The sequence below is a fragment of the Micromonospora sp. DT228 genome (genome assembly GCF_049841595.1).
Taxonomy (GTDB): domain Bacteria; phylum Actinomycetota; class Actinomycetes; order Mycobacteriales; family Micromonosporaceae; genus Micromonospora.
In genome coordinates this window covers 1-57671 of sequence record NZ_JBNCKO010000015.1, presented here as the reverse complement: position 1 = coordinate 57671, position 57671 = coordinate 1, and the positions used below count along the sequence as shown (strand labels likewise).

General features: G+C 70.0%; 52 protein-coding genes and 1 pseudogene (1 of these 53 running past the window's edge). 25 read left to right on the top strand and 28 right to left on the bottom strand.

What is annotated here, in order from left to right:
* From rpsR to rpsF, 3 genes are all read right to left on the bottom strand, one after another.
* Window positions 1–75, bottom strand: partial view of a 30S ribosomal protein S18 gene (gene rpsR, locus ACLQ29_RS25910; RefSeq protein ID WP_051723758.1) — the 5' end (the start) only. 207 nt of this gene lie to the left of the window's left edge; 75 of the gene's 282 nt are visible here — the first part of the coding sequence; it begins with the start codon at window positions 73–75; its stop codon lies beyond the left edge, outside the window.
* Window positions 75–614 carry a single-stranded DNA-binding protein gene (locus ACLQ29_RS25905; RefSeq protein WP_030487687.1) on the bottom strand — a complete coding sequence of 180 codons (540 nt, stop codon included), beginning with the start codon at window positions 612–614 and terminating at the stop codon, window positions 75–77. Before ACLQ29_RS25905 ends, rpsR begins: the two co-directional genes overlap by 1 nt.
* A gap of 80 nt (window positions 615–694) precedes the next feature.
* Window positions 695–985, bottom strand: coding sequence for a 30S ribosomal protein S6 (gene rpsF, locus ACLQ29_RS25900; RefSeq protein WP_036391391.1), 291 nt, complete (start codon window positions 983–985; stop codon window positions 695–697).
* A gap of 637 nt (window positions 986–1622) precedes the next feature.
* Between rpsF and ACLQ29_RS25895 the strand changes: the two genes are divergently transcribed.
* Window positions 1623–2414 carry a deoxyribonuclease IV gene (locus ACLQ29_RS25895; RefSeq protein WP_425774055.1) on the top strand — a complete coding sequence of 264 codons (792 nt, stop codon included), beginning with the start codon at window positions 1623–1625 and terminating at the stop codon, window positions 2412–2414.
* The gene (locus tag ACLQ29_RS25890; RefSeq protein ID WP_425774054.1) at window positions 2411–4789 is read left to right on the top strand and encodes a hypothetical protein; all 2379 of its coding nucleotides are present in this window, start codon (window positions 2411–2413) and stop codon (window positions 4787–4789) included. Before ACLQ29_RS25895 ends, ACLQ29_RS25890 begins: the two co-directional genes overlap by 4 nt.
* A 93-nt stretch (window positions 4790–4882) precedes the next feature.
* Here ACLQ29_RS25890 and ACLQ29_RS25885 read toward each other — a convergent pair whose 3' ends face one another.
* Both ACLQ29_RS25885 and ACLQ29_RS25880 read right to left on the bottom strand, forming a co-directional pair.
* The gene (locus tag ACLQ29_RS25885) at window positions 4883–6391 is read right to left on the bottom strand and encodes a glycosyltransferase family 87 protein (protein WP_425774053.1); all 1509 of its coding nucleotides are present in this window, start codon (window positions 6389–6391) and stop codon (window positions 4883–4885) included.
* A 127-nt stretch (window positions 6392–6518) separates the two neighbouring features.
* Window positions 6519–8750, bottom strand: coding sequence for a transglycosylase domain-containing protein (locus ACLQ29_RS25880; protein ID WP_425774052.1), 2232 nt, complete (start codon window positions 8748–8750; stop codon window positions 6519–6521).
* Between ACLQ29_RS25880 and ACLQ29_RS25875 the strand changes: the two genes are divergently transcribed.
* Window positions 8713–9435, top strand: coding sequence for a hypothetical protein (locus tag ACLQ29_RS25875; RefSeq protein ID WP_425774051.1), 723 nt, complete (start codon window positions 8713–8715; stop codon window positions 9433–9435). The genes ACLQ29_RS25880 and ACLQ29_RS25875 overlap by 38 nt on opposite strands.
* A 139-nt stretch (window positions 9436–9574) precedes the next feature.
* On the opposite strand, the gene ACLQ29_RS25870 is transcribed toward ACLQ29_RS25875, so the two are convergent.
* Window positions 9575–10024, bottom strand: a complete 450-nt coding sequence (locus tag ACLQ29_RS25870) for a DUF5318 domain-containing protein (protein WP_425774050.1) — start codon at window positions 10022–10024, stop codon at window positions 9575–9577.
* 176 nt (window positions 10025–10200) lie between these two features.
* On the opposite strand from ACLQ29_RS25870, the gene ACLQ29_RS25865 reads away from it, so the two are divergent.
* Complete coding sequence (locus ACLQ29_RS25865; RefSeq protein ID WP_393365016.1) at window positions 10201–10839, top strand: PadR family transcriptional regulator; 639 nt, start codon at window positions 10201–10203, stop codon at window positions 10837–10839.
* 23 nt (window positions 10840–10862) lie between these two features.
* Entirely contained in the window at window positions 10863–11942 is a 1080-nt protein-coding gene (locus tag ACLQ29_RS25860; RefSeq protein ID WP_393365019.1) for an inositol-3-phosphate synthase, read from the top strand.
* Between the two features lie 60 nt (window positions 11943–12002).
* Here the strand turns inward: ACLQ29_RS25860 and ACLQ29_RS25855 are convergent, their stop codons facing one another.
* The 3 genes from ACLQ29_RS25855 to ACLQ29_RS25845 all read right to left on the bottom strand — a co-directional run bounded on the left by ACLQ29_RS25855 (window position 12003) and on the right by ACLQ29_RS25845 (window position 13274).
* A complete protein-coding gene (locus ACLQ29_RS25855) occupies window positions 12003–12389 on the bottom strand; it encodes a hypothetical protein (RefSeq protein ID WP_425774049.1) in 387 nt (128 codons plus the stop codon).
* On the bottom strand, window positions 12386–12592 hold the full coding sequence (locus ACLQ29_RS25850) for a ribbon-helix-helix protein, CopG family (RefSeq protein WP_425774048.1): 207 nt from the start codon (window positions 12590–12592) through the stop codon (window positions 12386–12388). Before ACLQ29_RS25850 ends, ACLQ29_RS25855 begins: the two co-directional genes overlap by 4 nt.
* A 202-nt stretch (window positions 12593–12794) precedes the next feature.
* Window positions 12795–13274 (bottom strand): methylated-DNA--[protein]-cysteine S-methyltransferase, encoded by a 480-nt coding sequence (locus ACLQ29_RS25845; protein ID WP_425774047.1) that lies wholly within the window; start codon window positions 13272–13274, stop codon window positions 12795–12797.
* A gap of 96 nt (window positions 13275–13370) precedes the next feature.
* Between ACLQ29_RS25845 and ACLQ29_RS25840 the strand changes: the two genes are divergently transcribed.
* Genes ACLQ29_RS25840 through ACLQ29_RS25825 form a run of 4 tightly spaced genes read left to right on the top strand, consistent with a single transcriptional unit; the run spans window position 13371 to window position 17104 of the window.
* Window positions 13371–13862 (top strand): SigE family RNA polymerase sigma factor, encoded by a 492-nt coding sequence (locus ACLQ29_RS25840; RefSeq protein ID WP_425774178.1) that lies wholly within the window; start codon window positions 13371–13373, stop codon window positions 13860–13862.
* Window positions 13859–14974: a TolB family protein gene (locus ACLQ29_RS25835; protein ID WP_425774046.1), complete on the top strand. Its 1116-nt coding sequence runs from the start codon at window positions 13859–13861 to the stop codon at window positions 14972–14974. The genes ACLQ29_RS25840 and ACLQ29_RS25835 overlap by 4 nt, the downstream gene beginning before the upstream one ends.
* 41 nt (window positions 14975–15015) lie before the next feature.
* Window positions 15016–15537: a hypothetical protein gene (locus ACLQ29_RS25830; RefSeq protein ID WP_425774177.1), complete on the top strand. Its 522-nt coding sequence runs from the start codon at window positions 15016–15018 to the stop codon at window positions 15535–15537.
* A gap of 28 nt (window positions 15538–15565) precedes the next feature.
* Window positions 15566–17104 carry a flotillin family protein gene (locus ACLQ29_RS25825; RefSeq protein WP_425774045.1) on the top strand — a complete coding sequence of 513 codons (1539 nt, stop codon included), beginning with the start codon at window positions 15566–15568 and terminating at the stop codon, window positions 17102–17104.
* Between the two features lie 63 nt (window positions 17105–17167).
* Here the strand turns inward: ACLQ29_RS25825 and ACLQ29_RS25820 are convergent, their stop codons facing one another.
* From ACLQ29_RS25820 to ACLQ29_RS25790, 7 genes are all read right to left on the bottom strand, one after another.
* Window positions 17168–18583: a DUF4407 domain-containing protein gene (locus ACLQ29_RS25820; protein WP_425774044.1), complete on the bottom strand. Its 1416-nt coding sequence runs from the start codon at window positions 18581–18583 to the stop codon at window positions 17168–17170.
* Window positions 18576–19559 (bottom strand): hypothetical protein, encoded by a 984-nt coding sequence (locus ACLQ29_RS25815; RefSeq protein WP_425774043.1) that lies wholly within the window; start codon window positions 19557–19559, stop codon window positions 18576–18578. The genes ACLQ29_RS25820 and ACLQ29_RS25815 overlap by 8 nt, the downstream gene beginning before the upstream one ends.
* A gap of 33 nt (window positions 19560–19592) precedes the next feature.
* Window positions 19593–21713, bottom strand: coding sequence for a hypothetical protein (locus ACLQ29_RS25810; RefSeq protein ID WP_425774042.1), 2121 nt, complete (start codon window positions 21711–21713; stop codon window positions 19593–19595).
* Window positions 21706–22374 carry a hypothetical protein gene (locus tag ACLQ29_RS25805; protein ID WP_425774041.1) on the bottom strand — a complete coding sequence of 223 codons (669 nt, stop codon included), beginning with the start codon at window positions 22372–22374 and terminating at the stop codon, window positions 21706–21708. Before ACLQ29_RS25805 ends, ACLQ29_RS25810 begins: the two co-directional genes overlap by 8 nt.
* Before the next feature lie 208 nt (window positions 22375–22582).
* Entirely contained in the window at window positions 22583–23293 is a 711-nt protein-coding gene (locus ACLQ29_RS25800) for a Crp/Fnr family transcriptional regulator (protein WP_425774040.1), read from the bottom strand.
* Complete coding sequence (locus ACLQ29_RS25795; protein WP_425774039.1) at window positions 23286–23687, bottom strand: hypothetical protein; 402 nt, start codon at window positions 23685–23687, stop codon at window positions 23286–23288. The genes ACLQ29_RS25800 and ACLQ29_RS25795 overlap by 8 nt, the downstream gene beginning before the upstream one ends.
* A gap of 190 nt (window positions 23688–23877) precedes the next feature.
* Window positions 23878–25338 (bottom strand): CCA tRNA nucleotidyltransferase, encoded by a 1461-nt coding sequence (locus ACLQ29_RS25790; RefSeq protein WP_425774038.1) that lies wholly within the window; start codon window positions 25336–25338, stop codon window positions 23878–23880.
* 126 nt (window positions 25339–25464) lie between these two features.
* Here ACLQ29_RS25790 and murJ point away from each other — a divergent pair, with 126 nt between their 5' ends.
* From murJ to ACLQ29_RS25755, 7 genes are all read left to right on the top strand, one after another.
* Window positions 25465–27204, top strand: coding sequence for a murein biosynthesis integral membrane protein MurJ (gene murJ / locus ACLQ29_RS25785; RefSeq protein ID WP_425774037.1), 1740 nt, complete (start codon window positions 25465–25467; stop codon window positions 27202–27204).
* 445 nt (window positions 27205–27649) lie between these two features.
* A complete protein-coding gene (locus ACLQ29_RS25780; RefSeq protein WP_425774036.1) occupies window positions 27650–29257 on the top strand; it encodes a protein kinase family protein in 1608 nt (535 codons plus the stop codon).
* Window positions 29258–29300: 43 nt separating this feature from the next.
* The gene (gene sigM, locus ACLQ29_RS25775) at window positions 29301–30017 is read left to right on the top strand and encodes an RNA polymerase sigma factor SigM (RefSeq protein WP_425774176.1); all 717 of its coding nucleotides are present in this window, start codon (window positions 29301–29303) and stop codon (window positions 30015–30017) included.
* Window positions 30014–31000, top strand: a complete 987-nt coding sequence (locus tag ACLQ29_RS25770) for a hypothetical protein (RefSeq protein WP_425774035.1) — start codon at window positions 30014–30016, stop codon at window positions 30998–31000. The genes sigM and ACLQ29_RS25770 overlap by 4 nt, the downstream gene beginning before the upstream one ends.
* Window positions 31001–31182: 182 nt before the next feature.
* Window positions 31183–32133, top strand: coding sequence for a thioredoxin-disulfide reductase (gene trxB, locus ACLQ29_RS25765; protein ID WP_425756946.1), 951 nt, complete (start codon window positions 31183–31185; stop codon window positions 32131–32133).
* Window positions 32134–32164: 31 nt separating this feature from the next.
* Complete coding sequence (gene trxA / locus ACLQ29_RS25760; protein WP_053651673.1) at window positions 32165–32488, top strand: thioredoxin; 324 nt, start codon at window positions 32165–32167, stop codon at window positions 32486–32488.
* Window positions 32489–32674: 186 nt separating this feature from the next.
* The gene (locus tag ACLQ29_RS25755) at window positions 32675–33838 is read left to right on the top strand and encodes an N-acetylmuramoyl-L-alanine amidase (protein ID WP_425774034.1); all 1164 of its coding nucleotides are present in this window, start codon (window positions 32675–32677) and stop codon (window positions 33836–33838) included.
* A gap of 16 nt (window positions 33839–33854) precedes the next feature.
* On the opposite strand, the gene ACLQ29_RS25750 is transcribed toward ACLQ29_RS25755, so the two are convergent.
* Entirely contained in the window at window positions 33855–34520 is a 666-nt protein-coding gene (locus ACLQ29_RS25750) for a GNAT family N-acetyltransferase (protein ID WP_393365052.1), read from the bottom strand.
* A gap of 293 nt (window positions 34521–34813) precedes the next feature.
* Here ACLQ29_RS25750 and ACLQ29_RS25745 point away from each other — a divergent pair, with 293 nt between their 5' ends.
* Window positions 34814–36127, top strand: a complete 1314-nt coding sequence (locus tag ACLQ29_RS25745; protein ID WP_425774033.1) for a PLP-dependent aminotransferase family protein — start codon at window positions 34814–34816, stop codon at window positions 36125–36127.
* Window positions 36128–36134: 7 nt separating this feature from the next.
* Entirely contained in the window at window positions 36135–37139 is a 1005-nt protein-coding gene (locus ACLQ29_RS25740) for a D-alanine--D-alanine ligase family protein (RefSeq protein ID WP_425774032.1), read from the top strand.
* Window positions 37140–38022: 883 nt separating this feature from the next.
* Here the strand turns inward: ACLQ29_RS25740 and ACLQ29_RS25735 are convergent.
* The 9 genes and pseudogenes from ACLQ29_RS25735 to rpmH all read right to left on the bottom strand — a co-directional run.
* Window positions 38023–38389: pseudogene (locus tag ACLQ29_RS25735) on the bottom strand (hypothetical protein); the annotation flags it as partial.
* 2108 nt (window positions 38390–40497) lie between these two features.
* Window positions 40498–41511 (bottom strand): ParB/RepB/Spo0J family partition protein, encoded by a 1014-nt coding sequence (locus tag ACLQ29_RS25730; RefSeq protein ID WP_425774031.1) that lies wholly within the window; start codon window positions 41509–41511, stop codon window positions 40498–40500.
* Between the two features lie 27 nt (window positions 41512–41538).
* Window positions 41539–42510, bottom strand: coding sequence for a ParA family protein (locus ACLQ29_RS25725; protein ID WP_425774175.1), 972 nt, complete (start codon window positions 42508–42510; stop codon window positions 41539–41541).
* A gap of 605 nt (window positions 42511–43115) precedes the next feature.
* Window positions 43116–43826 carry a 16S rRNA (guanine(527)-N(7))-methyltransferase RsmG gene (gene rsmG / locus ACLQ29_RS25720; RefSeq protein ID WP_425774174.1) on the bottom strand — a complete coding sequence of 237 codons (711 nt, stop codon included), beginning with the start codon at window positions 43824–43826 and terminating at the stop codon, window positions 43116–43118.
* Window positions 43827–43968: 142 nt separating this feature from the next.
* Complete coding sequence (locus ACLQ29_RS25715) at window positions 43969–44589, bottom strand: protein jag (RefSeq protein ID WP_425774030.1); 621 nt, start codon at window positions 44587–44589, stop codon at window positions 43969–43971.
* Between the two features lie 211 nt (window positions 44590–44800).
* Window positions 44801–45796, bottom strand: coding sequence for a membrane protein insertase YidC (gene yidC, locus ACLQ29_RS25710; protein ID WP_393365062.1), 996 nt, complete (start codon window positions 45794–45796; stop codon window positions 44801–44803).
* 2 nt (window positions 45797–45798) lie between these two features.
* Complete coding sequence (gene yidD, locus ACLQ29_RS25705) at window positions 45799–46089, bottom strand: membrane protein insertion efficiency factor YidD (RefSeq protein ID WP_425774029.1); 291 nt, start codon at window positions 46087–46089, stop codon at window positions 45799–45801.
* Window positions 46086–46502 carry a ribonuclease P protein component gene (rnpA, locus tag ACLQ29_RS25700; RefSeq protein ID WP_425774028.1) on the bottom strand — a complete coding sequence of 139 codons (417 nt, stop codon included), beginning with the start codon at window positions 46500–46502 and terminating at the stop codon, window positions 46086–46088. The genes yidD and rnpA overlap by 4 nt, the downstream gene beginning before the upstream one ends.
* Window positions 46503–46535: 33 nt before the next feature.
* Entirely contained in the window at window positions 46536–46673 is a 138-nt protein-coding gene (gene rpmH, locus ACLQ29_RS25695; protein ID WP_007453904.1) for a 50S ribosomal protein L34, read from the bottom strand.
* 632 nt (window positions 46674–47305) lie between these two features.
* On the opposite strand from rpmH, the gene dnaA reads away from it, so the two are divergent.
* From dnaA to ACLQ29_RS25670, 5 genes are all read left to right on the top strand, one after another.
* Window positions 47306–49132: a chromosomal replication initiator protein DnaA gene (gene dnaA / locus ACLQ29_RS25690; RefSeq protein WP_425774027.1), complete on the top strand. Its 1827-nt coding sequence runs from the start codon at window positions 47306–47308 to the stop codon at window positions 49130–49132.
* Between the two features lie 773 nt (window positions 49133–49905).
* A complete protein-coding gene (dnaN, locus tag ACLQ29_RS25685; protein WP_425774026.1) occupies window positions 49906–51039 on the top strand; it encodes a DNA polymerase III subunit beta in 1134 nt (377 codons plus the stop codon).
* 40 nt (window positions 51040–51079) lie between these two features.
* Window positions 51080–51952 (top strand): phosphogluconate dehydrogenase (NAD(+)-dependent, decarboxylating), encoded by an 873-nt coding sequence (gnd, locus tag ACLQ29_RS25680; RefSeq protein WP_425774025.1) that lies wholly within the window; start codon window positions 51080–51082, stop codon window positions 51950–51952.
* A gap of 16 nt (window positions 51953–51968) precedes the next feature.
* Complete coding sequence (gene recF, locus ACLQ29_RS25675) at window positions 51969–53102, top strand: DNA replication/repair protein RecF (RefSeq protein ID WP_425774024.1); 1134 nt, start codon at window positions 51969–51971, stop codon at window positions 53100–53102.
* Complete coding sequence (locus ACLQ29_RS25670) at window positions 53092–53706, top strand: DUF721 domain-containing protein (RefSeq protein WP_425774023.1); 615 nt, start codon at window positions 53092–53094, stop codon at window positions 53704–53706. Before recF ends, ACLQ29_RS25670 begins: the two co-directional genes overlap by 11 nt.
* 9 nt (window positions 53707–53715) lie before the next feature.
* On the opposite strand, the gene ACLQ29_RS25665 is transcribed toward ACLQ29_RS25670, so the two are convergent.
* On the bottom strand, window positions 53716–53940 hold the full coding sequence (locus ACLQ29_RS25665; RefSeq protein WP_425774022.1) for a hypothetical protein: 225 nt from the start codon (window positions 53938–53940) through the stop codon (window positions 53716–53718).
* 118 nt (window positions 53941–54058) lie between these two features.
* On the opposite strand from ACLQ29_RS25665, the gene ACLQ29_RS25660 reads away from it, so the two are divergent.
* Window positions 54059–54559 (top strand): MarR family winged helix-turn-helix transcriptional regulator, encoded by a 501-nt coding sequence (locus ACLQ29_RS25660; protein WP_425774021.1) that lies wholly within the window; start codon window positions 54059–54061, stop codon window positions 54557–54559.
* On the opposite strand, the gene ACLQ29_RS25655 is transcribed toward ACLQ29_RS25660, so the two are convergent.
* A complete protein-coding gene (locus tag ACLQ29_RS25655) occupies window positions 54544–55098 on the bottom strand; it encodes a hypothetical protein (RefSeq protein ID WP_393365082.1) in 555 nt (184 codons plus the stop codon). The genes ACLQ29_RS25660 and ACLQ29_RS25655 overlap by 16 nt on opposite strands.
* A 522-nt stretch (window positions 55099–55620) precedes the next feature.
* On the opposite strand from ACLQ29_RS25655, the gene gyrB reads away from it, so the two are divergent.
* Window positions 55621–57567 (top strand): DNA topoisomerase (ATP-hydrolyzing) subunit B, encoded by a 1947-nt coding sequence (gene gyrB, locus ACLQ29_RS25650; RefSeq protein ID WP_425774020.1) that lies wholly within the window; start codon window positions 55621–55623, stop codon window positions 57565–57567.
* Window positions 57568–57671: the final 104 nt, after the last annotated feature.

Here is a 57671-nt window from a genome sequence, read left to right as displayed (position 1 = left end):
CTTGGGCTTGCGCAGTGCCGCAGCCTTGGCCGTTGCACGTGCTCCTGGTTTGCGATCGCGAGCGCTAGGCGCCATTAGAACGGTGGCTCCTCATCAAAATTGGCGCCCGAACCGGCACGCGCGGGAGAGGGAGAGGGAGCAGCCGAAGCCCAGGGGTCGTCGAAGTTGCCTCCGCCGCCACCCTGACCGCCGCCACCGCCGCCACCGAAGCCGCCGCCACCGCCGCCGGAGCGGGACATCTTCTGCACCTTCGCCGTGGCGTAGCGCAGCGACGGGCCGATCTCGTCGACCTCAAGCTCGATGACAGTGCGCTTCTCACCCTCGCGGGTCTCGTACGACCGCTGACGCAGCCGGCCCGACACGATCACCCGAGCGCCACGCTGCAGCGACTCGGCGACATGCTCGGCGGCCTGCCGCCACACGGTGCATGCGAGGAACAGCGGCTCGCCGTCCTTCCATTCGTTCGACGCCTTGTCCATGAAACGGGGCGTCGAAGCGACTCGGAACTTGGCGACCGCAGCCCCGGAGGGGGTGAACCGCAACTCGGGGTCATCGGTCAGATTGCCGATGACCGTGATGGTGGTGTCTCCTGCCATGACCATCTCCTCGCGCACTCAGCGTCTCGTCGTACAGGCTCGCAGAGCCGTACGACAGAGTCGCGGAGGCTGATCCGGACGAACCGGGGTTGGATGCTCTAGCGCATTTCCGGTCGGATGACCTTGGTGCGCAGCACGGACTCGTTGAGGCGCAGCTGACGGTCCAGCTCGGCCACCGCAGCAGGCGTGGCCTGCAGGTCGATGACGGCGTAGATGCCCTCGGCCTTTTTGTTGATCTCGTACGCGAGGCGCCGACGGCCCCACACGTCGGTCTTCTCAACCGAGCCACCCGCGGTCCGAATCACGTTCAGGTACGTGTCGAGCGACGGTGCGACGGTGCGCTCCTCGAGGCTGGAGTCGAGGATGACCATTAGTTCGTAGTGACGCAAGACGTGCTCACCTCCTGTGGGCTAAGCGGCCACGGTCCTTCCGTGGCAGGAGGTCTTGTGTCGCTGCCCGCACGCGCCGAGGGAACCCGGCCGAACGCGGACAACCGGACCAGGATACCCGGTCCGAACGATCATGCCCGGGGCGGTCGGTTCAGCACCCGGACACGCTGACGGGGGTCCACCGCCCGACCGTTTACCGATCGGTGGTGGACCCCCGTCCAACGAGGCCGCGGGGCGTCCCGTCCGCATTCCTTGGGTGGGACCTGGGGAGGAACGACCACACCGATGAGGTTGGACCGGAGACGCCCCGCGGAGCTTTATCGTGTTGTTATCTGACGATACAACAGCCCTCGTACCTTGTCGGAGCAAAAAGCACAAATTTTCCGGATTCTTCGTCGGTCGAATCCGCTGGACGAGGGGGCCGCCCCCGCCGCGCCGGGCCGCGTGGCGGAGGCAACCTCGCTGTCGGCCGTCGACCCCGGTCGCCGTACGCGGCGCTCGCACCGCCGGCTGACCCGGCTGTGGTCGCCGGCTCAATCCCATCAACGACCGTCGGTCCGAGCGGTGACGTCAACGGCCTGCGACACCGCCCCGACCGTCGCGGCGGCGGTCAGGCCCGCGACGTAGGCTCGCTCGCATGCGTATCGGAGCCCACGTCGACTCGACCGACCCGCTGGCGGAGGCGGCCGCCCGGTCCGCCGACACCGTGCAGTTCTTCCTCGCCGACCCTCAGGGGTGGAAGGCGCCCAAGCCCAGGGAAGACGCCGAGCGGCTGCGCGCGGCAGAGGTCGACCTCTACGTGCACGCGCCGTACGTCATAAACGTGGCGACCCTCAACAACCGCATCCGGATTCCGAGCCGGAAGCTGTTGCTCGGGCATGCCACCGCTGCCGCGGCCATCGGCGCCAAGGGCTTGATCGTCCACGGCGGGCACGTCAACGCCGGGGACGACCTGGCCGTCGGCTTCGACAACTGGCGCAAGACATTCGCGTACGCCGCCGACTCCGGCGGCTTCGGCGTGCCGGTCCTGATCGAGAACACCGCCGGGGGCGACAACGCGTGCGCCCGCCGACTGGACGCGCTCGCCCGACTCTGGGAGGCCATCGGCGACCACGAGGTCGGCTTCTGCCTGGACACCTGCCACGCGTACGCGGGCGGCGAGGAGCTGCTCGGGCTCGTCGACCGGGTCAAGGCGATCACCGGACGGATCGACCTGATCCACGCCAACAACTCCAAGGGCGCGTTCAACTCCGGCCAGGACCGGCACGACAACCTGGACGGCGGGACGATCGACCCGGAACTGGTGGTGGCGGTGATTCGGGCGGCCGGGGCGCCGGTGGTCGTCGAGACACCGGGAGGTGTGGCCGGTCAGACCGCCGACATCGACTTCCTCCGTCAGCAGCTCGGGACGGAGAGCCCGGTAGCATGACGACCGGACAGCCCGGGACCGGTGCGGCCAGGCCCGCCCCCGCCGGCGCGAAAGCCGAGAACCAACCCGCCACCGCGTCCACGACGGCCAGCCCGACCCAGCCGGCCGACAGCTCGGGCACCGACACGGCGTCCGAGTCCGCCGAGGCATCGGCCGCGACGACCACGGAAAGCCCCGAGCGGCCCCCGCGACCGACCGACGGCGCGAAGCCCAAAGCGGCGCCGAACGGCAGGCCCACGGGCGCCAGCGGTGACATCGAACCCGCTCCCGCGAAAGACAACGCGGCCAAGACCAGCGACACGGCCAAGACCAGCGACACGGCCAAGACCAGCGACACGGCCAAGACCAGCGACACGGCCAAGACCGTCGTCGGTACGGACGCACCGAAGCGCGGCTGGATCAGTCGCCTGACCAGGCGCGGCAAAGCGGCCAAGGGGGACAGTGCCAAGGCCGGCGCCGTCAAGGACGGCGACCCGGTCAAGGACGGCGACCCGGTCAAGGACGGCCACTCGAAGGACGACGCGGCCACGAGCGGTGGCACGGCCAAGAGCGCGAAGGCGAGCGACGCCAACGGTCCGGATGGCGAGACGAAGCCGGCCGACCCGGATCGCTGGGAGGCGTTCGCCTCCGCTCCGGAGCCGAAACCGTCAATCGTGAGCCGGGCCGGCCGGGCCGTCGGCCGCTTCCTGATCCACGAGTGGACGCTTGCCGCCCTCGGCTCGCTGGCGCTGGCCGTGCTGATGACCTGGCCGACGCTGCGCTACCCGCGCTACACGCTCCCGCAGGACTACTGGGACCCGAGCCTGCAGGCCTGGCAAATGGCCTGGTCCGGGCACATCCTGCTGACCGACCCGGCGCACCTGTGGCAGTCCAACACGTTCTTCCCCGAGCTGTGGAGCTTCGCGTTCTCCGACACGCTGCTCGGGTACGCCCCGGCCGGGATGCTCGGCAGCGGCCCCGCGGACGCGATCCTTCGCTACAACATCATGTTCGTGCTGGCGCACGCGCTCGCCACGTTCGGGGCGTACGCCCTGGCTCGGCAGTTGGGCGCCGGTCGGATCGGTGCCGCCGTCGCCGGTGTCACCTACACCTACGCGCCGTGGTTGCTGTCCCAGGCCGGGCACCTGCACGTGCTCTCCAACGGCGGGATTCCGCTGGCGTTGGCGATGTTGGCGCGCGGGCACGGCTGGTCTCTGCGGCACGGTTACCGCCCCGAGCGGCGCCACGACGGTTGGGTCTACGGCGGCTGGCTGGTCGCGGCCTGGCAGCTCAGCCTCGGCTTCGGCATCGGGCTGCCGTTCGCGTACTTCCTGGGTGGCGTGGTGCTCGTCGCCGTCGTCCTCTTCTTCGCGCGGCGGCTGCGCACCCGCCAGGCCGTGCCCTTCGGTCGCCGGTTGTTCGTCGCGAACGTGCTCGGTGGGGTGTTGTTCGCCGGTGTGGGTGTGCTCCTGGCGCTCCCGTTCTTCCGGGTCACCGAGCTACACCCGTACGCCGAGCGCACCATCGACGACGTCGGCGTCTTCTCGCCGCCGGCGTCGGGTTTCGTGACGTCACCCGCGGAGTCGTTGATCTGGGGTGGACTACACAAGGGTGCCCGTGCGGCGCTGCCGTGGCACCCGGAAATGACCCTGTTGCCGGGCTACGTGCTCTACGCGCTCGCCCTGGGTGGGCTGTTCTTCTCGGTCTGGCGGCTGCGGCACCGACTCCTGCTGCTCACCGGCGTGCTGGTGACGATGGCCTTCGCGATGGGCACCCGTTTCTTCGACGGCACCTTCACCTACGTGCCACTCTTCGAGCACCTGCCGGGCTGGAGTGCTCTGCGTACCCCCGGTCGGTTGATGTTGTGGACCACGTTGTTGTTGGGCCTGCTCGCGGCGGGAGCGGTCACCGCGCTCACCGACCGGGTCCGCGAGCTGACCGCGCAGCGGATCCCGTCGTGGCCGGGGCCGTGGCTGCGGATGGCCACGTTGCTGCCGCTGCTGCTGGTGACCGTCGAGGGCCTGAACAACACCCCGCACCCGGTGGTGCCGACCCAGCCGTCCGCGCTGCGGGCGGCCGAGGGGCCTCTGCTGGTGCTGCCCAGCAGTCAGAACCTGGACCAGCACGTGATGCTCTGGTCGACCAGCGGGTTCCCCGATGTGGTCAACGGCGGCAGCGGCTTCACACCCCGTCAGCTTGACGACGTCCGTCGGGTGAGCCAGTCGTTCCCCAACCAGACGAGCGTCGACTACCTGCGCACGCTCGGCGTCCGGACGGTGGTGCTGCTGCGCGGCCAGGTGGCCGGCACGCCGTGGGAGATCACCATCGACGCGCCTGTCGAGTCGCTCGGCATCACCCGGCAGGAAGTCGGCGACGCTGTCGTCTATCGCCTCTGACGCTTCGGGGCGGGTTTTCGGGGGAGCCCAACCGGCTCCGGGTGGCTCCCCCGAAAACCCCTGACGTGGTGCGGGCCGAGTTCGGCCCGACTGTCAGGTAGCCGCGGCGGGCTCGGGTTCGGGTTCGTTTGTCGTGGGGCGGCGGCGCCAGCGGTCCAGCCACGGCGCATCCGGTGCGCCGTCGAGCACACCGCCGTCCGGGTCGTCCGCGTAGGTGGCCCGCACGGCGTCCCGCTCGGGGTGCAGGATCTCCTTGACCACCAGCACGCAGAGCACCACCACGGTGGTCAGCCGCAACGTCGAGGCCAGCACGAACACCCCCTCCGGGAAGACCGGGCGGCTGGTCGCCGCGCCGAGCAGCTCGCCGTAGAAGGCGACGAAGTAGCAGACCTCGGCGATCTGCCAGGCCAGGAAGGCTCCCCACTTCGGGCGGGCCAGCACCACGAGCGGCAGGAGCCACAGCACGAACTGCTGCGACCAGACCTTGCTGAAGATGAGGAACGCCGCGACCACCAGGAAGGCGAGCTGGCCCAGCCGCGGTCGGCGCGGGGCCCGCAACGCCAGCACGGCCACCCCGAGGCAGGCCAGCCCGAACAGCGCGTACGAGAGGTTGTTGAGGGTGGGGATGTTGGCGTTCAGCCACTCGAACGGGCCGAGCTGGCCGGGGTCGTTGCCGACCTTGCCGTCCAGGTAGCGCCCGATGTACCAGAGGGTGCCCCAGTCGATCGGCCGGGTGGTGTTCAGCTCGAAGAACCGGTCCCAGTTGTCCGGGTAGGCCCGTGCGGCGGGCAGGTTCACCAGCACCACGGCGGCGACCGCCGTGCCGACGGCGGTGAGTGCGGCACGGAGCCGGCCGGCCCGTAGTCCGAGGACGAGGATCGGCCCGAGCACGAACAGCGGCCACAGCTTCGCCGCGCCGGCCAGCCCGAGCAGGACGCCGGCGACCGCAGGTCGTTTTCGGGCCCAGGCCAGCAGGCCGAAGGCGGCCAGCCCGATGGCCAACAGGTCCCAGTTGACGGTCGCGGTGAGCACCAGCGCCGGGGCGAGTGCGAACAACGCGGCGTCCCAGGGTCGTCTGCGGCGCAGCGCCAGGATCACCGCCACCGTGGCGACCGCGAGCGCGCCGAGCACGAGCGCGTTGAGGTTGTAGAACCACTGGCCCTGGTTGATGCTCGGGTCGCCGTCACCCACGGCGTGCACCGGCAGGCCCAGCGCGCCCATGAAGTAGCCGGTCAGTACTGGGTACTCCACGGGGTGGTCACGGTAGGGAACCTTGCCCTCGTTGAGCCCTTCGGCGTAGTAGAGGGCGAGGACGTCGGTGTAGCAGAACCGGTTGTACTGGACGTTGTTCTGCCAGGCGCCGTCCTGGCAGGGCGACTTCTGCACCCAGTGCAGCGCGAGGGTGAGGCAGGCCAGGGCCAGCACGATCCGGACGGCGGTCCAGAAGCGTCGCTCCTGGCCGGCTGGCCGGTCCAGCGCGGTCGCGTGGTCGCCCAGTGGGCCGCCGATGGCGCCGGAGAGGCCGCGGACGAACCCGTCGGACCGGGACGGGTGGTCGGTGGTTCCGGCGTCGTCGATGCCGGGCGTCGACTGGGTGCTCATGAAAAGGCATCCTGCCGTATGACCGGGGTACCCGTCCTGTCCCGACGCGGAGAGATCTGGGTACGGAAACGCCGCCGCCGGCCGAACAGATCGTCCGGCCGGCGGCGGCGTCGTGTGGAGCTGCGGGTCAGTCGCGGTTGGGCGGTACGCCGGGCAGCACTCCGCCGCCACCACCGCCACCGCCTGGTCCACCGGGCCCGCCCGGCCCACCGGGCCCGCCGGGATTACCACCCGGGTTACCGCCGGGGTTGCCGCCCGGGACCGTGCAGAACGGGTCGGTCAGCGGGTCGCAGCCCGGTTGACCCGGCAGACCGGGCAGACCCGGGAGGGTCGGCGGCGGCTCCTTGCCGTTGCCCTTCGTGACGTCACCCTCGCCGGTGACGTTGGGCAGGGGGATCTCCTCCAGGCCCTTGAGGGCGGCGTTCATGTACTTCTCCCAGATCGGGCCGGGGAGCGTCGAACCACCGATGTCCTTGCCGCTGGCGAGCCGGATCTGCGGCTTCTTCGGGTCGCGGCTGCCCACCCACACCGCCGTGGCGTTCTGCGGGGTGTAGCCGACCGTCCAGGCGTGCGAGTTGTCCTCTTTGTCGTACTCCCAGGTGCCGGTCTTGGCGGCGGCCTGGCGGCCGTTCTCCAGCGAGATGCTGTTGGGGCGCGGGATCTGCTTCAGGACACCTGTCACCTCGTCGGTGACCTTCTTGGGGATCCGCTGCTCCGGCTTGATGCGCTCGCTGCCGACGACCTTCCACTTGCCGGTGTCCGTGTCCTGCTGCTCCACCTTGAGGACGAAGTGGGCCTTGATGTACTTGCCGTCGTTGGCGAAGGTGGCCATGGCGTTGGCGTGGTCGAACACGGTGATCGGGTACTTGCCGAAACCGGTGTACTGGTCGAACGGGTTCGGCCCCTTCTTCGACAGGTCGAAGGCCTGCGGCGGGTCGACGCCCCACATGGTGGTCACGCCGGCCTTCCGGGCCATGTCGACGACCTTGTCCGCACCGAGCGTGTCGGCGACCCAGTAGAAGGGCACGTTGTACGACTGGATCGTCGACTCTTCCAGGGTGCAGTACTTGCCGCACTTGAGGTTTGTGCGGCCGGCATTGCCGATCGTGTCCCTGGACTCCTTGGGCTTGTACGGCGTCGGGTCCCAGTGCGACTTGACCGAGATGCCCGCCTCGATGGCGGCGGCCAGGGTGTACACCTTCATCGACGAGCCCGGCTGGTGGCCACCGGTCAGGTCGCCGTTCTTGTCGGTGTTCTTGCCGGCGTAGTCGAAGTCGGCGCCACTGTCACCGCCGTAGTAGGCGAGCACGCGACCCTTCGACGGGTCGATCGACACCACCGCAGCCATCAGGTTCTTCGGCTGGTCGTTGAGCTCGGAGCCCTTCTTGGACTGCATAGCCGTGTTCTCGGCGGCGGCCTGCAGCTTCGGGTCGATGGTGGTGGTGATCCGGTAGCCGTCGTCGCGCAGCGCGTCCACGCAGCTTCTCTTGCCCTCCGCGCCGCTGTCGGAGCAGAGGCCCATCGCGTCCATCTCTTCACGGACGTAGTTGATGACGTTGCCCCGTGGGCTGTCGACACCGAACCCGTTCCCACCCTTCTTCGGTGGCAGCACCTTCGGGTACTCGGTCGGCGACGCGGGCTCTCCCGCGGCGTCCACCCAGCCTTCCTTCTTCATGCCCGCGATCACGTAGTCCCACCGCGACTTGGCATCCGGCGCATTCTCCGCCGGATCGAAGCCCTTGTGAGTGGCGCTCGGCCGCGGCTGCTTGATGACCGCCGCGAGCACCGCGCCCTCGCCCACGGACAGGTTCTTCGCCGGCTTGCCGAAGTAGGTCTGCGCCGCGGCCTCGATGCCGTAGGCGCCGCGTCCGAAGTAGATGACGTTGAGGTAGTGCTGCATGATCTGCGGCTTGTCGTACTTCTCGTTCAGCTTGGAGGCGAGGATCGCTTCCTTCACCTTCCGGCCGTACGTGTCGTCCTGGAGATTCTCGAACGCGTTGCGGGCGTACTGCTGGGTGATGGTCGAGGCGCCCTGCTTGTCGCCACCGGAGATGTTGTTCCATCCGGCCCGGACGATGCCCTTGTAGTCGACGCCGGAGTGCCGGTAGAAGTTGCGGTCCTCGGCGGCAGCCACCGCGTGCTGCACGTGCACCGGGATCTGATCGATGGTGACGAAGGTGCGGTTCTCGCTGCCCAGCTTGGCCAACTGCGTCTTGCCGTCCTTGGCGTACACGGTGGTGGACAGCGGCAGCGGCAACTCGTTGGGCATGACCACGTTCGTCGAGTAGTAGGTGAACCCGACCACGCCGACACCGGCCAGCATGATGAAGATCGCGACTCCGGCGATCAGCAGGTTCATCCGCTTGCGCTTCTTCGACCGCGCCGCGCCCGCGCCGCCCGCACCACGACCGCCCCGGCCCGGGCCGTTGGGTCCACCGGGACCGTTGGGTCCACCCGGCCCACCCGGCCCACCGGAGACCGGGGAGACACTCGCTCGGGCGACCGCCGCCCGGCCACCCACCGACGCGGAGCCGACGCTGGCGCGCCCCGCCGAGGCGGATCCCACCGAGGCGGCACCGACCACCGCCCGACCCGCAGGCGCTCCGGGTGCCGGGGACACCGGCACCGAGGCCCGTCCGGCGCCGGCGCGGCCGGCGGCCGCTCCGGGTGCCGGGGACACCGGCACGGAGGCACGTCCCGGTCGGCCCGGGGCCGCCGAGCCCACCGAGGCGGATCCGGCCGCCGCGCCACCGCGCGGTGGCACCGAGGCCGATCCGCCGACCGTGGCCCGCCCACCGGCGGCCGGCGGCGTCACCGAGGCGCGACCCGGTGTTGCCGCTCCGCCCTCCGAGGCCGACCAGCCACCTCCGCGGGAGTCACCGCCGGGCCGGCGGTACGCGTCGTCCGCGCCCGCCCCGGAGTCGCCCGCCGGGCCCGGGTACTGGGCCCGTCCGCGCGCAGAACTGGGATCGCCGTACGAGTTCATTCCTCACACCCTGCCGGTCGCGGTGGGGCGCGACTGCGCCGCCACCGGGTTGCCGTGAGTTGCTTCACCCGGGACAGCGGCACGGGGGTGCCGCCTCGCCGAAGTCAATGCCGTATCAATCGGGCCAATCGGACTATCGAGCGATTGGCCGTCCCGGGTTCTGTCGATGGCCCCGGGGCCGGTCCAACCAGCTGCGATCACCGTTGCGCCTCTCGCCTCCGCCGACCTGCACCGTCCGCGGCCGCCACACTCTGCTCGCCGGTGCCGTCGCTGTCGCCGGTCAGACCGTCCCGGCCGAGCAGGTACTGCTCGACGAGATGGTTCCAGTCGCAGCCGAGGCACACCTCCACCACAAAGACCTGAAACTCACGCAGCGTCATCGCCAACACGGGCAACTCGGTAAGTGTCCGTGCCTGCCCGGCGGACTGCTTGAGCTCGTCGCCGTAAATGTAGTGGACGAGGGTCAGGTTTTCACTGCGACAGATCGGGCAGCGCCGGTCGGTCGGCTCGCCGTGGAACCGGGCGGCGTTCTTCAGGTACGGCGACGCGTCGCAGACGTCGTACGTGCCGACCCGGCCGGCCAGGAGCTCACGCAGCACTGCTCGCTTCTGAAGCGAGTAGTCCACGACCTGGCGCTGCGTACGCATGCGGAGAAGGGTACGCGGTCCGGCCCGAGCAGGCGACCATGCTCACGATCCGTGACGAGGGCGTCTCGGATCGGGGGTTTGCCCTGGCCGGCGCGACCCGCTAACGTGCGATGTATCGGTCCGATACATCGCGGCGGTTACCGCTCCACGCCGGAGGAGAAAAGAGAGGGTGGCCAGTGCTCGAGTTCGCCATCCTCGGCCTCCTGCAGGAGTCTCCGATGCATGGCTATGAGCTGCGCAAGGAGCTGACCGCCAAACTCGGCGCGATCCGGGCGGCGATCAGCTACGGCTCGCTCTACCCGACCCTACGCAGGCTCCAGGCGGCGGGTTGGATCACCGAAGCTGCTGAGACACCCGCCACTGCCGAGGAGGTTCCCGCGCTGACCAGCCGACGAGGTCGGGTGGTCTACAAAATCACCGCGGACGGCAAGGAACGCTTCGCCCAGCTGATCGCACAGGCCGGGCCCGAGACGTACGACGACACGGGCTTCGGGGTGCACTTCGCGTTCTTCGCCCGTACCGACCAGGCGACCCGACTGCGCATTCTGGAGGGTCGCCGCCGCAAGATCGAGGAGCGTCGCGAAGGGCTTCGCGACGTGCTGGGCCGGGCAGCCGAGCGCCTCGACGCTTACACCTTGGAACTACAGCGCCACGGCCTTGACGCCTGTGAGCGCGAGGTCCGCTGGCTGGAGGAGCTCATCGCCAACGAGCGCTCCGGCCGAGCCCCGACGGTCCCGGACATCGGGACGGCCGGCGGCCGACGAGAAGACAACAGCCCGCCTCCGCCTGGAGAGACCAGGAATGAGCGGCCGTGACAGAAAAGAAGGAGGCAGACGCTATGGGCTCCGTCCGCGTCGCCATCGTCGGTGTGGGTAACTGCGCCTCGTCCCTGGTTCAGGGCGTCGAGTACTACCGGAACGCCAACCCGAACGACCGCGTCCCGGGTCTCATGCACGTCGCCTTCGGCGACTACCACGTCAACACCGTGGAGTTCGTCGCGGCGTTCGACGTGGACGCCAAGAAGGTGGGCATGGACCTCGCGGAGGCGATCGTCGCCAGCGAGAACAACACCATCAAGCTCTGCGACGTGCCGCCGACCGGCGTCAGCGTGCAGCGCGGTCCGACCTTCGACGGTCTGGGCCAGTACTACCGCGAGATCGTCGAGGAGTCCGACGCCACCCCGGTCGACGTGGCGCAGGCGCTGCGCGACGCGCAGGTCGACGTCGTCGTCTGCTACCTCCCGGTCGGCTCCGAGCAGGCCGCCAAGTTCTACGCCCAGGCCGCGATCGACGCCGGCTGCGCGTTCGTCAACGCCCTGCCGGTCTTCATCGCCTCCGACCCGGAGTGGGCCCAGAAGTTCACCGACGCGGGCCTGCCGATCGTCGGCGACGACATCAAGAGCCAGGTCGGCGCCACCATCGTGCACCGCGCGCTGGCGAAGCTCTTCGAGGACCGCGGCGTCGAGCTGCTGCGCACGTACCAGCTCAACTTCGGCGGCAACATGGACTTCATGAACATGCTGGAGCGCAAGCGGCTGGTCTCGAAGAAGATCTCGAAGACCCAGTCGGTCACCTCGCAGATCCCGCACGAGATGAGCAAGAGCGACGTGCACATCGGCCCGTCGGACCACGTGCCGTGGCTGGACGACCGCAAGTGGGCGTACATCCGCCTGGAGGGCCGCTCGTTCGGTGACACCCCGCTGAACGCCGAGCTGAAGCTCGAGGTGTGGGACTCGCCGAACTCGGCCGGCGTCATCATCGACGCGGTCCGCGCCGCGAAGATCGCGCTGGACCGGAAGATCGGCGGCCCGATCCTGTCGGCCTCGTCGTACTTCATGAAGTCCCCGCCGGTGCAGTACGCCGACCACGACGCCCACCAGGCCGTCGAGGAGTTCATCGCCGGTGAGGTCGAGCGCTGACCCGCTGAGCGGCAAGCACGGCCGAGGGCCGGGTCCGTCGGGACCCGGCCCTCGCCGCGTTCAGCCCGCCATCTCCAGGTACGGCGACAGCCGCAGCGCCAACTCGTCGACCGAGTCCACCTCACCGCTGACCAGCGCATCGGTCAACGCCATCCGCTCCTTGGCCGGCATATTCAGCGTCACGCCGGAGCGGACGAGGTAGATCCGCATCGCCGCCCAGGCGAGCCCGGCGTTCCACATGTCGAGTGGGCGCCACACCATCAACCCGTGCAGCAGTGCCGCCGATCTGTCCAGCACGGTGGGGTAGACGGCACTCCCCAGGACCCGGGCGTGTGGACGATTCGCCGCAGCGACGAGGATGCCGCCGTCCCGCACGCGACTCTGCGGGCCGGTGTGCTCGGACAGAAGGATCAACAGGTCTTCCGGCTCCGGCCACGGTTGAATCACCGGTCCCCCAACATCTCGAAGAACTCGGCGTCCTCCTCGAAGACCCGCCGGGCGGCCTGACGGGTCCACTCGTTGCGCTCCTGACGTTCGAGGTACTCCTGGATCGCCACCTCCACGGTCTTGTGCATCGACCGCCGCTCGGCCTCGGCAAGCTCCTTGAGGCGCTGTTCGACTTCGGGCTTGAGCGTCAGAGTGAAGGCCATACCACTTTTGTATAACTCCTCCGGTGGCACGTCAACCACGCTTGGCACTGCTTCTACCTCCTCGTTTGCTGATCTCGGCGGCCGCTGGCAAGCCGCGCACCGATCAACGGCAGAACGCGAAAGTCAGACGCGGAGGGCGGGGTAACGAAATGTGTAACAGCCGTCACATGTCCATCCGGGGCGCGGAGGTCGTCCGACGGGGTCAGGACCAGGCGTGTCGCAGGGCTACTCCGGCTTCCAGCTCCAACAGCTTGACCTTGCGGGGCAGACCCCCACCGAAGCCGACCAGCTTGCCGCCCGCGCCGACGATGCGGTGGCACGGCACGAGCACCGGGATCGGGTTGCGGTTGCAGGCCACGCCCACCGCTCGTGCCGCCCCGGGATCGCCGAGCAGACGCGCCACCTCGCCGTAGGTAAGCGTCTCGCCGTACGGGATGCGGGTCATCTCCCGCCACACCGCCCGCTCGAACGCCGAGCCGCCCGGCTGCGACATCGGCACCGTGAACGCGGTCAGCTCACCGGCGAAGTACGCCCGCAGCTCGGCGACGGCCTGCCGGGCGGTGTCGTCACCGGCTTCGTCGGTCGCCGACTCCACCCTGCCGAAGTGCGCCGCACGAACACCCTCGGCCTCGGTGCCGACCGAGAACTCTCCGATCGGCGAGTCGAGCACAGTCCACCTCATCCCGACATTGTCCCGCGCGGCGAGGCAAAGTTTCCTCTCCGCCGGGCGTCTGAGCTACGGAGGTGGACGGTGGCGGAGACCGACGGGGAGTTCACCATGTTCGTTCGGGAGCGGGGCGCCGCTCTGCTGCGCGTCGCGTACGCGCTGGCCGGCAATCAGCACGCGGCGGAGGACCTGCTGCAGAACGCGCTGGCCAAGGCGTACGCCCGCTGGCCGCGGATCAGGGGTGACGCCGAGCCGTATGTGAAGCGCATCCTCTACCACGATCAGGTATCCGGCTGGCGTCGACGGGCACGGCGCGTGGAGGTGCCCGTGGCCGAGTTGCCGGAGCGGCCGGCGGACCGCGACGGCGGCCAGGAGGCCGACCTGCGGTTGCTGCTGCTGGAGGCGCTGCGGGCGCTGCCACCTCGGCAGCGGGCCGTACTGACCCTGCGCTACCTGGAGGACCTGAGCGTCGAGCAGACCGCGACGCTGCTCGGCTGCCGTGCCGGCACGGTGGCCAGCCAGAGTGCCAAGGCACTGGCACGGCTCCGGCGCCTGGTGCCAGGGCTGAACGAGCTGACCAGCCGCTCGGAGGTGACGCGATGACCGCGCGACTGGACGAGACGCTTCGCAGGGCCGTACGCGACCTCGCCGACGGCGCCGCGCCCGCTCCGGACCTCGCCGTCCGCGCGATCGGTCGGGGTCGCCGGCTGCGTCGGCGGCGGCGGCTGACCGCCGGCGCGGCCGCCCTGGTCGCGGTCGTCGGGGTGGCCGTGCCGTTCGTGCTGCTCCGGCCCCGCCCGGCGTCGCTCCCCGCGACGCCACCGGCGACGCCGCCCGCGACCGCCAGCCCGTCGCCGTCGGTCCGGCCCACCCCCGGTGCGAACTGGACCGTTGCGCCCCTGGTCCTGCCCGGCGAATGGGTGGTGACCCGGGCACAGCTCACCGGTGGGTCGGGCAACGGCTTTCTGCTGGACCGGAGCCAGGGCCGGGGCCGCTACGTCGCCACCGACCGCTACGACGGTATCTATCCCGCGCCGACCGGCTCGCTGGTCGCCGTCGTCGAGGAGGACCGTCCACGCGAGGTCGGTCTGATCGACCTGGCCACCCGCAAGACCCGCTGGCACCAGGTCGGCCGCGCCCTGACCCGCCCGGCCTGGTCACCGGACGGTCGGCGCCTGCTGTTCACCACCGACCAGAGGGATCACTTCGGCTTCGTCGTCGTCGAGCGGGACGGCACGAAGCGCACCCACCCGGTGTCCCGGCAGCGCTACTTCTGCACCGACCACTGCTTCTTCGTCTGGACGCGGGACGGCCGGGAGGTGGCACTGCAGCAGACCGCCCAGGGCAAGGCCCGGTCCGAGTCGGCCCGCCACCCACGCAGCGGCGTGCAGATGTTCTCCGCCGAGAACGGCCTACCGACCCGGTTCGAGCCGCTCCCCGGTGACCCGGCCGGGCCGTGGGCCTGGTCGCCGGACGGCACCCTGGCGGTCGTCCAGGGCCAGCAGGAGCCGCTGCTGGTGGAGACGGCCACCGGGCAGGTTGTCAACCCGCTGCCCACCGCCGACGTCACCTGGGTCGGCGACGACCGGCTGCTCTATCGGCTGCCGGAGGAGTCGGGCGATTTCGTGCTCGCCGACACGGCGGGTCGTGAGCTGATCCGCCAGCCACTGCCCGAACAGTTGGCCGAGTTGGAGGTGAGCGTGGCACCACGCTGAGCCGTTCGGCCGATCATCGACTTTTGCACGACGTCGATACCGTGCGGGTCGTGGCCACGGGAACGCTCATCTTTCTGATCATCGGCGGGGCGGGTGTCGGAGTTCTGGCGCTCGCCCTGCTCGGCAGCGAGCTGCTGCACTTCGGGCACGCCGACGTGGACGGCCCGATCTCCACCGAGACGGTCGCGGGGTTCGCCGGCGCGTTCGGGTTCGGCGGGGCGATCGTGAACGAGCTGCTCGGCGCGCGTACCCCCGCACTGATCGCGGGCGCGGCGGCCGGCGGCCTGCTCGCGGCCGTGCCCACCGCGTGGTTGGCGTCCCGACTGAGCCGGGCGGCGCGGAACATGCGCACCGATCCCACCCCCACCCGTGACGACCTGGTCGGCGCGCTCGGCCTGGTCGTCACCCCGGTGCCAGCCAACGGGTACGGCGAGGTCCGCGTTCGCCTCGCCGGCCAACCGGTGAAGCTCAGCGCCCGCGCGGACCAGCCGATCCCGATCGGCGCCCAGGTCTTCGTCGTGCAGGCGTTGAGCGAGACAAGCGTGCACGTCGAGACCTACTGATCTCCTCCTCGTAGACGGGACTCCTGATATGGCCCTGCTCATCGCCATCGGTGGCGCGATTGTCCTCGCGCTCATCCTGGTGCTCTTCGTGCTCTCCCGGATCAAGGTGGCCGGGCCGAACGAGGCGTTCATCGTCACCGGCCGCAAGGGCCGCACCACGCAGACCGCCGACGGCGGCCGGTCGACCGACAACTCCGGGCAGAAGGTCGTGCTGGGCGCCTCGGTCTTCGTGCTGCCGGTGGTGCAGAAGCTCCAGTCGCTCGACCTGTCCAGCCGACGGATCGACGTCGGCATCCGGGGCGCGGTCAGCAAGCAGGGCATCCGCGCCGATCTGCACGGCGTGGCGATCGTCAAGGTCGGCGGCACCGAGGACGCGATCCGGGCCGCCGCCCAGCGGTTCCTGCACCAGCAGGACGAGATCGACAACTTCACCCGGGAGGTCCTGGCCGGCGCGCTGCGGTCGATCGTCGGCCGCCTCACCGTCGAGGAGGTCATCCGGGACCGGGCGGCGTTCGCCAGCGCGGTCGCCGAGGAGGCCGAGCACTCGATGACCAACCAGGGTCTGGTGCTGGACACCTTCCAGCTTCAGGACATCCTGGCCGAGGGCTCCTACCTGCAGGACCTGGGCCGGCCCGAGGCCGCCCGGGTGCTCAAGGACGCCGCCATCGCCGAGGCGCGCGCCCGGCAGCAGGCGGAGCAGGAACGCCTGCTCGCCGAGGAGGCCATCGCGGAGGCCAACCGGAACCTGTCCCTGAAGCAGGCCGGCATCCAGGCCGAGATCGACGCGGCCAAGGCGAAGTCCGCCGCCGCCGGGCCGCTCGCCCAGGCGGAGCGGGACCAGGCGATCCTCTCCGAGCAGCAGAAGGTCGCCGAGCGCAACGCCGAACTCAAGCAGCGCCAACTGGACACCGAGGTACGCAAGCCCGCCGACGCGGCCCGGTACAAGGTGGAGCAGGAGGCCGAGGCGTCCCGCGCCGCGGCGGTGCTGCACGCCGACGCGCAGCGGCAGTCCGTGATCGCCGCCGCGCAGGCCTCCGCCGAGCAGGCGCGGCTCACCGGTGAGGGCGAGCGGGCCCGACGTGCCGCGCTCGCCGAGGCGAACGCGATCGAGGGCGCCAAGGAGGGTGAGGCCGAGCAGCGCCGCCGTTCGGCGATCGCCGAGGCGGTGGAGCGGGAGGGTCAGGCCGAGGCCGCGGCCATCCTGGCCCGGGGTGAGGCCGAGGCGGACGCGATGGCGCGCAAGGCCGAGGCGTTCGCCGCGTACGGGGAGGCGGCGGTGTTGGACCTGCTGGTCAAGGTGCTGCCGCAGGTGGTGGAGGCGGCCAGCGCGCCGATCGGGGCGATCGACAAGATGACCGTCATCTCGACCGACGGCGCGTCGTCGCTGACCAAGTCGGTGGCCGGCAACGTGGCTCAAGGGCTCCAGCTCGGCAGTGACCTGACCGGAATCGACCTGGCCGGTCTGCTGGCCCGGCTCGGCTCGGCGTCGACGTCGGCCCCGGCCGGCAACGGCGCGTCCGCCGGCAAGGGCGCTTCCGTGGACGGGACGGCCGTCGAGACCCGCTGACCCGTCTCCTCCAGCAACGGGTGCCGCCCCTCTCGTGGGCGGCACCCGTTACGTCGGTACGGGTCAGATCAGCGAACGCCCGTTGACGCCGGCCGAGCCCGTACCGGCAGTGGCCTCCTCGGCCGTCCTTGTTGGCGCCTTTCGCGAGGGGGAACTCGGCTCGCGGAGCAGGTCGGCGGCGTACGCGCTGACCGCGGCTCCGAGGCGCGCCTTGAGCTCGACCTGGTGTTCCTGGAGGTGCAGGTCGTGCTCCGCACGCCGCATCCTCGCCTGGTTGTCGATGCCGTCGCGCTCGGCGGCATACGCGTCGGTGACCTTGCGTTCCTCGGTGTTCACCTGGTCGGCGAAGACCCGCTGGGAGCTGTCACTCTTGATCCGGTAGAGGTTGTCGTAGGTGCTGCTGCCGCCGAAGAACTTGATCACGACGGGCAGGCAGTCGATGGCGACGAAGAACAGCCGGACCGCCCACGTGCCCACGAAGAGCGCGGAGCTGCTTCCCGCCAGCACGTGCAGGGCATCCATCCGCTCAAGGAACCCGATGGGCCCTTGATGGCTGCGTTCTTCTTCGATCCGGGTCTCGACAAGACCGTTCCGTGCCTGTTCGAAGGTAAGCACCGCGCCACCGAGCCCGCGCTCCAACTCCGCGACCCGGGCACGCAACTCACCGAGCTTCTGCCCCTGTTCGGCGATGGGGTGGGTGCGGGCGAACTCGTCCGCGTCCGCGGTCCGTTGCCTGCACCTTGGTCCGTCGCCGGGCCGCCCCGTGAAACCGGTGCCGCGACCGCCGGCACACTCCTTGGCCGCGTTGTCCCGGAGGCGGTTGAGCTGCGCACCATCCCGATTGATGATGGCCTGAAGGCTTGCCACCTCGGCCCGGGTACCGGCGAGTTCCCGGCGGGCCGACGCCGGGGTCGTCTCGAACGACAGGGTGTACTCCCGGCACTCCGTCGTGATCGTGGTGTTCTCGGCGGTGGCGCTCTGCTCACCGTTGCAGGCCATGAGTCGGGTCCGCAGCGTGTCGATCTGCTTGCTGCGGTCGGCCTTGATGTGCTCCTCGATGGCCGTCTCGAAGATCCGCATCACGAGTGGCTCCGCGATGATGAATCCGAACATCAGGGCGACGCCCAGCCGCATCAGCAACGGGCCGACTCGCCTGGCGTTGCCGGCCATGCTTGTCACCAGCAGGCGGTCCAGGTTGAGGATGAACAGCGACCAGAGCAGAGCGGGGATCAGGTGCAGCGCCGACGTCCGCCCCATCGCCTGGTTGATCGCAATGAACATGGAAAAGCCGGCGATCAACGACGTGCCGACCAGGACCCCACCGAGCGCGGTGTGTCGGGCCCGCTCGTGCCAAACCTTCCGCAGCAGCGCCTCGTCCACGCCGGCCAGCGCCCGCAGGAGCCGGGACGGGTCCCGGACCGAACGCCCCGACACGTCGCCGGGCTGCCGATGCGGCGCTCGCATGCCCTCGTCAGTCAATGTCGGCCTCGTTCGGGATGAAGTCCGGCTCAGCGTCCTCACTTAGCTGAGAAACGCTCCGCCGACCGTGCGGCAGCGATGCGGGTTCGTCGGCGGCCGGAACCGAACGAGGCTCCGCCGCGGCACCAAGCCCGACCACCTCGTCCATCAGGCGCACCGGGTCTATCGACACCCGGTCGAAGAAGCCACGCTTGACCATCTCCTGGAGAGTCTCGTTGAGCTGCTGTCGGCGCAGCGCCTCCGCATCGTGCATCCGCTCGGCGACCTGGCCGACGTTGATCTCGTTGCGGCTGACGCCGAGCGCGTCGGCGTACGTGGGCCCGGCGGAGAGGAAGGACGCGACACGCTCGACGTCCTCGTTCTGCCACGCCACGTCCAGTCGGCCCAGCTGCTGATCCCACTGCTTGTCCCGCAGTTTGCGCCCGTGGTCGCGCAGATCAGCCGAAGGGTGTGCCATCACCGAGGTCAGCTCGATGGCCATTCCGGGGACCGACGGGGGCACGAGGGTGCAGTAGGCGGTTATCCGGGCGTCCACCAGCCGGCGGACGTCGTTGATGTCGTCGATCCGGTAGTCAAGGCCAAGGTTCTTCAGCTCCCGGTCCTGCCAGAGGTGGTTGGTGAGCACCGTGGCGAGATCCGTCAACCCGGTCTCCGCCACCACCTCCGGAGCAAGCACCTGACAGCGGAACGTGGTGACCACTGTGAACTCGTCCGCCGCGCTTATCGAAGGGATTGGCAGCTGACTGGTCAGGGTCGCGGTGCGTCGCTGCACCACACTCACCGCAACCGCGTCGACCACGATCTCGTCGCCGTAGTCGATGTGCCGATCGCCGTAGAGCCGTTGATGACCGTCGAACTTGAACACGTACACCGCGCCCGGGGGCAGCGGCGGCAGATCGGTGACGTTCCTCCGCCGGCCGAGCAGGCGACGGGGCGCCGGCGGCAAGGTCTTCTCCAGGAGTACGGGGTATCCCATTGGTTTCCTTCTTTCGGATCTGCGCACAAGGAATCAGCCCAGGGCCGGACGAGCACCCTTTCCGGCCAGAGCCGCCAGCAGAGCGGCGACGACCGGGCGAGAGATGGAGGGATCCACCGGCGACGACAGTGCCCAGCTCAGTTCTCGTCGCAGGAGTACGCACTCGGCGCTGGTCAGCTCCCGGCACAGGACGTCACCGAGGGCGCGGACCGCGTTCTCGGTGCCGTCGTGCTTCGCGAGCGACTCCAGGGTTGAACTGAGCGTGTCCATTGCCACGGAGCGGTGCGGCAGGCTGCGGAGGACCTCCGCCCAGAGCACACCTACCGGCTCGACCGCGCTCGGGCACAGCCGCAGAAGGCGGGCCACCACCGGTTCCGCGTGCTCCAGGTGTTCCGCGGAGAGCACTTCCAGGACTGTTTCGACGGCGTAGCTCACCCACCGTGGGTCCGGTGCCTGCTCGAGCGTGCGCCGCAGACGCAGCACAAGGCGCTTGAGTAGCAGTGTCGCGGAGTCCAATTCGTCGGCGACGGTGCAGAACAGCAGGCCCAGCGATCGGGCGGCGAGGAGGCGGATCGGCCGTCCACGGGTGGAGAGGTGCCACAGCCAGCGCTCGGCCTCCGTCGGGTAACGCATGCCCAGCGGCCCGCCCAGGGCCATCGCGGCTGTCACGGCCGGGCTCTGTCCGGCCCCGTCGGTCCAGTCGAGGACCAGCCGTAGCGCCGCCGGCGCCAGCGCGTCTTCGCCGGCCATGAAGGACAACGCCGACACGGCGGTGAAACGTTCGGCGGCGCGGCCCCTGCTCCAATGCCCGAGCATGTCCCAAACTTCGGGGGCGGCATTGCGGTCACGGGCCAGCAACGTCACCGCGAGGGCCAATTGCAGCCGTACCTCGACGTCGGCAGCGCCGGCCAACTCGTTGATCCAGATTCGGAGTGGCCGCCAGAGCCGATAGTCACATTCGTAGAGTTCGTGCAGCACGTGCTCCCGCATGCCATCGGCGACGAACACGACCCGCCGTTCCTCCCAGCCGACGTTGCCAACGGGATCGTCGCCGTATCGACGTGCCACCAGACCGCCGTCGCGGTAGAGGGTCCGCCGTCCCTGCAACGGCTCGGTTGTCGTGCCCGCTTCGACGAGAGCAGGCCGACGGAGCTCTTCGGCGTGCTCGATCTCGCACAGCCGAGCGTGCTTCTCCTCGAACGTGCGTTCGGGGAGCTCGTGGGCAAAGGCCAAGGCCCCCACCCACAACAGGTCGTCCCACGACGATGCCGTGGCGAACCACTCCGCCACCCGGATCTGCTCGGTGTGCTCGACCTCGGCCAGCGCGGCGTCGACACCTTGCGGCAGACGATCCAGCAGTCGGGCGACCTCCCCGGGAAGGCGGAGCTCGGCGATCCTGGCCCCGACGAGATCGATGTCCACGTCGTCGAGGGTGCCCGCACGCTCCAGATAGATCTGGAAGATGGACGAAGGAGTTGGCGGGGACCACTGGACTGTGAGGCTCCCCAGGTCACGCCGGGCGGTGGCGCGCTGATCGGTGGTCACGACCAGGTGCGCGCCGGCTGTCTTCAGCCGGTCAGCGAGGCGCCCGGCGTCGAACGCCTGCACCACACCGTCACGCTTCTCGCCGAGCCAGTCGAGCACCACGTAGCCACGCCCGCTGACGAATTCAGACTCCACCAGTTGGGCGAGGGAGACCGCGGGTGAGAGCCCGTTGATGCGGCCGTCGGCGCCGATCCGTTCGCGCAACAGGGCGAAGGCGGAGGCTCGCCGTCCCGTGCCCTCGTCCCCGCTGAGGAAGACGAGGCCCTGGTCCCGTAGCAGGGCAGCGGCGCGGACCCACCCGTCCGGCGGAGCGAAGTAGCGCAGTGCGTGGTCCACATCGACGGTCGGGAGCCTCCCCACCGACGTGTGCCCGCCGCTGGCCGGCGCGCCGGACACCCCGAACGTCGCGCTGTTGGCATGCACCTGCCCGTAGAACAGGTTGATGACCCGTGCGTCACGTCGCTGATCGCGGGCATCCGGCTCGTCCGGATCGGTGGTCGGCTCCGTCGTCGGCGTTGCCGGGGGCAGGTTACGATCCGCCGTCGAAACATCGGGCTCCGACGCCCCCGCCGGGGTCGGCTCGGTCTGTGTGCTAATCGCCTCAGTCACCCGTGCCACCGGAGAACCCGAAGGTCGCCTGACTCGCGTCGACCGCGCCGTGGAACACGTTCGTGACAGCTGGCGCACGGCGAACCGGCAGTTCCTCGCCAGCGAACACGATGTCCCGTCCCGCCTGGTTGACGGTCGAGCCGTTGGCGGCCAGCCCATTAGCGGTTAGCGCATCCTGGCCCGAGTGCCCCACGTGCTCACCCAGGTCGAGGAGACGTACGTCAGTGCCGGGCACCCGCACCCAGGCGGTGGCCTGATATTCCTTCTCCGCGACCGTGACGGGACGGAAGTCGCGCTCGGTGAGAGTGGTGTGATCACCGAGTACGAGAGTCCGGAAGACGTCGTCGGAGAGGGCGACCGCCACGTTGGCCGCCGGGGCGGCAGTGAGGGCCCGGTGCAGAGGGGCCGAGTTGAGCAGCCGACTGACGGTCACCACGCCCTGCCCGGCGAAGCCATTCGCGCTGGGATAGGCCACTCCCTGGTGAACGGCGATCCGCAACCGGACGCGCTCACCGTCGGCCCGCCGGCGATTAAGCCGAGCAAGCTCGGCGTCGACGTGGCGGACGAAATCGTCGACGACCCTGGGCTCGTTCCTACCCGGGGGCACCAGTGCCAGCTCTCCGTCGCCGGTGGGCTGGATGACCCACCTCGATCGGTCCACACCAGCGGCTTCCGCGGCACGAGTGAGTAGTCCAACGAGGAGCCCCTGTAGCTCCGCCTGCGCCCAGTCGTCCCGTCGTCCGTAACTTTCCGCGTCCACTGACACGCACAATCTGCGGTCAAAGGATCCAGCAGACATCAATTGACCGGCCTCTCCCGTAAACGACAACGTCTCTACCCTGCGATGCGGGCGCGATGAGAATCCCGTATTAGTACGGGATCTGGTCTGTCATCTGGCTGACCTTGCGCAGACCCGGCAGATCCCTGATCACCAATTGCCGATAACCACGGCTGATCAGCCCCTGCTGGTCGAGGCCGAGGAGTGCTTTCTCGGCCGTCGGGAGGGCCACTCCGGCCATCGACGCCAGCTCGCCCTGCCGAAGGGGGAAGCCCAACTCCAAGCCCAGCGGGCTCGGGGTGCCGTGCATCTCCGCCAACCAGACGAGGATTCGGCCAACTCGGGTCGGCGCGTCGTACGCGCGGAGATCGATGCGTTGACGGTTCGCCCAGCGCAGCCTCTGGCTGAACGTACGGTGTATCTCCGCGTCGATCTCCGGGTGCAGCTTGCCGATCCGGTGCAGTTCGGGAGGCTCGATCCGTCGTGCGCTCACCGCGCCGCAGGCGATCACCGTCGCCGAACGCGGCTCTCCGTCCACGGCGGCCATCTCGTCGATGATCTCCCCGCCCACCCGCACGGCGAGCAGCGCCTCGTACCCGCCCTCGGTGAGTGCGACGACCTTGACCGAACCGCTCAGCAGCACCAACAGGTGTCGGGACCAGCCGCCCTGTCGGAATGCCAGTCGCCCGCTCGCGATGTCGACCCGGGTGCCCGCCGCACAGATCTCGGTGAGGGCTTGACCGTGTAGACGGCCGAGCATTGTCTGCCGCGGCCAGCCCGCCTGCTGGCTGTCGTCACTCATCTGTCCAGTGCCGTGGGCCCGGGGAATGGTAGACAACGTCGCGGCCTGCCTGGATCGTCGTCCCGCCCCGATCAGCGGTGGCGTGTTGAACGGTGCGCCGGCTGTCTTGTGTCACGGACGGTTGAACCTCAGCTAGCAGCGTGGTCAGCTGGTTACGCAGCTCTAGGTCCGCTAGCAGGCGATCCTCAAGATCGCCCTGCAACAGGTCGCGCCGAGACCGCGTCCGCGGGACGTCCGCGACGATCTCGGCCCGGACATCGTCGATGCGTGCCAGCATCATGTCGCTTGGAGTGAACATTTCGGCGAGGCGGGACCTGACCAAATGCCAGGAATCGCTGGCCATAGCGCTAATCAGTGCCGCAGCACCAAGCTGCGCGATCTCCGCGGCGTCCATTCTGCTCCCATAGAGGTGACCGACAGGCCGGACACCACGGTAGGTCAGGCTGGAGACTCGTAACAACAGACAGCAACGACATTCTTCGGTGCTGTAAAAAGAGTGACAGACAGGTCCGGATGACGGTTCCGAAGGTATTCGGGATGCATTTTGCACCCCGTTAGCCCGGGGCCTCCGGGCGGAACGGACGTCAGGCGATCAGGCCCTCGGCGCGGGCCCAGCGCAGCAGCTCCGCCTCGGCCGCGTCGCGGTCCAGCGGGCCGTGCTCCAGGCGCTGCTCCTTGAGGTGCTTCCAGGCCCGGCCGACGACCGGACCCGGAGGCACGCCGAGCAGCTCCATGATCGCGTTGCCGTCCAGGTCGGGGCGGACGCGGGCCAGGTCCTCCTCGGCCTCGATCCGGGCGATCCGCTCCTCCAGCGCGTCGTAGTCGGCCGCGAGCTGGGCGGCCTTGCGCCGGTTACGGGTCGTGCAGTCCGAGCGGGTCAGCTTGTGCAGCCGGGGCAGCAGGTCACCGGCGTCGGCGACGTAGCGACGCACCGCCGAGTCGGTCCACTCGCCCCGCCCGTACCCGTAGAAGCGCAGGTGCAGCGCGACAAGCGCGGTCACCTTCGCGGTGACGTCCTTCGGGTAACGCATCGCCTTCATCCGGGCCTTTGTCAGCCGAGCGCCGACCACCTCGTGGTGGTGGAAGCTGACCCGACCATCGGACCCGACCGCCTTCGTCGCCGGCTTGCCCGCGTCGTGCAGGAGGGCGGCCATCCGCAGGATGAAGTCGCAGCCCTCCTCCTCGTAGGAGATCGCGTTCTCGACGACCGTCAGGGTGTGCTCGTAGACGTCCTTGTGTTGCGCGTGCTCGTCGATCTCCAGCTTCAGCCCGGTCAGCTCCGGCAGGAACCGCTCGGCCAGGCCGGTGTCGACAAGCAGCCGGAGCCCGGTGATCGGGTCCGCGCCGCAGAGCAGCTTGGTGAACTCGTCCCGGATCCGCTCGGCGGTGATCCGGTCCAGGTCGGCAGCCATCTCGGTCATGGCCCGGTGCACGTCCGGGTGCACGGCGAAGCGCAACTGCGCGGCGAACCGGGCGGCCCGCAGCATCCGCAGCGGGTCGTCACCGAACGACTCACCCGGGGTGCTCGGAGTCCGGATCACCTTTGCCGAGATGTCGCCCAGGCCGCCGTGCGGGTCGGTGAACCGGTGCTCCGGCAGGCTGACCGCCATCGCGTTGATCGTGAAGTCGCGCCGCTTGAGGTCCTCGTCGAGGCTTGTGCCGTACACCACCACCGGGTTGCGGCTGACCTGGTCGTACGACTCGGCACGGAAGGTGGTGATCTCGAGTCGGAGGCCGTCGCGCTGCGCGCCGATGGTGCCGAACTCGCGACCGGTCTCCCAGATCGACTCGGCCCAACCCTTGATGATCCGCAGCGTCTCGTCGGGGTGCGCGTCGGTGCAGAAGTCGAGGTCGTCACCGAGTCGGCCGAGCAGGGCATCCCGCACCGAACCGCCCACCAGGTGCAACTCGTGGCCGGCGCGGACGAACCGGCGGCCCAACTCGTCGGCGACCGGGGAGACCCGGAGCAGTTCGGCGACGGCGTTGCGCTGCGCGGCGGTGAGTTCGCGGCGGTCGGCGGCGTGGGGAGCGGAGGCTTCGGACATGGGATCGCCAGCCTATCGGGCCGGGGTGTGATCCGATCCGCCGGGCGTGGGTAACGGGTGGGGGTTGACTATGGTCTGTGGCGTGCGGGTCGGTGTCCGGCCCGACGTACCCCTGGGAGGCTGGAGATGAGCGGCGGGCTCTACCGCAGCGCCAACGCCACGCCGGACGGTAACGTGCCGCCGGCTGACGGGGCGGTCTTCATCTCCGCGGAGCCGCTGAACCAGCCCGGGGTGGAGGCCACGGCGCCCCCGCCCGAGGTCGTCGGCGAGACCAGCGCCGCCGCGAACAGCGCGGTCATGGCGATCGGCAGCCTGGTCAGCCGGGGCACCGGCTTCATCCGGAACCTGATGATCGGTGCCGCACTCGGCAACCTGATCGGCAACGCCTACACGACCGCCATCTTCCTCCCCAACCAGGTGTACGAGTTCCTGCTCGGCGGGGTGCTGACCAGCGTGCTGATCCCGGTGCTGGTCCGTCGGCGCAAGAGCGACGCGGACCGGGGTGAGGCGTACGCCCAACGGCTGCTCACCCTCGCGGTGCTGGCACTGGCCGTGGCGGCCCTGATCGCCGTGGTGTCGGCGTCCGGGCTGACCGCCATCTACGCCAGCGGCAAGGACGAGGCCTACACCAAACTGATCACGCACCTGTCGTGGCTGATCCTGCCGATGCTGTTCTTCACCGGCGTCAGCGCGTTGATCGCCGCAGTGCTGAACACGCGGGGTCACTTCGCCGCGCCGATGTGGGCGCCCATCCTCAACAACCTGGTAGTGATCGGCGTCTTCGGTCTCTACATCCTGGTCTACGGGGCGAAGGGGCTGCAGCCGTCGGACATGGGCCTCGGCCGGATCCTGCTTGTCGGTGGCGGCACCCTGCTGGGTGTGGCGGTACAGACCGCCGGCCTGCTGCCGGCCTTGCGCAAGGTCGGCTTCCGCTGGCGGTGGCGGTTCGACTTCCGCGAGCTGGGGCTGCGTGAGCTGGCCAAGCTCGGGGCCTGGATGTTCTGCTACGTGGCGGTCAACCAGCTCGGCCTCTTCGTGGTGGTCAACCTCCTCACCCGGGCCGCGGGCACGGACCAGGCCGGCATCCTGATCTACAACAACGTCTTCCTGTTGCTGATGATGGCGCACGGCATCATCGCCGTCTCGATCATCACCGCGCTGATGCCCCGGATGGCCGCCGCGGCGGCGGACGGGCGGTTCCACGACGTCACCGCCGACCTTTCCCGGGGTGTCCGGATGGTGACAGCGGTGCTCGCGCCGATCGCGGTCTGCTACGCCGTGCTGTCCACCCCGATCTCGGTGGTGGTCTTCCGGTACGGCGCGTTTACCGCCGAGAACGCGACGGCGACGTCCACGGTTCTGCTGACCGCCGCGCTCGCCCTGGTGCCGTTCGCGATCAGTCAGCTCTTCACCTTCGCCTTCTACGCGCTGCCGGACACCCGCACCCCAGCCCTGATCAACATCCCGGTGGTGGCGCTGCGGGTGGGCGTGCAGATCGTGCTGTTCGCCGCGTTCGCCGCGAACTTCGCGGCGGCCGGGATGATGATCGGAAACGCGGTCTCGTACGTGGCGGCGGCGGTTGCCTCCGCCTGGTTGCTGCGGCCCCGGGTCGGCCGGATCGGGCTGGGCGCCATCATGCGCACCCTCGGCCGGGTCGTGGTCGCCGCGCTCGGCGCGGCACTGGTCGGATGGTTGGTGATCAGCCTGCTGCCCGGCGGCGACCGGCCGAGTTGGTTTGAGGCGGCCATCCAGCTCGTCGTCGGTGGCGCGGTGATCGGCGGGAGCTACCTGGGTCTGGCCACGCTGCTACGGATCGGCGAGATCACCGAGGTGGTCGGCATGGTCCGCCGCCGCCTCGGTCGCTGACCGCAAGCACCCGATCACAAAAAGTTTGCGCACACACGGAACGTGACCACGGATCACCAGGCTGGGGACACAGCTGTGGATAACTCCGCGATTCGCCGGTCAACTGCCGCATCGACCTGTGGATAACCAACCGTACGGCTGAGCGTGGCAAGCCGAACGGCGGGAACAGGCACGGTGGCAGGTGCGCCACGCCAGCCCAGCCCCGGCGTCGGTCACTTGCGGTGAAGCCGTAGATTAGCTAGTACATGTGCCAGCAACGTGGCTGACAACGGTCGTAACCGGACGAGTTCCTCGACTGCCGGAAGCCCGTCGGGTAAGGCGGGAAGATGACATGTCGGGGAGACGGGCAACCCGGGTAAGGTCGCTCTCGACGGGTACGGCAGGGGCCGACGCTGCGCGTCGACACCGGTCGGCCGGTTCCTTCAACGGCAGAGCGGGAAGCCACATGCCCAGCAGTGCGGGTCCATCGATCGACACGATCACCGAGGGAGGACGGGTGACCCAGGTCGGCGAGGGTCAGGAGGCGGACGAAAGCGCTCCTCCGGTTATGACCTTCGGTGCTCCCACGGCCGGTGAAGTCCTCGCCGAGCGGTACGAACTGGTTGAGCACATCAACAACGACAGCGCGGGTCGGCTGGTCTGGCGCGGGGTCGACGTCATCCTGCGCCGTCCCGTCGCGGTGGTGCTGCGCTACCCGGGTGGCGACTCCGCCACCGAGATGCTCCAGGCCGCCGTCGCGGCCAGCCGGGTCATCCACCCCAACCTGGTCGGCGTCTACGACGCGATCGACGAGGCCGAGCGGGCGTACGTGGTGCGCGAGTGGGTCGACGGGCAGTCCCTGCGCGACCTCGCGGCCGACGGTCCACTGGACCCGGCCCGCGCCACCGCGATCGGTAACGCCGTCGCGAGCGCCCTCGCCGCCGTGCACGCCACAGGCATGGTGCACGGCAACGTCCACCCCGGCACCGTCATGATCAGTGATGAGGGCCGGGTGGTCTTGGCCGACGCCCGCACCGATGGCGCGGACAGCCAGGAGAACGACATCCGGGCGGTCGGCGGCATCCTCTACTTCGCGCTCACCGGCTCGTGGCCACACGCCGAGGCGCCGCTGCACGGCGCCACCGCCGGTCACGGCCGGGCCGCCATCCCGGACGCCGTTCGCGACGCCGGAGGTGGCATCGCCGCGCCACGTCAGGTCCGGGCGGGTGTGCCCGCGTACCTGGATGACCTGACAATGGATCTGCTCGACGCCGAGATCGCGCCGCCGTCGTCCGATGTGCTCGCCGCCGAGCTGGCCCGACTGGACGTGCCGGCCGAGGAGGAGCACTACCTCGAAAACAGCGGCCCGTTGCGATTCGCCGCCGAGACCGGCGAAGAGCCGTCGCCGCTGGCCGCGGCTGGTGGTCGCAAGGTCGCCGTGGGCATCGCCGGCCTGCTGGCGGTTGCCCTGGTCGGTCTGCTGATCGGCATCAGCACGCTTGGCGACAAGGACCCGCAGGCCAGCCAGAGCCCGGCGCCGTCGGCAAGCGCCCCGGCCAACGATGCCACTCCGGCCGCCGTCGCGGTCCGCAAGCTGCCCGTGAAGGACGTTCGGATCGTCGACCCCGACAGCCTGAAGCGCGATGAGCTGGACGGCGCCAACAAGGCGGTCGACGGCGACCCGGACAAGGGCTGGGGCACCGACACGTACACGGCCGCCAAGTTCGGCAACCAGAAGCAGGGCATGGGGATCTGGCTGGATCTCGGCGCGCCGCATACCGTCAAGTCGGTACAGGCGGTCCTCTCGGCCCGGGGCGCCTCCGCCCAGCTCCTCACCGGCACCGTCAACCCGCCGTCGACCTCCAACGGCGACAAGCAACTGATCGCCAACTACCGGACCGCGAAGACCGCCATCGGGCAGCCCTTCGAGGACCACGACGGCACCACGATGGCGTTCGACGGCTTCAACGCCGACGCGAAATACCAGTACCTGCTGTTCTGGATCACCGAGTTGCCGCCCAGCGATGGGGGCTACCAGGTCGACGTCCAGGAGATCACGGTCCAGGGGTCGTGATCCTGGCAGCTCCGCCGTGGCACCGCATCCGCAGGACGTGGTGATGGACGGGCGCGCCGCCGCTTCCGATCTGGAGTTGCTGCGCGCCCACGTCGACGGCGACGGGCAGGCCTTCGCCGAGCTGTTCCACAGGCACCGCGACCGGCTCTGGGCGGTCGCCCTACGTACGCTCGGTGATCGTGAAGAGGCCGCCGACGCGCTCCAGGACGCGCTGCTCTCCGCGCACCGGGCGGCCGCTCGGTTCCGCGGTGACTCCGCCGTCACCACCTGGATGCACCGAATCGTGGTAAACGCCTGCCTGGATCGGATCCGTCGCCGGCAGGCGCACCCGACCGTGCCGCTGCCGGACGGCAACCGGGCAGGGGACGGCTCGGGCATCGGCGGGATCGAGCCGGTCGCCCCCGCACCGGACCACGACACCGCGCTTGTGGTCCGCGAGGCGTTGGCCGCGCTGCCCCTCGAGCAACGTGCCGCGCTGGTGCTCGTGGACGTGCAGGGCTACCCGGTCGCCGAGGTCGCCCGGATCCTCGGTGTCGCCGAGGGAACGGTGAAGAGTCGGTGCGCCCGGGGACGGGCGCGGCTGGCCGTGCTGCTCGGGCACCTTCGGCCCGCCGGCACCTCGCCGCCGTCGGCCCGCCCGGACCCGACCGGCCCGACCAGGGAGGTGCCGGGCGTCACGCCGGGGAACCCAGGCCCGGTCGAGGGCGTCGGATCGGGGTCGGGGCGATACCGGCGGGACGCCAACCAGGAGGACACGTGACGACCGAGGGGTTCCGGGAGGTCGACGACGACCTCCTCGCTGACTACCTCGGCGGGGCGTTGGACGGCACCCCGCAGCAGGAGGAGGTCGCCCGGCTGGTGTCCACGGACCCGGCCTGGACCGAGGCGTACGCGCTGCTGGCCCCCGCGCTCGCGGAGGTCAGCACGGACCTGGGCCGCTGGGCCGAGCCGTCGCCGCGGATGCCGCAGGCGATCACCGACCGTCTCGTCGCCGCGCTTGTCGACGCGGGGCCGCCGGTCGGAGACAGCGCGACCGACGAGGACACCGCCGACGTCGACCGCCCCACGACATCGCCTGTCGTGCCGGTGCAGGGCGGGTCCCGTCGCTGGGCGGCCATCCCCGCACCGGCCCGTGCTGGTCGCCGGGCGTCCACCGGCCCGGGTCGCCGGCACGGTTGGCTCCGTCGCGGCACGCCGGTGGCCGCCGCGGTAATCGCCGTCGTCGCGGTCGCGCTGGGCCTCAACCAGCTGTCGATGAGCGCGAGCGACGACTCCGGCACCAGCGCCATCAATCGGCCGGTCCGTGCGCCCGCGGACGCCGCGGCGGCCCGCACCACCGGCCCGACACTGCGCAGCGGCACGGACTACACCCCGCAGACCCTCGGCAACGCGCCGGCCGCCGACCGGCAGACCACGTCCGGCCAGACGAGCGGTGCCGCGCCCGGTTCGCAGCCGGGGGTGGGCACCGAGCAGGAGCGACGCTCGTCGCCCGACGGGCTGGACCAGTTGGCCCGGCTGACCACCGAGGCCGCACTGAGCACCTGCCTGGCCGAGGTGGCGGCGGAGCACGGATACGCTCCACTGGCGGTCGAAATGATCGACTACGCGCGTTTCCAGGGCGAGCAGACGCTTGTCATCCGATTCACCGACGTGACCGGGGCCCGCTGGGCCTGGGTGAGCGGCCCGGAGTGCGGAGTGCCGGGGTCCGGCGCGGACAGCCGGTATTCGGCGCGGGTAGGGTGAATCCACGGTCATCGGCACGATGAGCACCCACGTGACCTGACCCACCAGATGCCCGTCTCGGGAATCCACGCTTCGTACGATGACGTTCTGGAAGTCAGCTGTCGACCCCACCCAGGCGTCGGCAACTCGGATCAGCGCCGGTGCGCTCACCGACGCTGAACACACACACTCGGGAGACGGCAGTGGACGAGGTCCGCAACCTGATCATCATCGGCTCCGGGCCGGCCGGCTACACCGCGGCGGTCTACGCCGCGCGCGCCAACCTGAAGCCACTGATCATTGAGGGCGTGCAGTCCGGTGGCGCGCTGATGACCACCACCGAGGTGGAAAACTTCCCCGGCTTCGCCGACGGCATCCTCGGCCCCGAGCTGATGGACAACATGCGCAAGCAGGCCGAGCGGTTCGGTGCCGAGTTCCTCACCGACGACGTGACCCGGGTCGAGCTGGTGGACACCGGCGACGCCGGTTCCGGCGCGGTGAGCACCGTCTGGGTCGGCGAGACCGCGTACCGGGCCCGATCCATCATCCTCTCCACCGGTTCGGCCTGGCGTCCGCTGGGCGTGCCCGGCGAGCAGGAATACCTGGGCCACGGCGTCTCCTCCTGCGCCACCTGCGACGGCTTCTTCTTCCGCAACCAGCACATCGTCGTCGTCGGCGGCGGTGACTCGGCGATGGAGGAGGCCAGCTTCCTCACCCGCTTCGCGGAGTCGGTCACGATCATCCACCGCCGCGACTCGTTCCGGGCCAGCAAGATCATGGCTGAGCGGGCGTTGGGTAACGAGAAGATCAAGGTCGAGTGGAACAGCACCGTCGAGGAGATCCTCGGCGACGACGGCAAGGTCACCGGCGTACGGGTCCGCAACGTGCACACAGGTGACACCAAGGTGCTGGACGTGACAGGCGTGTTCGTGGCCATCGGTCACGACCCCCGCAGCGAGCTCTTCCGTGGTCAGGTCGAGATGGACGACGAAGGCTACGTCAAGGTCCAGGCCCCCGGCACCCGCACCAACGTCCCCGGCGTATTCGCCGCCGGTGACGTGGTCGACCACACCTACCGTCAGGCGATCACCGCGGCCGGCACCGGCTGTGCCGCGGCGCTCGACGCCGAACGGTTCATCGCGACGCTCAGCTGAAACAGGAAACACATCCCGGAGGAGGGGCACAGTGGGAAATACCAAGGCGGTCACCGACAAGAGCTTCGTCGCTGACGTGCTGCAGGCCGACAAGCCGGTTCTGGTGGACTTCTGGGCCGAGTGGTGCGGTCCCTGCCGCAAGGTGTCGCCGCTGCTCGAGGAGATCGCCGGCGAGATGGGCGACCGGGTCAGCATCGTCAAACTCAACATCGACGAGAACCCGGAAACCGCTCGCGCCTACCGGGTGATGTCGGTGCCGACGCTCACCGTGTTCAAGAACGGCCAGCCGGTGCAGTCCATCGCCGGCGCCAAGCCGAAGGGCGAGTTGGTCCGACTCATCGAATCGGCTCTCTGACCAGCAGAAACATCCACCGAACCCCGCCCCGCTCGTCGGGTGCGGGGTTCGGTGTCTTTCCGGCCGCTGTCTTTCCGGCCGCGTCGGGCGACGTTTTTCCCGGCCACGCCACCTCGCCGCCCCGGAACGCATAGCCTCAACCCTGGGCCGCCCGGCCAGCCAGTGTCGTGCAGAGGGGGTCGCGCCGTGCGTCCGATCCGATCCGGTGACCGGGGCCCCGCGGTCACGGAGATCCGCAGCATCCTGACCGGCCTCGACCTACTCACCGCCGCGGGACCGGCCGCCGACGAGTTCGACCTCGACACCGAGCGGGCGGTCCGCGCGTTCCAGCAGTCCCGGGGCCTCAGCGTGGACGGCCGGGTCGGCGCGGAAACCTGGCGCGCCCTGGATGCCGCCCGCTGGCGACTCGGCGCCCGCACCCTCTACCACGCGGTCCCCGACCCGCTCAGCGGCGAGGACGTCCGGTCACTGCAGGAGCGGCTGCTGGAGATGGGGTACGACGTGGGCCGAGCGGACGCAACCTACGGCATCCGGACGTCCCGGGCGGTTGCCCAGTTCCAGCGCGAGGTCGGCCTCACCCCCGACGGGTCCTGCGGCCCGCACACCATGAACGCGTTGCGCCGGATCGGCCGCAAGGTGGTCGGTGGCCGACCCCAGTGGCTCCGCGAATCCGACGCGATCCGGCAGTCCGGGCCCGCGCTGGTCGGCAAGACGGTGGTCGTCGACCCCGGGCACGGGGGCACCGATCCCGGGATGGTGGTGCCCGACGGGTCGCTGCGCTGGACGGAGGCGGACCTGGTGCATGACCTGGCCAGCCGGCTGGAAGGGCGACTCGCCGCGACCGGCGTACGGGTGCAGCTCACCCGCGGGCCGTCGCCCGACAGGTGCCTACCGGACACCGACCGGGCCCTGCTGGCCAACTCGCTGGGCGCCGACGTGTTCATCTCGCTGCACCTGGACGGCCACGCCAACCCCGATGCGGAGGGCGTCGCCACCTACCACTACGGCACCGACAACGGCGTGACGTCGGCGACCGGTGAGCGCCTGGCCGGGTTGGTGCAGCGGGAGATCGTCGCCCGGACGGGGCTCCGGGACTGCCGTACCCACGCCAAGACCTGGGACCTGCTGCGGCTGACGCGGATGCCGGCCGTCCGGGTCGAGGTCGGCTACCTCACCTCGCCCACGGACCGCGCCCAACTTGTCGACCCCCGTTTCCGTGACCGGGTCGTGGAGGCGATCGTGGCGGCGGTGCAGCGGATGTACTACCCGATCGAGCGGGACGTGCCCACCGGCTCGCTGGACGTCAGCGAACTGCGCGCCGTCGTGACCGCCGGCACGGTGGTCGACTGATCCGCCGGTTCGGCGATCAGGTGTTCGTGGAGCGGGTGGCGGGAGCGGGGCGGACCGGACGAAGCAGGGTCTCCGGGCTCATCGAGCCGAGCAACTTCTCCAGCGCGTACTCGACGTCGGACTTCCAGCTCAGCGCGGTCCGCAGCTCAAGGCGCAGCCGGGGGAAACGCGGATGCGGACGTACGGTCTTGAACCCCACCGAGAGGAAGAAGTCGACGGGTGCCACGCAGCCGCCCACGGGGTCGTCCGCGTCGCCGAACTTGGCGTCGCCGAACGCCTCGATGGCCTTGATCCCCCGCTTGGTCAGGTCCCGGGCGACGCCCTGCACCAGCATCCGGCCCAACCCGCCACCGGCGAACGCGGCGACCACGTTTGCCGTCATCAGCAGTGCCGCGTCCGCGGAGACCGGCGAGGTCGGGAACGCCATCGAGCGGGGCACGTAGGCGGGCGGCGCGTACGTCACGAAACCCGCGGGCATGCCGTCGACGTACGCGAGCTTGCCGCAGGAGCCCCACTCCAGCAGCGTCTGGGAGACCCACGCCTCCTTCTCCAGGCCCGGATCGCCAGCGGCGCAGGCCCGGTCGGCGGAGACCGGGTCAAGCTCCCAGTAGACGCACTGCCGGCACGGGCGAGGAACGTCTTCCAGCGTGTCGAGGGTCAGGCTGACCAGACGTCGCGACATATGGCGCATCCCCACAATAGGCTCGGTGGTAGGAGCGGCACGTAACGACAGCGCCGCCTTCCTGCTCCGACGAGCGATCGTACGCCGCCATTCGGCGATCCGGGAGGGGACGCGCAGATACCCACCTCACCGGGGGACGCCCCCCAGGGTCCGCCATGTGGTCGATCCGTATTTGTGGGGCGGCGGCGTGGTTCTGGCGGACTAGGATCGACAATCGGTGTCCCATCGCCATGGTTATCGGTGTATGGGGTACCCGGAGCGGTAGCCGCCCGAGCAGCGATCGAGGTGAGGTCATGACCGGCACGACACTCGACGACTACACCGACCGGTATGCCCGGCGGGTACGCGGGATGACCGCCTCCGAGATTCGAGCATTGTTCGCGGTGGCAAGTCGTCCAGAGGTCGTCTCGCTCGCCGGTGGCGCACCGTACATCGCCGCCCTTCCGCTGGACGCGGTCGGTGAGATGCTCGGCCGGCTCGGCTCCGAGCACGGCGTCACCACCCTTCAGTACGGCATCGGCCAGGGCACCCTCGAGCTGCGCGAGCGGATCTGCGAGGTGATGTCGCTCTCCGGGATCGACGCCGCGTGTGGCGCCTCCCCCGAGGACGTCGTGGTCACCGTCGGCGGGCAGCAGGCACTGGACCTGGTGGCTCGGCTCTTCCTCGACCCGGGTGACGTGGTGCTGGCCGAGGGGCCGACGTACGTCGGGGCGCTCGGGGTGTTCCAGGCCGCCCAGGCACAGGTCGTGCACGTGCCGATGGACGCGGACGGGCTGATCCCGGAGGCGCTGGAGACGGCCATCGCCGACCTGGCCCGCGCCGGCCGGCGGGTGAAGTTCCTCTACACGATCCCCACCTACCAGAACCCGGCCGGCGTGACGCTCAGCGAGGAACGCCGCGAACGGGTGCTCGACATCTGTGAGCGCGCCGGCCTGCTCGTCGTCGAGGACGACCCGTACGGTCAGCTCGGGTTCGAGGGTGAGGCCCCGGCGCCCCTGCGGGCCCGCCGCCGCGACGGGGTCTTCTACCTCAGCACCTTCTCCAAGACCTTCGCGCCCGGCCTGCGGGTCGGTTGGATCCTGGCACCGCACGCGGTCCGCGACAAACTCGTCATCGCCAGCGAGGCGCAGATCCTCTGCCCCAGCGTCTACGCCCAGACCGCGGTCTCCACCTACCTGGGCACGATGCCCTGGCGGCAGCAACTCAAGGTCTACCGCGAGGTCTACCGCGAACGCCGGGACGCGCTGCTCGACGCGATGACCGACCTGATGCCCGAGGGCACCACTTGGACCACGCCGGCCGGGGGTCTCTTCGTGTGGGCCACCCTGCCGGAGGGCCTCGACTCCAAGGCCATGATGCCCCGCGCGGTCGCCGCGCGGGTCGCCTACGTGCCCGGCACCGGCTTCTACGCCGACGGCACCGGCACCGGCGCGATGCGACTCAACTTCAGCTTCCCGCCACCGGAGCGGATCCGCGAGGGCGTCCGTCGGCTGGCCGGTGTGATGGAGCAGGAGATCGCGATGCGCCGGGTCTTCGGTGCCGTGGGCGGTGCCGCCGGCCGACGCGGCCAGGCCGGCTCCGACGTGCCAGGGCCCGACTTGGCATGATGCCGGCATGGGTACGACCGCCGCCGAGCGCCTCCTCGTGACCGATTCCGCCGTTCCGGCCGACCTGCGCGTCGTCGTGCTCGCCGGTGGGCTCTCCTACGAACGGGACGTGTCACTGCGCTCCGGTCGCCGTGTGCTCGACGCGCTGCGCGCCGTCGGCGTGGAGGCCGAACTGCGGGATGCCGACGTGGCCCTGCTGCCGTCGCTCGCCGCCGATCCGCCGGACGCCGTCGTCATCGCACTGCACGGCGCCACAGGTGAAGACGGGTCGCTGCGCGGCGTGCTGGACCTGTGCGACATCCCGTACGTCGGCTGCGACGCCCGAGCCTCCCGGGTCGCCTGGGACAAGCCGTCGGCCAAGGCGGTGCTCCGCGAGGCCGGCATCCCCACCCCGGACTGGGTGGCCCTTCCACACGACCGCTTCTCCGAGCTTGGCGCGGTTGCCGTCCTGGATCGGATCGTCGATCGACTGGGCCTGCCGCTGATGGTGAAGCCCGCACAGGGCGGGTCGGGGCTGGGGGGCGCGGTGGTCCGGGACGCCGCAGCGCTGCCCGCCGCGATGGTGGGCTGCTTCGCGTACGACTCCACAGCCCTGGTGGAGCGGTACGTGCCCGGCATGGACGTGGCGGTCTCCGTGATCGACCTGGGCAACGGGCCGCAGGCGCTGCCACCGGTGGAGATCGTGCCGCGCAACGGGGTGTACGACTACGCGGCCCGCTACACGGCCGGGCGGACCACCTGGCACGCTCCGGCCCGGCTGGACCCGGAGGTGTCCGCCACCGTCGCCGACGTGGCCCTCGCCGCGCACACGGCGCTCGGTCTGCGGGACCTCTCGCGGGTCGACGTGATCGTGGACGCCGCCGGCCAGCCCCACGTTCTCGAGGTCAACGTCTCGCCGGGCATGACGGAAACGTCGCTACTGCCACTCGCCGTGCAGGCCGCGGGCCTGGACTTCGGCCGACTCCTCGGCACCCTGGTCGCCCGTGCGGCGACCCGCGTCACCGCTCCCTGATCAACTCTCCGTCGCGTCGGCTCTCCGTCGCGTCGGCGCGAGCCGACCACGAGGTTTGCGCGGTTGCCGCGCGCCGGGACGGCCGCGCCACCCTCCTGGTCGGTCCGCGCTCAGGGAGCCGTCCGTACGCCGGATGCGCCCGGGCCGTCGGGAAGCGCGGATGCGGCAGGTGAAGCACTCGCAGTGCCGCCGTCCGGTGCCGCGCCGTCCGGTGCCGCGCTGTCGGGGGTAGCGCTGTCCGGGGCGGCGCTGTCCGCTTCGGCGCTGTCGGGGGTGGCCTTTGGGGCGGCGCTGTCCGCTTCGGCGCTGTCGGGGGTGGCGCTGTCGGGGGTGACGCTGTCGGGGGTGGCCTTTGGGGCGGTTTCGTTGGCCGCGCCGGGGGTGGCTTCGCCATCGGTGCTGCCCGCCCGGTCGCGACGGGCCTCGGCACCGCCGAGGTCTGTGGATCCGCCGGGAACCGGCTCCTCGGTGCCAACGGCGGCGGATGCTGACCTGCCGGATGTGGGCGCGCCGGCTGTTCGGGCGCCGGTCCCGGAGGCGCCGGTCGCCGAGAGGCCAGCCGCTGAGGTGCCGGATGTTGGGGCGGTGGATGCGCCGTCGGCGGGCTCGTTGGTGGCGGATGCCGACCGAACCTGTTCACCCGTCGGTTCGGTGTCGGCCGGCGAGCCGGGAACCTGCATCCCGTCGTACCGGCTGCCGGTGTCCGGGCTCAGGACGACGGGATCGGCGGCGGATGCCCCGTCGCCGTCGGTCTGGTCGGCGCTGGCGGTGAGTTCCGGCGCTGGTTCCGGGGTTTCCTCTGCTGCCTCGATGACCGAGGCGGCCTCCGCCGATGCTGCCTGGGCGGCGGCAGCGGCATCCGCAGCGGCGGACTGGGCCAGCAGACTGGACGGCGCCTGCCACTGAATCCGGGGTGGCTCGGCCAGCGGACGTCCGCCGAACTCGGCAAGCCAGGCGGCGACGAGCGCCAGATTCTCCCGCCACTGCGCCTCGGAGATCGGCGGCAGGATCGAATCCCACAGCGACAGGAAGGTGCCCCGCAGTTGGAGACGGCCATACGGCCGGGCGAGGAACCACATGTGCAGGTGGGCCGAGCCGTCTCCCCACCGGTTCACGTGCACCCGCGCCACACCGTCGAGCGACCTGATGGCCCGTTCCAGCCGCACGGTCATCACGCCCAGCTCGGCGGCGAGCAGGTTCGGCAGGTCACCAAGGTCGAGGTGCGTTCGCGATTCCAGGATGAGCACCATGGGCAGGCCGGTGGGCCGGTCCATGGCACGGACCCGCCACCGCTCGCCGACCCAGATGTAGGCCTCATCGGGTGCGTTGCAAGCGGTGCATTCCCGGAGACCCTCGCCCTTCCGGGGTGGTTCGACCGGGACCGGATCATCGAGTTGCTTCACGTGGAGGTCCCCCTCGAAGGGAAACGACGGCCACTGCGTGAAGTCCGGGACTGAGGGAGGGGTGTCGTGCACGACGCTGACCCTAACCGAGTCTGGCACCGCTGTCCCTACCTGTTTGACCGCTCCTGACCGACCAGATCAGTGCCCTCGGTCGGCCAGGTGTGCCACGTCACCACCGAGCGGTGAACCGATATCCACAGGCTGCCGAGATCCCCAACACAGGCCGTCATCCACAGGCTCACACCCGCTCTCACGCGCTGTTTCACGTGAAACAGGGGGTGCCTGTGGACAAAGGGTGTGGATAACTTTTTGGCCGGTTGGTCGTTGTCCGCAGGCCGCTGAACCGCGCGGCGGCAACCGCAAGACACCGCCGCCTCATCCGGGCCCAATCTGCCGTCCTCCGCCGCCGCGAAGGCTGCCCAAACGGGGTCGCTGGGTGTCAGGTGCCGGGGTGCCGGGGTGCCGGGGTGCCGGGGTGCCGGGGTGCCGGGGTGCCGGGGTGCCGAGGTGCCGAGGTGCCGAGGTGCCGGGGTGCCGGGGTGCCGAGGGTGGGCGTCGCGGCCGTGTCTGACGGGGCACAGGATCGCGCTCGATCATTGATGTAATGGCTTCCGCCGCCACCGAGGCCACCACAGCCTGGTTCGACCACGATCGGGTGTCGGGTCCACCTGACGCCGACTGGCCGCTGAACGCCGGCAGGTTCCGAGCGTTCTCCGAAGTCGATCTCCGTGCCGAGCCGTAACCCAGGGGCGTGTCCACGCCGACGCCTCGTTGAGAAGATCTCCGCGCCTCCGCTTGACGAGCGCCAGGGGGTGCAGGTGAGTACTGCGTCCCTCAAGGGATGTGGGACAGCACCGATCGTCGGACGACGCATCACGCCTCGGCTCGGCGTAGAGGCCGCCCAATCGCGAGCACAGGACACAGGCGCGGGGGCACGCCGACGGGGCTCGCGGACAACGAGCATGCGGACACAGAGCACCCGGACACAGGGCTCGCAGGCGCAGAGCCCGCGAACACAGAGGACGCGGCCTCATCGACGGACCGATGGTCGGTGACCGATCAGCAGAAGTGAGCCCTTCGGAGTATCGGGGCGACGAGCACGCGAGGCAGCAACCGAGCGACGACGACGGGATGCGCCAGCGCCGGTCCCCTGCGCGCCGGTGGCCTGGAGGTCCGGGTGGTCGCCGACGCCGAGCCTCAGGTACCGATGGCCGGAGGGTGCCGGCGGGCGTTCACGAACCAAGACGCGAGGTGCAGCCGACCGTCAAACACCAACGACTGGTGGGCCCGCTGGGCCTCGGCGCCGGCGGCCGGCAGTCTCCCGCTCGCCGTCCTCGTACCAACCAGCGGCACCCGCCGATCCTCGGACACCAACGACGGAAGACCTCGACGACCAGAGCGCTCCAGCGACCGGAAGCACACGCACCGAGCCGGAAGACCAGTGACCGGAGGCAGCAGCCAAACGTCGGGCGGCAGACGAGGGGGACATCGGAGTCGCCGGGGGCCGCATTCGGGCCGAGAGGCCTTCGAGGAGCTCTGGGCCAATGGGAGGTCACCCAGCGGCGCACGAGGCGGCAGCGGGCCACTCAGCGGCCGCAAAGTACCTCATGGTCATTCCGTTGAGGTCGAGGAGTTGCTCGCGTGGCCGATCTCCGTTTCACGTGAAACAAGCCCCGCGCGCCGCTGCGGTCGTCGGCCCCGCCTAGGCGAGGGGGATTGACCGCGTCGACTGCTGGACCACCCCGAGGGGTAGCGCTGGCATCCGGCGGTACGAAATCGTCGCGGTCCGCCCCGACGGGCCGCCGACCGCGAACTCACCCGCCAGCGAATCCAAGCCGGACAAGTCGAACGAGCGTGAAACGGCGGCCGTTTCACGTGAAACACGGCCAGCCGGATGTGGAACGGCCGCGCTACCCGGAGAGGGTGCGCGGCCGTGGGCGGAGGGGGTGTGGGCCTCAGTCCCCGCTCTCCTCCTGCTGCACTCCGATGATGCCGACGATTCGCTCCAGGTCGTCCACCGTCGCGAACTCGATGGTGATCTTCCCCTTGCTCCGGCCGATGTCGACCTTCACCCGGGTATCGAACCGGTCGGACAGTCGATCGGCGAGATCGGTCAGGGCCGGCGCGTGCGCCGTCGGCCGGCGCTTCGCGGCTTGGTTCTTCGCCGGCCCATCGTTGAGCGTGAGGGCGACGATCTCCTCGGTCGCCCGGACCGACAGGCCCTCCGCCACGATCCGCAATGCCAACTGCTCCTGCGCCTCGGTGCCGTCGAGGCTCAGCAGGGCGCGCGCGTGGCCCGCCGAGAGGATCCCCGCGGCGACCCGGCGCTGCACCTGGGCCGGCAGGTTCAGCAGCCGGATCGTGTTGGAGATCTGCGGACGGCTCCGGCCGATCCTGCGGGCCAACTCCTCGTGGGTGGCCCCGAACTCCTCGAGCAGTTGTTGGTAGGCGGCGGCCTCTTCGAGAGGGTTCAGATTGGCCCGGTGGATGTTCTCGAGCAGGGCGTCGCGGAGCATGGCGTCGTCACGTGTGTCCCGGATGATCGCCGGGATGCTCTCCCGCCCCACCGCCTGGGCGGCCCGCCAACGCCGCTCGCCCATCACCAGCTCGTACTTCTCGTCGTCGAGCTGCCGTACGACGATGGGCTGGAGGAAGCCGACCTCCTGGATCGAGGTCATGAGCTCCTCCAGGGCCTCCTCGTCGAAGACCTGGCGGGGCTGCTTCGGGTTGGGCAGGATCGCGTCGACGGAGATCTCGGCGAATCGCGCTCCGGGTACCGGGCTGAGCGTGGACTCCGGCTCGTGAACCGTCGCCCCGACGGGCAGCGCCGGAATGGCCGGGGTGCCGGTGTCGTCCGCGTACTCGTTCTCCGGCTCCGCCGTTACGGTCTCGGCGGCGCCCGGCACTGGCCCGGTCGGGATCAGCGCTCCCAGGCCCCTACCCAGACCGCCCCGAGGACGGTTCTTCATGCCTCGCCTCCCAGCGACTCGTCCGCACTACGCATTCCGGCCCACCGGCTCCTTGACGCCTCGCTCGGCAATCTCCTGGGCGGCCTCGAAGTAACTCGTGGCTCCCCGCGATCCGGGATCGTAGGTCATCACCGACTGGCCGTAGCTGGGTGCCTCGGAGACCCGGACGTTGCGGGGGATGACCGCCTGGAGAACCTTGTCGCCGAAGTGGTTCCGGACGTCCTGCTCGACGGCGTCGGCCAACCGGGTACGCCTGTCGTACATCGTCAGGAGGATCGTGGAGACGTCGAGCTTCGGGTTGAGGTGTTGGCGTACCAGGTTGATGTTGTTGATCAGCTGGTTGAGCCCCTCCAGGGCGTAGTACTCGCACTGGATCGGGATCAGCACCTCCTGCGCGGCAACCAGGGCGTTGACCGTGAGCAGGCCGAGCGACGGCGGGCAGTCGATGAAGACGTAGTCGAACTCGCCCGGGTACGCGGCGATCGCCCGGTCCAGGCGCGACTCCCGCGCCACCACCGACACCAGCTCGATCTCGGCGCCGGCCAGGTCGATGGTCGCGGGTACGCACCAGAGGTTGGGGATGCCCTCGACCGCCTGGGCCACCTCGGCCAGGGGGACGCTGTTGATCAGGCAGTCGTAGACGTCCGGGATTCCGGTGTGGTGTGGGACGTTGAGCCCGGTGGAGGCATTGCCCTGCGGGTCGAGGTCCACCACGAGCACCCGGTTGCCGTGCAGGGCGAGCGCCACTGCAAGGTTGACGGTGGTCGTGGTCTTGCCCACGCCGCCCTTCTGGTTGGCGACGCACATGACCCGGGTCCGGTCGGGCCGAGGCATGCTCACCTCGCCACTGGGATTCAGGATCTGCACGGCGCGCATCGCCTCCATAGCCAACGGTGGGTCATCCTCTTCGCGCGTCGGGGTTTCACGTGAAACGTACGTGGGGTCGGTCGCCACGGCAGCCAACGACTCGGTCGAAGCGACAGGTGGGTCGGCGATCACCGGCGCGGCGTCCCGAACGGCCGCCGCGCTGGGCTGGTGCGGGACCGCCGGCTCGAAGCGAACAGCCCTCGCGCTGTTACGCCGTCCCAATGTCTGCCGCACCTCGACGACATTGGCGGGTCGGGTCGACCCCTCCGATGTCCGTCGAGCCGCCGCCGGGTCCACGACTTCGGGCCCGGTCTGTTGAGCCGCTGGATCTCCGGCGAACGCCGGCGGATCGCCGTCCGTAGGTCGGGTCGCTGGCCCGGTCGTGCCGGGCGACCAGCTCGGGTAGTCGGTTTCACGTGAAACGGGATCGCCTGTCGACCCGGTCACGCGTGGATCGTCGTACCTGCCGTCGTCATGCACCTGTCATCCCTGCCCGCTTCGGATGGTCGGTCCGCGCCCCGGTCAACTTGGCCACACCCACGCTCGCAACCCAGAGCGTACGGCCCTCGGGAGCGGTCGGAGACCCGCGACGTCCGTCGCCCGCTCCACACTATCGACGCGCGGTCAGCCTACGGCGGACGGGCGCGGCCGGTCCACGTCGGGTTCTCATCCCCTCGTCCATCCGTACCGGTACAACGAGGCAACCCGCCCACCGGAAGCCCGCTGGACACGAGAGGTCAGCGTCGGCGGGGGCGGCTGCTCCGGGTGCGCTTGTTGGCCGCCACCCGCGCCGGGCCGATCATCCGCTCGCGCACGATCTCCACGACGGTGGTGGGCGGCTCGATCACCCCGGTCCCACAGAGGCGCACCGACGGCTCCCCGCCACCTAGTCGCGCCACCACCTCGGCGTGCTCCTCGATCTCGGCGGCCGCGGACGAACCCTTCAGCGCCAGCAGCCGGCCCCCACGGACCGCCAGGGGGAGACTCCAACCCGCCAGGCGATCCAGAGGCGCGACCGCGCGGGCGGTCACCACGTCGCCGCTTATCGGTTCCCGGCCGCTCGAGCCGGTGGCCGCCTCGTCCGCCCGACCGCGGAACACCCGCACCGACTTGGCCAGACCGAGTCGTTCGACGACCTCGATCAGGAACGACGTGCGTCGGGCCAGCGGCTCGATCAGGGTGACCGTGAGATCCGGGCGCGCGATGGCCAGGACCAGACCCGGCAGACCGGCTCCGGAGCCGACGTCGAGGACTGTCGCGTCGGACGGGATCAGCTCGGCGACCGCGGCGCAGTTGAGTAGGTGCCGGTCCCAGATGCGAGGTGCTTCTCGGGGACCGATCAGGCCGCGGACGACACCGTCGGTGACCAGCAGCTCGGCGTACGCGGCGGCCAGGTCGAGACGATCGCCGAAGAGGGTGAGTGCGGCCGGAGCCAGCTCCGGCGGCACCGCCGCGTCATTTGGCGACGGGGCGGAGTCGAGCCGGTCTGATTCGGCGCCAGCCCCAGCGGGTTGGACAGCGGACGGCCCGAGCGGCGTGCCGCCCGGGCCGGTCACGGCGTCGGCCGTGTTGTCGTCGTGGGTCACCCGGTCAGTCCGCCGGCCGTACGACGATGCGCCGGTTCGGCTCCACGCCCTCGGACTCGCTCGCCACACCGGACATGGCGTTGACCACGTCGTGCACGCACTTGCGCTCGAACGCGGACATCGCCTCCAGGCGGACCGGCTCGCCGTACTCCTTGACCTTCTCGACGGCGTTCTTGGCGACCGCGGCGAGTTCCTTGCGGCGGTTCGCCCGGTAGCCGCCGACGTCGAGCAGCAGCCGGCTCGGCGTGCCGGTCTGCCGGAAGACGGCGAGGCGGGTCAGCTCCTGGAGCGCCTCCAGGGTGGCCCCCCGCTGGCCGACCAGGTTCTGCAACCGCTCGCCGACGACCTCGACCATCGGGCGCCCAGCGGCGACCAACTCGTCGATGTCGCCGTCGTAGTCGAGGATGTCGAGCAGCCCTTCGACGTAGTCGGCCGCGATCTCGCTCTGCCGGAACAGGTCGCTCTCGCTGACCGCCTTCTTCACCCTGCCGCCAGCGGCGGTATCGGTGTCCTCGTCGGCAGCGCTGTCGTCGTCGGTCTCGGTGTCGTCACCGTCCACCGCGAGCGTTGCGGTCTCCTCCTCGTCCAGGGACTGCTCGGCGTGGGGGATGCTGGTCTCGGTCACGGTCTCATCTCCGTACTCGCTCGGCCGGACCGTCGGGTCCGACTGGTTTCCCGGGGCCGGCGGGAGGTCGCCGGTGCCCGCGGGCACGTCTGTACGGGCAGTGTCGCCCGTGGCCGCAGGATGCGCGGTCGGTTCCGCTCGGCGCCACCGGACGGCGGCTGCACGGTGCGGAGCGGGCCGCCGCCGGTCACCCGGCGACGGCCCGCACAGGTCAGCCCTGCCGCTTGGCGGGACGGCTCTTCTTCGGGTTGTTCACCGGCTTGGCCCCGGGCTTCGGGCCGGCCACCTTGGGCGCGGTCGCCTTGACCGGCGCCGGCGGGGCCGCCTTGCCCCGACCGAACAGACCACCGGACTTGGCGGGCTGCACCGGGTTGCGCGTGGCCGCGGGGGCGACGGCCTTCTTGGCGGTCACCGGCGGCGGGAACTTCCGCAGCACCCACTGCTGCTGGCCGAGGGTGAAGAGGTTGTTGGTGACCCAGTAGATGATGACGCCGATCGGGAAGATCGCGCCGGAGATCAGCAGCGACGCCGGGATGCCGTAGAGCATCAGCCGCTGGATCATCCGCTGCTGCGGGTCCTCCGCCCAGCCGGTCTTCAGGATCATCTGACGGCTGGTCAGGTAGGTGGTCGCGATCATGATCAGGACCAGGATGCCGGCAATGATCTTGACGGTGCTGCCGGTGGCGCCGAGGCGGGACAACTCGTCGGCCGTCGAGCCGAACTTGCCGGCGATCGGGGCGGTGAAGAGCTTCGCCTGCGAGGCGCTCGTGAACTGGTCGACGCTCCACCCGTACAGGGTCTTGCCCTGGTTCGCCGGGTCCAGCCGCTTCAACGTGTGGAAAAGACCCAGGAAGACCGGGATCTGAAGGAACATCGGAAGGCAACCCATCAGCGGGTTGGCCTTCTCCTTCTTGTAGAGCTCCATCATTTCTTTCTGGAGCGTCTCCCGGTCACCCTTGTGCTTCTCCTGAAGCTCCTTGACCTTGGGCTGGAGCGCCTGCATCGCCCGCTGGGACTTGATCTGCTTGACGAAGACCGGGAACAGGATCACCCGGACGGTGACCACCAGGAAGATGATGGACAGGATCCAGGCGAAGTTGGTGCCGATCACCGCACCAACCGGCACCCCGATGGCGTCCCAGGCGGAGTGCCAGGTCAGCAGGATCCACGAGATCGCGTAGTAGATCCAGTCGAGGCTAAAGTCCACTCTCAGGCTCCAGTCACATCAGCACGACGGCGGCCGCCCGGCTCCGGCACCGGGTCATACCCACCAGGGTGGAAGGGGTGGCAGCGCAACAGCCGCCGGACCGCCAGCGCGGCTCCCCGGAGCGCGCCGTGCCGAGCGACCGCCTCTTGGGCGTACGCGCTGCACGACGGGTAGAACCGACAGCGGGCCGGCAACGCCGGACTTATCCACCGACGGTACGCGATGATGGGCGCGATCAGCACCTTGGCACCGGTTGTCCGCGGACGTGGGCTGGTCTCCTCGGCACCGGTCATCGGGACCGCCGCTCGCGGGGCGACCGGGCGACCGCGATGGCGGCGTCCAGGTCGGTGGCGAGGCGAGGGTACGACGCCTCCGCCGCTGCGGGCAGCGCCCGGACGACAAGGGTGCTGCCGGCGGGCAGGACGGTCAACCGATCCTGGACCAGTGCCCGCAGCCGACGCTTGACGCGGTTGCGGATCACCGCGTTGCCGACGGCCTTGGACACGACGAAGCCGGCGCGGGACGGCGCGGGTGATTGCTCCGCACTGTCGTCCCGCACCGGCTCCGACGAGGTCGAAAGGTAGGGGTCGGCGACCAGCGGCACGGTCAGGTGGACCACGACGGCGCCACGTCCGACGCGTCGGCCACCGCGAACCGCTGCGGCGAAGTCAGTGCTGCGCCGCAGTCGCTGCGCGGCGGCCAGCACGACTGCTCACGTCCCCTGACCGGCCCGGTCGGCTCAGGCCGACAGGGTGGTGCGACCCTTGGCGCGACGGCTCGAGAGGATGGCACGGCCGGCACGGGTGCGCATGCGCAGCCGGAAGCCGTGGGTCTTCGCGCGCCGGCGGTTGTTCGGCTGGTAGGTGCGCTTGCTCACGTCAGGCTCTCCGTTTTCGTACGCGCCCCGCGCGACGGGATCGCCGGGGTCGTGTGGTGGTGTCCAGGCCACCTCGACGGTGGCCTCCGATCGGTGCTGTCCGGCGGTGCGGGACCTCGACGATGCGGGGGAATGCGACCGCGGACAGCAAGCACCCATCACCCTAGCAGAGGGCGAGAAAGCAACCGTTCCAGCCTACGCAGGGGGGCAATGACCGTCAAACACCCCGAGGAGCGGCCAACAGGACGCGCCCGAGGCCGAGGGGTGGTTTTCGCTGATGCCGACAAGGGTGTCGCCGCGTCGCCGGTTGATGGCGCAGGGACAACGCTGTTACCGTGCCCGATTGCGGTGAGCGTCTTCAAGCGCCGGTCGTCGCGCAGGCAAGACCGGACAAGGTAGTGAATCGTTCGGCACGGTGAACCCGCTTCAGCGCCCGGTCAGGCAGGGGGCAGGTCCCACCCGCGTCCGGCAGCGGCCACAATCGGTCGGTACACAGGCTGTGGATAACTTGTGGATGACCACCGGTCGGCCGACCGGGTGGGGTGTTGTTCCACCCGCGAACGCGGCGGGCCCGGGATGGCCGGCTGGCAGACAGCGGCGGCCGGGAGCAGAAGCGAGGGGGTGGCACGACGGTGGCCGGTACGACCGACCTTGCCGCAGTGTGGTTAGCGGCGACCGACGAGCTTGCCGACGAGATCATCTCTGCTCAGCAGCGCGCCTACCTCCGACTGACCCGGCTGCGGGCGATCGTCGAGGACACCGCGCTGCTCTCCGTCCCGGACGCGTTCACCCGTGACGTGATCGAGTCACGGCTACGCCCGGCGATCACCGAGGCGCTCACTCGCCGGCTCGGCCGACCGATCCAGGTGGCGGTCACCGTTCGGGTGGCCGAGGATGCCACGGGCCGACCGGCCGGCACCGTCTACCGCAGCGCCCCGGAGACCAGCCCGTTCGACGTCGAGGGTCCGGCTACCGCACCCTTCGACGACCACGGCGCACGAGCGCACGCCGACACGATGATCCCTGAGCAGTCACACGCGCCCCGGACGTCCGAGCCGGTCGCGCCACCCGCACCCGCGGGTCCGCCGCTCGCGCCGAGCGTCGACGCGCATCGTCCCGGGATGATCCCCGCCAGTCGGGACGGGCAGGAGGCGCTGTTCAGCGCTTCCTTCGCGGAGCCGATGCGGTCGCCCCGACCGGGGCCGGACCGGCGCGGCTACGACGAGCAGGCCGCCCGCCTCGACCCGCCGGGCCCGGACACCCGGCCCTACGAGCAGCGCTACCGGGAAGATTCGGGGTCGCCGCGCGACCAGCACGTGATCCGGTCGATGCCCCGCGACGGCGGCACGGACAGCGGCCCGGGGCGCAGCGGAGTCGACCACCGGGCGGGTGGCCGGGACGATCGCCGGCTGCCCGGCGCCGACACCGGCGGCAACCGACTCAACCCGAAGTACATGTTCGAGACGTTCGTCATCGGATCGTCCAACCGGTTCGCCCACGCGGCGAGCGTGGCGGTGGCGGAGTCCCCGGCGAAGGCGTACAACCCTCTCTTCATCTACGGGCACTCCGGGCTGGGCAAGACGCACCTACTGCACGCCATCGGGCACTACGCCACGACGCTCGGCAACGCCCGCTCGGTCCGGTACGTCTCGACCGAGGAGTTCACGAACGACTTCATCAACTCGCTCCGGGACGACAAGACAAGCGCGTTCCAGCGGCGCTACCGCGACGTCGACATCCTGCTGATCGACGACATCCAGTTCCTGGAGAACCGCGAGCGTACGCAGGAGGAGTTCTTCCACACCTTCAACACCCTGCACAACGCCAACAAGCAGATCGTGATCACCTCCGACCGGTCGCCGCGTCAGCTCGCCACCCTCGAGGACCGGATGCGTACCCGGTTCGAGTGGGGGCTGCTGGCCGACATCCAGCCACCGGACCTGGAGACCCGGATCGCGATCCTGCAGAAGAAGGCGGCGCAGGAACGGATGTACGCCCCGCCGGACGTGTTGGAGTTCATCGCCTCGCGGGTGTCGAACTCGATCCGGGAACTGGAGGGCGCCCTGATCCGGGTGACGGCGTTCGCCAGCCTGACCCGGTCGACGGTCGAGCTGTCCCTGGCCGAGGAGGTGCTCCGGGACTTCATGCCCGACGGCGCCGGGCCGGAGATCAACGCCGACCAGATCATGGCGTCGACCGCCGACTACTTCGGGGTGAGCCTGGAGGACCTGCGCGGTCAGTCCAGGTCCCGGGTGCTGGTGAACGCTCGGCAGGTGGCCATGTACCTGTGTCGGGAGTTGACCGAGCTGTCGCTGCCCCGGATCGGGCAGGCCTTCGGCGGCCGGGACCACACCACAGTGATGCACGCCGACCGGAAGATCCGTCAGCAGATGGCGGAGCGTCGCTCGCTCTACAACCAGATCGCCGAGCTGACCAACCGGATCAAGCAGAACAGCTGAGGCGTACGCCGCCGTGGCGGCGGCACGCAGCCCAGGAAACGCCCGACCGGATCTCCGGTCGGGCGTTTTTTCGGTCCGCCAACTGGACTCTCGACATGGTGTAGGCCACAGCATGGAGGCCGTGACCGCCTCGCCTCCCACTCGTTGTCCACAGCTCGTTGTCCACCGTCGGTGGATAACTACGGTCCGTCCATCTTCGGTTACCCACAGGCTGTGGAGAAACCCTGTGTACGGAGCTGTGGACGCCTGGGGACAACCGTCAGGTTTTCCACCGACGACCGTCGACCTGTGTACGAGCTGTTGAAGGTTCTGGGGATAACGGCAATGGTGATCTTCATCGTCGTCCACAGGCTTGGGGAGAAAGTCGGTGGATTACCGGTGGACAACCGGTGGACAACGGTGGACAACCGAGCGCCGAGACCGGGCTGTGGACAGGCAAGCCGGTTGTACCCCCGGTTCTCCACAGGTAAATCACCTGTAGATAACCTGTCTGAGCTGCGCAGACCCGGGTTTTCCACAGTTTGCACAGGTGCGATGAAGACGATGAGTTATCTCTTCTAAGAGAACAAAAACCAATCATCACCGTTGGGCTTTCTGTGGATCGTGCCGAACGCTGCCCGATCGACAGGTCAGCACCGACACGAACCATGGGGTCGGGCGCACAGCCGATACCCCCGCGCCCTAAGGTGCGATGGGTACCCGCACGGTCGGGCGGGACGGTAGGCAGCGGTCGGCATGAGAGAGTTGTCGCTGACGTCGACGCGGAGGCATTAATGAAGTTCCGAGTGGAGCGCGACGCGCTCGCCGAGGCCGTGGCGTGGACCGCGAAGAGCCTGCCCAACCGGCCATCCGTACCGGTGCTCGCCGGGGTGATGCTCCGGGTCACCGACGGCAACCTGCGGGTTTCCGGGTTCGACTACGAGGTCTCCAGCCAGGTGACCGTCGAGGTGCAGGGTGACGCCGACGGCGCCGCCCTCGTCTCCGGCCGCCTGCTCGCCGAGATCACCAAGGCGTTGCCGGCCAAGCCGGTGGACATCGCCGCGGTCGGCGCCCACCTCGAGCTGGTCTGTGGCAGCGCCCGGTTCACCCTGCCCACCATGCCGGTGGAGGACTACCCCGCGCTGCCCGAGATGCCGCAGAGCGCCGGCACCGTCGACGCGGCCGCGTTCGCCACCGCGGTGTCCCAGGTGGCCATCGCCGCCGGCCGGGACGAGACGCTGCCGATGATGACCGGCGTCCGCGTCGAACTCTCCGGCAACACGCTGTCGATGCTCGCCACCGACCGTTACCGGTTGGCGCTGCGCGAGATCCAGTGGCAGCCGGACGACCCCGAGGTCAGCATCAACGCCCTGGTGCCCGCCCGCACCCTGAACGACACCGCCAAGGCCCTCGGGCCGCTGGGCGGCGAGGTCACCCTCGCCCTCGCCCAGGGCGCTGCCGGCGAGGGCATGGTCGGCCTGGCCGGCGGCACCCGCCGCACCACCAGCCGCCTGCTCGACGGCGCCAACTACCCGCCGGTGCGTTCGCTCTTCCCGGCCACCCACAACGCCGCCGCCCGGGTTTCGGTGAGCACCCTCATCGAGGTGGTCAAGCGCGTCGCGCTCGTCGCCGAGCGGACCACCCCGGTGCTGCTGAGCTTCAGCGCCGACGGCCTGGTGGTCGAGGCCGGCGGTTCCGAGGAGGCGCGGGCCAGCGAGGCGATGGAGGCCATCTTCACCGGTGACGCGCTGACCATCGGCTTCAACCCGCAGTACCTCATCGACGGCCTGGCCAACCTCGGTTCGCAGACCGCCGTGCTCTCGTTCGTCGACGCCTTCAAGCCCGCGGTGATCTCGCCCGCCGGCGAGGATGGAGAGGTCATTCCGGGGTACCGGTACCTCATCATGCCGATCCGCGTCTCGCGCTGATCGCGCCCAGCAACACCCAGATCCACGGAGGTAGAAACACATGCAGCTCGGCCTTGTAGGACTCGGCCGGATGGGCGGCAACATGCGGGAGCGGTTGCGTGCCGCTGGTCACGAGGTAGTCGGTTTCGACCACAACGCCCAGCTTAGCGACGTCCCGACCATCGCGGGCCTGGCAGAGAAGCTTGAGTCGCCGCGCGCGGTCTGGGTGATGGTGCCCGCCGGTGTCACCGATGCCACCATCGACGATCTGGCCGAGGTGCTCGGCGAGGGCGACATCATCATCGACGGCGGCAACTCGCGCTTCAGTGACGACGCACCCCGGGCCGAGCGGCTCAACGAGCGGGGTATCGGCTACGTCGACGTCGGCGTCTCCGGCGGCGTCTGGGGCCGGCGGAACGGCTACGGGCTGATGGTCGGCGGCGCCCAGGAGCACGTGGACCGGCTGATGCCGATCTTCAGCGCGCTCAAGCCGGAGGGCGAGTTCGGCTTCGTGCACGCCGGGCCGGTCGGCGCCGGGCACTACTCGAAGATGGTGCACAACGGCATCGAGTACGGCCTGATGCACGCCTACGCCGAGGGCTACGAGCTGATGGCGGCCTCGGAGTTGGTGACGAACGTGCCGGGCGTCATCAAGTCCTGGCGGGAGGGCACAGTCGTCCGTTCCTGGCTGCTCGACCTGCTGGACCGGGCGCTCGACGAGGACCCGGAGCTGGCCGACCTGAGCGGCTACACCGAGGACACCGGCGAGGGCCGGTGGACCGTCGACGAGGCGGTCCGGCTGGGGGTGCCGCTGAACGTCATCACCGCGTCGCTGTTCGCCCGGTTCACCTCGCGGCAGGACGACTCGCCCACCATGAAGGCCGTCTCCGCGCTGCGTCAGCAGTTCGGTGGCCACGCCGTCCACAAGCGCTGAGCGGTATCCACAACCTGTGTATGTCCACCGGCTGGAACTTGTCGACTTCCGCTCCTACGAGCGGGTGGCCGTCGACCTCCAGCCGGGGGCGAACGTCCTGACCGGCCCCAACGGCGTCGGCAAGACGAACCTCGTCGAGGCGCTGGGCTACGTGGCGACCCTGGACTCACACCGGGTCGCCACCGACGCTCCGCTGGTCCGGATGGGCGCCACCGCCGCGGTGATCCGCTGCGCGGTGGTGCACGACGGCCGGGAGCTCCTCGTCGAGTTGGAGATCGTGCCCGGCAAGGCCAACCGGGCCCGGCTGGGCCGCTCGCCGGCGCGGCGGGCCCGGGACGTGCTCGGCGCCCTGCGACTCGTGCTCTTCGCCCCGGAAGACCTTGAGTTGGTCCGGGGTGACCCGTCCGAGCGCCGCCGCTACCTGGACGACCTGCTGGTCAACCGGCAGCCCCGGTACGCGGGCGTGCGGGCCGACTACGAGCGGGTGGTCAAGCAGCGCAACGCCCTGCTGCGCACCGCGTACCTGGCTCGCAAGACCGGCGGGACCCGCGGCGGTGACCTCGGCACCCTCGCCGTCTGGGACACCCACCTGGCCCAGCACGGCGCGGAGCTGCTCGCCGGTCGACTGGAACTCGTGGCCGCACTCACCCCGCACGTCGCCAAGGCGTACGACGCGGTGGCCGCCGGCCGGGGCGCGGCGAGCATCGCCTACCGACCCTCGATCGAGCTGGCCGAGCCGACCACCGACCGGGCCGCGCTGGCCGACGCGCTGACCACCGCACTGGCCGCGTCCCGCTCCGCCGAGATCGAACGGGGCACCACACTCGTCGGTCCCCACCGTGACGAGCTGGCGCTGGCCCTCGGCCCGCTGCCCGCCAAGGGGTACGCCAGCCACGGCGAGTCCTGGTCGTTCGCGCTCGCGCTGCGGCTGGCCGGGTACGACCTGCTGCGCGCCGACGGGATCGAGCCGGTGCTTGTGCTCGACGACGTCTTCGCGGAGCTGGACACCGGCCGCCGGGAACGGCTGGCGGAGCTGGTCGGCGGGGCGAGTCAACTGCTCGTCACCTGCGCGGTGGACGATGATGTGCCAGCGGCTCTGCGCGGCGCCCGCTACCAGGTCGGCGAGGGGACGGTACACCGTGTCGGATGAGCCACGCCCCGGACGACCGGAGACCGGCAAGGGTGACGCCGCAGCCGCGCGTACCCCCGGGGTGGAAGCGACCGGCGGTGAGCCGGCGGCCGCCGCCGGGCCGGAGCTGGCTCGGGCGGTGCTCGACGCGGCGCTGTCCCGCCGGCAGGCGGCGGCCCGTGCCCGGCGTACCCCCGGTGGCGCGGGCGGCGACGCGGCCGGCGGGTCGGGGCGGCGGTTGCGCGGCTACTCCGGGCCCGGCCCCGACCCCCGCGACCCGCAGTCGCTCAGCGCGGTGCTCAACCGGCTGGTGCAGGCGCGGGGCTGGCAGCAGCCGGCGGCGGAGGCCACCGTGTTCGGCGCCTGGGAGCGGGTCGTCGGCGCGGAGGTGGCCCAGCACAGTCGCCCGGTCAAGCTGGAGAACGGCGAGCTGACCGTGGAGGCGCGTTCGACCGCGTGGGCGACCCAGTTGCGTCTGCTCGCCGGCTCGCTGCTCAAGCAGATCGCCAGCGAGGTCGGCCACAACGTGGTGCGCAAGCTGCACATCCACGGCCCGGCCGCGCCCTCCTGGGGGAAGGGGCCACGCCGGGTACGCGGCCGGGGGCCCCGCGACACGTACGGCTGAGTCGACTCCTCAGCCGTTGCGGGCCTCGCGGGCCGCTCGCCTGCGTTCGCGCTGTTCCCGGGTGTAGCGCTTGCGTTCGGCCAGGTCGCGTTTCCACGCCTCACGAGCCTCGGTCGAGCCGCCCTGCACCGCACCCTGGACACCCTCGGCCGGGCCGGCGAGGTGCCGGAAGGCCCAGCTCAGGAGTCGGCCGCCCTCGCCCGGGGCCCTGGTGACCGCGCCGTCCTCGCTCATCTGCCGCCCTTTCCCGCTTCGCGTTCGTCCGCCCGCCGTACGAGCAGATGGTTGGGGCACCAATTGTTCGTACACCAACGATCGGTAGAGTAGTCACCGTGCCTGGGGAGAGCAACCGATGAACGAACGACCGGATCGCGTCGATCCGTTGGCGCTGGAGCAGCAGGTCTGCTTCGCCCTGTCGGTGGCCGCGCGCAGCGTGGTGGCCGTCTACCGGCCACTTCTGGAACCGATGGGGCTCACCCATCCGCAGTACCTGGTCATGCTGGCGCTCTGGCAGCACGCGCCGCTGTCCGGTCGCGACCTCAGCCGCCTGTTGCAGCTCGACCCGGGCACGCTCTCACCCCTGCTCAAGCGGCTCGAAGCGGCCGGCTACCTACGCCGGGAACGAGACCCCGGCGACGAGCGCAGCCTCGCCGTCACCCTCACCGCCAGTGGCGCCGCGCTGCGGAGCCAGGCGGAGCTGATCCCGGCCGCGATCGTGCGGCGACTCGGGCTGCCCGTGGAGGACCTGCAACACCTGCACGCGGTGCTCACCCAGGTGATCGCCGCCGCCAACCGACCGGGCAGCGACCAGCCCGCGGCGGAGACCGGCGCGGCGGGTCAGGCGTCGGCGTAGACGGCGAAACCACGCTCCGCGCAGCGCCTGTAGAAGGCGGCGAGCACGCCCAACTCGGCGCAGGTGAAGTTCCACTGCGGCGGGTCACCGCGCTCGTCGCGCAGCGCGTCGAGTCGGGTCTCCAGCCACCGCAGCTGCTGCTCGGCCAGTCTGCCGTCGCCGAGCAACGAGCGCAGCACCGTGCTCACCGAGTCGAAGGTGACCGCCTCACCGTGCGCCCGGTGCCCGGCCACGAATCGCTCGATGCCGCTGGCGATCCAGGAGCAGCCGTCCGGGTCGATCACCGGGTCCTCGTCCTCGGCGGCGGCGTCTGTGGCGTACAACACACCTTCCAGGCCGAGCAGTAGATCCACCAACTCGGTGTACGCGGTCGCCCGGATGGTGCCGGTCTTCGCGATCAGCTCGGCCAGCGCCGCGGTCGGCGCGGAGATGCGCGGCAGATCGACGATCTCGCCGAAGTCGACGAACTCGGCCGGCGCGACCGGATCGTAGAAGCGGCCGGTACGCGGCCAGTGCACCGCGACGTTGTCCAGCCCCATCTGTCACCTCTTAAAGAGCACGTGTCGGGTCGATCGGGTCGATCGTCCCGGTTCCGGCCGGTAAAGATCAAGCTTGGTTCCGGAGCGCCGCAAACGTACGGCACTGACGCTCCGGCCGCGACCCCCGACCCGCCCGAGCGCGGGTCAACCCGTTCGGGGACGGCGCGTGCGATCGGGCCTTGGCGTGTGGGGGGAGTCGCGGGCAACGGGGTTCTGCCGGCTACGGACTTCTCAGCCGCCTCTCTGAGGGTGCCGAGTGGTGGTTCTGTCCCCCACGCACAGTAGGATTGACAGTGAGACGAAGACCCGGTGCGGGAGAGGGACGGGGCCGGTGGCCCCAGGTTCATTCTCCACGTCGGGTCGAGCCGATCGCGATCCGCGGGCAACCGCGGCGACCGGCGCGTTCGACCCGTTGTCCGGAGGTCTCCGGCACCGGTCCACGCGCCGACGTCGCGTCCTGTCCGCCGAACCCGCGCCCGACGCGCCCCTACCGGCGCGGCTGACGCGAGAAAGTGGCCGAGGGTGGCAGCGCAGGACAAGCAGGAGTACGGCGCAGAGTCGATCACCGTTCTCGAGGGGCTGGAGGCGGTTCGCAAGCGGCCCGGCATGTACATCGGGTCCACCGGCGAGCGCGGTCTGCACCACCTCGTCTGGGAGGTCGTCGACAACGCGGTCGACGAGGCGCTCGCCGGATACTGCGACACCATCGACGTGGTGCTGCTCGCCGACGGCGGCGTGCGGGTCACCGACAACGGCCGTGGCTTCCCGGTCGACCTCCACCCGAAGCTCAAGAAGCCGGGTGTCGAGGTCGCGCTGACCATCCTGCACGCGGGTGGCAAGTTCGACGGCAAGGCGTACGCGGTCTCCGGCGGTCTGCACGGCGTCGGCGTCTCCGTGGTGAACGCGCTCTCCACCAAGATGTTCGTCGAGATCCACAAGTCCGGCTCCGTGTGGCGGCAGCACTACACCAACTCCAAGCCATCCACGCTGGAGAAGGGCGAGCCCACCGACCGCACCGGCTCGGCCGTCTCCTTCTGGCCGGACCCCGACGTCTTCGAGACCGTCGACTTCGACTTCCAGACCATCTACCGACGCCTGCAGGAGATGGCCTTCCTCAACCGCGCGCTGCGCATCCACCTGCTCGACGAGCGGGTGGCCGAGGAGGAGGACGGCCGGCAGCGCGAGGTCACCTTCTACTACGAGGGTGGCATCGCCGACTTCGTCCGGCACCTCAACGCCTCCAAGAGCCCGATCCACAAGACCGTGGTCGAGTTCGAGGCCGAGGAGGAGGGCATGTCCCTCGAGATCGCCATGCAGTGGAACGAGTCGTACGGCGAGTCGGTCTACACCTTCGCCAACACGATCAACACCCACGAGGGCGGCACCCACGAGGAGGGCTTCCGGTCCGCGTTGACGAGCGTGGTCAACCGGTACGGCACCGACAAGAAGCTCCTCAAGGGCGACGAGAAGCTCTCCGGCGAGGACATCCGCGAGGGCCTGGCCGCGATCATCTCGGTCAAGCTGGCCAACCCGCAGTTCGAGGGCCAGACCAAGACCAAGCTGGGCAACACCCCGGTGAAGAGCTTCGTGCAGCGGGTCTGCAACGACCGGCTCGTCGACTGGTTCGACCGCAACCCGGCCGAGGCCAAGATGATCATCACGAAGGCCTCCCAGGCTGCTCGGGCCCGGATCGCCGCGCAGCAGGCGCGCAAGCTGGCCCGGCGCAAGTCGCTGCTGGAGTCCGGCTCGATGCCGGGCAAGCTCGCCGACTGCCAGTCGACCGACCCGCGCGAGTCCGAGGTGTTCATCGTCGAGGGTGACTCGGCCGGCGGCTCGGCCAAGCAGGGCCGCGACCCACGGACCCAGGCGATCCTGCCGATCCGCGGCAAGATCCTCAATGTGGAGAAGGCCCGGATCGACCGGGTGCTGAAGAACAACGAGGTCCAGGCGCTGATCACCGCGCTCGGCACCGGCATCCACGACGACTTCGACATGGAGAAGCTGCGGTACCACAAGGTGGTGCTGATGGCCGACGCGGACGTCGACGGCCAGCACATCCAGACGTTGCTGCTCACCCTGCTGTTCCGCTTCATGCGGCCGCTTGTCGAGATGGGCAACGTCTACCTGGCGGCCCCGCCGCTTTACAAGATCAAGTGGAACAAGAAGGGCGACGACGCGCAGTACGCCTACTCCGACCGCGAGCGGGACGGGCTGATCGCGCTGCGCCAGCAGAAGAAGCCGAACGCGAAGCCGGACGACATCCAGCGCTTCAAGGGCCTCGGCGAGATGAACTACCCCGAGCTGTGGGAAACCACTATGAACCCGGCCACGCGTACCCTGCGTCAGGTCACGCTCGACGACGCGGCGACCGCCGACGAGTTGTTCAGCGTGCTGATGGGTGAGGACGTCGAGGCGCGGCGGTCGTTCATCCAGCGCAACGCCAAGGACGTCCGGTTCCTGGACATCTGACGGACTGCGGTGGAGCGGGCCGGGCGCGGCCCGCCCCGCCACCGGCGCCCACACGTATAACACACCGGGGCGGGTATCCACCCGGGTTAGGACACACCCCAAAA

Bases quoted from the DNA above. Each gene is read 5' to 3' on its own strand.
- sigM (WP_425774176.1), top strand. From the start codon at position 29,301: ATGGACGGGCGCGCCGCCGCTTCCGATCTGGAGTTGCTGCGCGCCCAC.
- ACLQ29_RS25890 (WP_425774054.1), top strand. From the start codon at position 2,411: ATGACGACCGGACAGCCCGGGACCGGTGCGGCCAGGCCCGCCCCCGCC.
- ACLQ29_RS25850 (WP_425774048.1), bottom strand. From the start codon at position 12,592: ATGGCCTTCACTCTGACGCTCAAGCCCGAAGTCGAACAGCGCCTCAAG.
- ACLQ29_RS25795 (WP_425774039.1), bottom strand. From the start codon at position 23,687: ATGGACGCCGCGGAGATCGCGCAGCTTGGTGCTGCGGCACTGATTAGC.
- ACLQ29_RS25750 (WP_393365052.1), bottom strand. From the start codon at position 34,520: ATGTCGCGACGTCTGGTCAGCCTGACCCTCGACACGCTGGAAGACGTT.
- ACLQ29_RS25660 (WP_425774021.1), top strand. From the start codon at position 54,059: ATGAACGAACGACCGGATCGCGTCGATCCGTTGGCGCTGGAGCAGCAG.
- ACLQ29_RS25745 (WP_425774033.1), top strand. From the start codon at position 34,814: ATGACCGGCACGACACTCGACGACTACACCGACCGGTATGCCCGGCGG.
- ACLQ29_RS25815 (WP_425774043.1), bottom strand. From the start codon at position 19,559: ATGGGATACCCCGTACTCCTGGAGAAGACCTTGCCGCCGGCGCCCCGT.
- gnd (WP_425774025.1), top strand. From the start codon at position 51,080: ATGCAGCTCGGCCTTGTAGGACTCGGCCGGATGGGCGGCAACATGCGG.
- murJ (WP_425774037.1), top strand. From the start codon at position 25,465: ATGAGCGGCGGGCTCTACCGCAGCGCCAACGCCACGCCGGACGGTAAC.
- ACLQ29_RS25835 (WP_425774046.1), top strand. From the start codon at position 13,859: ATGACCGCGCGACTGGACGAGACGCTTCGCAGGGCCGTACGCGACCTC.
- ACLQ29_RS25825 (WP_425774045.1), top strand. From the start codon at position 15,566: ATGGCCCTGCTCATCGCCATCGGTGGCGCGATTGTCCTCGCGCTCATC.
- ACLQ29_RS25655 (WP_393365082.1), bottom strand. From the start codon at position 55,098: ATGGGGCTGGACAACGTCGCGGTGCACTGGCCGCGTACCGGCCGCTTC.
- ACLQ29_RS25740 (WP_425774032.1), top strand. From the start codon at position 36,135: ATGGGTACGACCGCCGCCGAGCGCCTCCTCGTGACCGATTCCGCCGTT.
- ACLQ29_RS25895 (WP_425774055.1), top strand. From the start codon at position 1,623: ATGCGTATCGGAGCCCACGTCGACTCGACCGACCCGCTGGCGGAGGCG.
- ACLQ29_RS25880 (WP_425774052.1), bottom strand. From the start codon at position 8,750: ATGAACCTGCTGATCGCCGGAGTCGCGATCTTCATCATGCTGGCCGGT.
- yidD (WP_425774029.1), bottom strand. From the start codon at position 46,089: ATGACCGGTGCCGAGGAGACCAGCCCACGTCCGCGGACAACCGGTGCC.
- ACLQ29_RS25780 (WP_425774036.1), top strand. From the start codon at position 27,650: ATGCCCAGCAGTGCGGGTCCATCGATCGACACGATCACCGAGGGAGGA.
- ACLQ29_RS25885 (WP_425774053.1), bottom strand. From the start codon at position 6,391: ATGAGCACCCAGTCGACGCCCGGCATCGACGACGCCGGAACCACCGAC.
- ACLQ29_RS25665 (WP_425774022.1), bottom strand. From the start codon at position 53,940: ATGAGCGAGGACGGCGCGGTCACCAGGGCCCCGGGCGAGGGCGGCCGA.
- ACLQ29_RS25875 (WP_425774051.1), top strand. From the start codon at position 8,713: ATGATGAAGATCGCGACTCCGGCGATCAGCAGGTTCATCCGCTTGCGC.
- ACLQ29_RS25790 (WP_425774038.1), bottom strand. From the start codon at position 25,338: ATGTCCGAAGCCTCCGCTCCCCACGCCGCCGACCGCCGCGAACTCACC.
- ACLQ29_RS25840 (WP_425774178.1), top strand. From the start codon at position 13,371: ATGTTCGTTCGGGAGCGGGGCGCCGCTCTGCTGCGCGTCGCGTACGCG.
- dnaN (WP_425774026.1), top strand. From the start codon at position 49,906: ATGAAGTTCCGAGTGGAGCGCGACGCGCTCGCCGAGGCCGTGGCGTGG.
- ACLQ29_RS25860 (WP_393365019.1), top strand. From the start codon at position 10,863: ATGGGCTCCGTCCGCGTCGCCATCGTCGGTGTGGGTAACTGCGCCTCG.
- ACLQ29_RS25730 (WP_425774031.1), bottom strand. From the start codon at position 41,511: ATGAAGAACCGTCCTCGGGGCGGTCTGGGTAGGGGCCTGGGAGCGCTG.
- ACLQ29_RS25845 (WP_425774047.1), bottom strand. From the start codon at position 13,274: ATGAGGTGGACTGTGCTCGACTCGCCGATCGGAGAGTTCTCGGTCGGC.
- ACLQ29_RS25870 (WP_425774050.1), bottom strand. From the start codon at position 10,024: ATGCGTACGCAGCGCCAGGTCGTGGACTACTCGCTTCAGAAGCGAGCA.
- ACLQ29_RS25800 (WP_425774040.1), bottom strand. From the start codon at position 23,293: ATGAGTGACGACAGCCAGCAGGCGGGCTGGCCGCGGCAGACAATGCTC.